Source organism: Geodermatophilus sp. SYSU D00700 (genome assembly GCF_054050255.1).
In genome coordinates this window covers 1-57,671 of record NZ_JBJGZA010000020.1, presented here as the reverse complement: position 1 = coordinate 57,671, position 57,671 = coordinate 1, and the positions used below count along the sequence as shown (strand labels likewise).

The window sequence follows — 57,671 nt, the reverse complement described above, 5'->3', positions numbered from 1 at the left end:
CCTCGGTCACCGGCATCCCCACTCCCTCGTCGGAACGACCGGCCCATGATCGACCCTGACCGGGGCCGGTGTGCGCACCGGGGGTCCCGCGTCGTCGGCGGTGTGCTCACATGGGGCCGTGCGGTGGTCCCTGGTCGTCCCGGCGAAGCGGCTCGGCGCGGCCAAGACCCGCCTGGCGCCCCTGACCGGCGGCGACCGGGCCGGCGGGCCCGGCCTGCACGCCGAGCTCGTGCTGGCGCTGCTCGCCGACACCGTCGCGGCGGCGCTGGCCTGCCCGGCGGTGACCGACGTCGTGGTGGTCACCGACGACGAGCGCGCCGCGGCCACGGTGCGGGTGCTGGGGGCGCGGACCGTGCCCGACGAGCCCGACCGCGGGCTCAACCCGGCGCTGGCGCACGGCGCGCGGGCCACCGGGTCGGCCGCCGTCGCCGCCCTCTCCTCCGACCTGCCGGCGCTGCGACCCGGGGAGCTGGCCGGCGCGCTCGCGGCGGCCGCCGCCGTCCCGCGGGGCTTCGTCGCCGACGCGGCCGCGACCGGCACGACGCTGCTCAGCGCGGTCGGCGTGCCGCTGGACCCGCGCTTCGGCCGCGGCTCGGCCGCCGCGCACGCCGCCTCGGGGGCGCGGGCGCTGACCGGGGACTGGCCGGGGCTGCGCCGCGACGTCGACACCCCGGCCGACCTGCGCGAGGCCGCGGGGCTCGGCCTCGGGACGGCGACGGCGGCCCTGCTCCCGCGGCTGCCCCGGCCGGCGGCCTGAGTCCGGCGCCCCTCGTCGTTCACCCGCGTGGGGCACGATGACGTCGTGGTAGCCGAGACGACCTCCCCGATCGCCGGGCCCGAGCGCCCCGCCGCGCCGGAGGCCGGCGCGGCCCTGCCGCCCGACCGCTTCCTCAACCGCGAGCTGTCGTGGCTGGACTTCAACGCCCGGGTGCTCGAGCTGGCGGAGGACGTGTCGCTGCCGTTGCTCGAGCGGGTCAAGTTCCTGGCGATCTTCGCGGGCAACCTCGACGAGTTCTACATGGTGCGCATCGCCGGGCTGAAGCGGCGGCTGAGCACCGGGCTGACCGTCCGCTCCCCCGACGGGCTGACCATCCGCGAGCAGCTGGCCCGGGTCACCGAGCGCACCCAGGAGCTGGTGCACCGGCACGCGGTGTGCTTCGAGCAGGACGTCACGCCGCGGCTGGAGGCCGAGGGCATCCGGATCGTCCACTGGGACGACCTCGCCGAGACCGAGACCCGGCGGCTGCGCGAGTACTTCCGCGACCAGGTGTTCCCGGTGCTCACCCCGCTGGCGGTCGACCCGGCCCACCCGTTCCCCTACATCAGCGGCCTGTCGCTCAACCTCGCCGTCGTGGTGCGCGACCCCGAGACCGGCGCGCCGCGGTTCGCCCGGCTCAAGGTGCCCAACAACGTGCCGCGGTTCGTGCCGGTGGGGTCGGCGGACCCGCAGGCGACGTTCCTGCCGCTCGAGGACCTCATCGCCGCGCACCTGTCGCAGCTGTTCCCGGGTCTCGACGTCATCGACCACCACCTGTTCCGGGTCACCCGCAACGCCGACCTCGAGGTCGAGGAGGACCGCGACGAGGACCTCCTGCAGGCCCTCGAGCGCGAGCTCGCCCGCCGCCGGTTCGGGCCCGCGGTCCGGCTCGAGGTCACCGAGACGATGGACCCGCAGATCCTCGACGTCCTCGTCTCCGAGCTCGAGGTCAGCCCGCAGGACGTCGTCACCGTGCCCGGACTGCTCGACCTGGCCTCGCTGTGGGCGCTGTACGACATCGACCGTCCGGAGCTCAAGGACGAGCCGTTCGTGCCGGCCACCCACCCGCGGCTGTCGGAGGGCGAGACGCCCAAGAGCGTGTTCGCCACGCTGCGGGAGGGCGACGTCCTGGTGCACCACCCGTACCACTCGTTCGCCACCAGCGTGCAGCGCTTCATCGAGCAGGCCGCCGAGGACCCGCACGTGCTGGCGATCAAGCAGACGCTCTACCGCACCTCCGGCGACTCCCCCATCGTCAACGCGCTGATCACCGCCGCGGAGCTCGGCAAGCAGGTGGTCGTCCTCGTCGAGATCAAGGCGCGGTTCGACGAGGAGGCCAACATCAGCTGGGCCCGGTCGCTGGAGCGGGCCGGCTGCCACGTCGTCTACGGCCTGGTGGGCCTGAAGACGCACTGCAAGACGGCGCTGGTCGTGCGGCGGGAGAGCGGCGTGATCCGCCGCTACTGCCACATCGGCACCGGGAACTACAACCCCAAGACGGCGCGGCTGTACGAGGACCTGGGCATCCTCACCGCCGACCCGCGGGTGGGCGCCGACCTCACCGACCTGTTCAACGTGCTCACCGGGTACTCCCGCCAGACCGCCTACCGGCAGCTGATGGTGGCCCCGCACGGCATCCGCACGGGGCTGGTCGAGAAGATCCGCCGCGAGGCCCGGCACGCGGCCCAGGGCCGGCCGGCCGGCATCCGGATCAAGGTCAACTCGCTGGTCGACGAGCGGATCATCGACGCGCTCTACGAGGCCTCGCGCGCCGGCGTGCCGGTGGAGCTGTTCATCCGCGGCATCTGCACCCTGCGCCCCGGCGTGCCCGGGCTGTCGGAGAACGTGCGGGTCCGCTCGGTCGTCGGCCGCTTCCTGGAGCACTCGCGGGTCATGGCGTTCGTCAACGGCGGCGAGCCGGAGTGGTGGATCGGCAGCGCCGACCTCATGCACCGCAACCTCGACCGGCGGGTGGAGGTGCTGCTGCGGGTGTGCGACGACCCCGCGCAGCGCGAGCTCGGGCGGGTGTTCGACGCCGCCATGGCACCGGGCGTGCAGTGCTGGGAGCTGGGTCCCGACGGCGCCTGGGCCCGCACCGGCGAGGTCGACTACCAGGCCGCACTGGTCAAGGCGGTGACCGAGCATGCCGGCTGAGCGGACGCGGACCGTCGTCGCGGCGGCCGGGGGCGCGGTGTGGCGCCCGGCCGAGGGCGGGGGCATCGAGACCGTCGTCGTCCACCGCCCGCGCTACGACGACTGGTCGCTGCCCAAGGGCAAGCTCGACGCCGGGGAGAACGCGCTGGCCGCCGCGGTCCGCGAGGTGTGCGAGGAGACCGCGCTGGAGGTGGTGGCCGGCCGGCGCAGCGTGCGCACCCACTACGAGGTGGCCGCGGGCCCCAAGCACGTCGACTACTGGCTGATGCAGGCGGTGGGCGGCAAGACGTTCGAGCCCGGCGACGAGGTCGACGAGCTGCGCTGGCTGCCGGTGGACGACGCCGCGGCGCTGGTCACCCACGCCCACGACCGTGCGGTGCTCATCGACCTCGCCCGCGACGACGTCCCGCGGGCGCCGTCGCTGCTGCTGGTGCGGCACGCCAAGGCCGGCAGCCGCAAGAACTGGGACGGGCCCGACGAGGAGCGCCCGCTCGACGCCCAGGGCCGGCGGCAGGCCGCGCAGCTGGCCGCGGTGCTGCCGCTGTTCGGCCCGCTGGAGCTGTACAGCGCCGAGCGGGTGCGCTGCCGGCAGACGCTCGAACCGCTCGCCGAGCGGACCGGGCTGGAGATCCGGCCGCTGCCCGAGGTCGGCGAGGAGGAGTACGACGCCGACCCGGAGGCAGGGCTGACCGCGCTCTCCCGGCTGCTGGAGCGCGGGGACGACGACACCCCGGGCGTGCGGGTGGTGTGCAGCCAGGGCGGGGCGATCCCGTCGGCGCTGCTGTCCCTGGGCGTGCGCTTCGGGGGCACCGAGGTGCCCCCGCCCGCGGCCAAGGGCAGCGTCTGGGCGCTCGGGGGGCCACCCGGGCAGGTGTCGGCCGACTACTACCGCGACCTCGGCACCGACCCCGACGCCCCCGCCTAGGCGGGCAGCGTCCGGGGCAGCCAGGACGGGCGGCGGGCCTCGTAGGCCTCGACGTCGGCCAGGTGCCGCTCGGTGAGCCCGACGTCGTCGAGCCCCTCGAGCAGCCGCCAGCGGGTGTAGTCGTCGATCTCGAACGGCACCGACGTGTCGCCGTAGGTGACCCGGCGGGCCTCGAGGTCGACCGTGACCGGGGTCGCCGGATCCGCCTCGACCGCCTGCCACAGCGCCTCGACGTCGGCCTGCGGGAGGACGACGGTGAGCAGGCCGGACTTGGTCGAGTTGTTCTTGAAGATGTCGGCGAACCGCGAGCTGACCACCACCCGGAAGCCGCCGTCGAGCAGGGCCCACACCGCGTGCTCGCGGGAGGAGCCGGTGCCGAAGTCGGGGCCGGCGACCAGGATCGAGGCCTCGGCGTACTGCGGCTGGTTGAGCACGAAGTCCGGCTCGTTGGTGCGCCAGGCGACGAACAGGCCGTCCTCGAAGCCGGTGCGGGTGATCCGCTTGAGGTACTCGGCCGGGATGATCTGGTCGGTGTCGACGGCGCTGCGCCGCAGCGGGGCCGCGGTGCCGGTGTGCGTGGTGAACGGCTGCATCTCAGACTCCGGCGCTGGTGAGGTCGGCGGGCTGCAGGTCGGCCGGGGCGGTGAGCCGCCCGGTGAGCGCGGTGGCCGCGGCCACCGACGGGGACACCAGGTGGGTGCGCCCGCCCTTGCCCTGCCGGCCCTGGAAGTTGCGGTTGCTGGTCGAGGCCGAGCGCTCCCCCGGCTTCAGCTGGTCGGGGTTCATGCCCAGGCACATCGAGCACCCCGCGCCGCGCCACTCGGCCCCGGCCTCGGTGAACACCCGGTCCAGGCCCTCGGCCTCGGCCTGCGCCTTGACCCCGATCGACCCGGGGACGACGAGCATCCGGGTGTCCGGGTCGATGCGCCGGCCGCGCAGCAGCTCGGCGGCGACCCGCAGGTCCTCGATGCGGCCGTTGGTGCACGAGCCGAGGAAGACGGTGTCCACCTCGATCTCCCGCAGCGGGGTGCCCGGGGTCAGGCCCATGTAGGCCAGCGCCTGCTCGGCGGCGCGCCGCTCGTTGTCGTCGGCGAACGAGGCCGGGTCGGGCACCTGGCCGGTGATCGGCAGACCCTGGCCGGGGTTGGTGCCCCAGGTGACGAACGGCGCCAGGTCCGCGGCGTCGATGACGACCTCGGTGTCGAAGACGGCGCCCTCGTCGGTGTGCAGCGAGCGCCAGTGCTCGACGGCGGCGTCCCAGTCGGCGCCCTGCGGGGCGTGCGGACGGCCCCGCAGGTAGGCCAGCGTCGTCTCGTCGGGGGCGATGAGCCCGGCGCGGGCACCGGCCTCGATCGACATGTTGCAGATCGTCATCCGCGCCTCCATCGACAGCGCCCGGATGGCGCTGCCGCGGTACTCGATGACGTGGCCGGCGGCGCCGTTGGTCCCGATCCGGGCGATGACGGCGAGGATCACGTCCTTCGCCGAGACACCTTCGGGCAGCTCACCCTCGACGGTGACCGCCATCTGCCGGGGCCGGTTCTGCGGCAGCGTCTGGGTGGCCAGCACGTGCTCGACCTCGCTGGTGCCGATGCCGAAGGCCAGCGCGCCGAACGCACCGTGGGTGGAGGTGTGGCTGTCGCCGCAGACGATGGTCATCCCCGGCTGGGTGAGCCCCAGCTGCGGGCCGATGACGTGCACGATGCCCTGGTCGCGGTCGCCCATCGGGGCCAGCCGGATGCCGAACTCCGCGGCGTTGGCCCGCAGCGCCTCGACCTGCGCGCGGCTCACCGGGTCGGCGATCGGCGCGAGCACGTCCAGCGTCGGGACGTTGTGGTCCTCGGTGGCCATGGTGAGCTCGGGACGGCGGACGGGGCGGCCGGCCGCGCGCAGCCCGTCGAAGGCCTGCGGGCTGGTGACCTCGTGCACCAGGTGCAGGTCGATGTAGAGCAGGTCGGGCTCGCCCTCGGCACGGCGTACGACGTGCGCGTCGTAGACCTTCTCCGCCAGCGTCTTCGGCACGGGTCCTCCAGGTGGGTGGTCCCACGGTGGCCATCCCACTTAGTGAGATGGGAGTATCGCGGTGTGGGACAGCCTAACCCGGTGGCCGTGTTGGACAAAGCCGTGGCGATCCTCCGCGCCGTCGCGCACGAGCCGGCCTCGCTCGCCGACCTCGTCGGCCGGACCGGGCTGCCGCGGGCGACGACCCACCGCCTCGCCGTCGCGCTGGAGGGCCACCGGCTGCTGCGGCGGACACCGGCGGGCGCCTGGGCGCCGGGCCCGGCGCTGGTCGAGCTCAGCCACGGCAGCGTCGACCTCGCCCAGGTGGCCGGTCGGCACCTGGTGGCGCTGCGCGACGCCAGCGGCGAGAGCGCCCAGTTCTACGTGCGCGAGGGCGGCTCGCGGGTGTGCGTGGCCGTGGCCGAGCGGGCGCACGGCCTGCGCGACACCGTCCCGGTCGGCGCACGGCTGCCCATGACGGCGGGGTCGGCGGCGCACGCGCTGCTGGCCTTCGCGCCGGCCGAGGAGGTCACCCCGCTGCTGCCGAACGCCAGCTTCACCGCCCGCACGCTGCTCGACGTCCGCCGTCGCGGGTGGGCGCACAGCGTCGCCGAGCGCGAGGCCGGGGTGGCCTCGCTGTCGGCGCCGGTGCGGGACCCGGCCGGCGCGGTGCTGGGCGCGGTGTCGATCTCCGGCCCGGTCGAGCGGCTGGGCCGCCGGCCCAGCCCCGAGGTGGTCGGCGCGGTGCTGGAGACGGCGGCGGCGATCGCCCGCGCCGCCTCCTGAGGGGGTTCACCGACGGCCCGATGGGGCGGACACTCCCCGGGCATGACGACGACGGAGCCGGTCCACCGCGGCCGCGCCCGCATCGCCGGGACCGGGGAGGGCATCGGCCTCGACGAGCTCGCGCTGGCCACCCGCAACCACGGCATGCCGCTGGAGGCGCTGCGCTACGACGTGACGCCGCCCGGCCTGCACTACGTGCTCACCCACTACGACATCCCCGCCGTCGACCCGGGCGGCTGGTCGCTCGAGGTCACCGGCGCGGTCGAGCGGCCGCTGCGGCTGGACCTCGGCGACCTGCGGCGCCGGCCGGCGGTCACCGCGCGGGTCCTGCTGGAGTGCGCCGGCAACGGCCGGGCCCGGCTGGAGCCGCGGCCGGTGAGCCAGCCCTGGCTGCTCGAGGCGGTCGGCAGCGCCGAGTGGACCGGGACGCCGCTGGCGCCGCTGCTCGAGGAGGCCGGCGTCGCGCCCGGCGCGGTCGACGTCGCCTTCACCGGTGCCGACCACGGCGTCGAGCGCGGGGTGGAGCAGGACTACACCCGCGGCCTGCCGCTGCCCGAGGCGCTGCGTCCCGACGTCCTGCTGGTGTGGGCGATGAACGGCGCTCCGCTGCCGCCGCAGCACGGCGCTCCGCTGCGGCTGCTGGTCCCCGGCTGGTACGGCATGGCGCACGTGAAGTGGCTGACCCGCGTCGAGGTGCTCGACCGCCCGTTCGACGGCTTCCAGAACGCCGTCGCCTACCGGCTGGAGGTCGATGCGCAGGAGGCCGGGGTGCCGGTCACCCGGATCGCGCCGCGGGCGCTGCTGGCCCCGCCCGGCTTCCCGGACTTCATGACCCGCGAGCGGTTCCTGCGCCCCGGTCCGGTGACCCTCACCGGGCGGGCCTGGTCCGGGCGCGCGCCGGTGACCGGCGTGGAGGTCAGCACCGACGGGGGCGTGACGTGGGCGCCGGCCGACCTCGCCCCCGCCGACCCCGCGCACCCCCACGCCTGGCGGGCCTGGACCTGCACCTGGGACGCCCGCCCCGGCGCCCACGAGCTGGTGGTGCGGGCGGCCGACGAGCAGGGCGCCCAGCCGGTCGAGCAGCCCTGGAACCGCCAGGGCATGGCCAACAACCTCGTCCAGCGGGTGCCGGTCACCGTCCTGGACGGCTGACCCCGTCGACGGTGGGCCGCGGGGCGTGCGGGAGCGCCCGCGCGGCCGCCTCGGCCAGCGTGTGCGTCCCGCACTTCTCGCGGATGTGCTCGGCGTGCTTGCGCACCGTCCCGCGGGCGATCCAGAGCGCGGCGGCGATGTCGTCGGTGGACAGCCCGGCACCGGTCATGGCCAGCACCTCCCACTCCCGCCGCGTCAGCCGGGGCACTCCGGCCCGCCGCCGTTCGCCCAGCAGGAACAGCTCCTGGACGTGCGGGCGGGCGAGCTCGAGCAGCCGCCGGTCCCGCTCGGTGAACGGGGTCCCGTCGGCTCGCATGAACAGCAGCCGGCGGGCCTCCCCCGGCGGCGCAGGCAGCGACACCATCAACTCGGCGGTGACGTCGGCCAGGCACTCCGCACTCATCGGGTCGGCCCGCCGGGCGCGCTCGGTGGGGAACAGGTCGCCGCTGTGGATCACGCTGCGCAGGTCGCCGGTGCGCTGTGGCCAGCTGCACATCGAGGACCAGAACAGCTGCCAGAAGCGGTCGTGCTCGGGGTTGAGCTCCGGCGTGAGCTCGGGCCGCACGACGTGCCGGGTGCCGTCGGGTTCGAGCCCCTGGAGCAGCAGGCTCTGCCGGCGCCGGTGGTCGTGGACCTGGTAGCTGACGTCGACGTCGCCGGGGACGAGCCGCAGCAGCCCCTCGAACAGGACCCAGGGCAGCGCCGGGCCGGGATCGTCGCGCTCGGCGGCCTGCAGCACCCCGAGCAGGCGGTCGGCGTCCCCCTCACGCAGGTGGCCGGTGCCCATGGCCGCTCCCGACGTCGACCGGGTGCCGACGACGGTAGACCGGCGCGCCGCCCGGCGGGGATACGCCCGGCGGCGTATGTCCCTGCGCCGCCGCGGCGGTCACCGTCGTCGGCACCCGGGCGCCCGCCCGGGAACCCCAGCCCAGGGTCGGTCCGCCGCACCCGGAGAGGCCTCCCCATGACCACCGCCGTCCGCCGGCCCGCCGCCGCGTGGGCCGCCGCCCACCGCACCCTGCTCGTCCTGCTCGCGTTCGCCACCACCGTGGTCGTCACCGCCGCCGTCGTCGTCACCGTGCTGCTCACCGGCGACGACGCCGTCCCGCGGCCGGTCCCGCAGACACCCCCGGCCTCCGACGACCCCTGCGACCTGGGGGCCGCGCTGGTGCTCGGGCCGTTCTGCTGAGGCGCCGCCCCGCTCAGTGCCCGTGCGGGGCGGTCCGCCCGGTGCCGTCGTCCTCGGGGTCCTGCCGGTCCGGCGGGGCCTCGACGACGATCGGTCGCAGCCGCGACCACAGCGCGAACGCGGCGGCGAAGACCAGCATCGCGAGCCCTGCCCACAGGTTGGCGTTGACGTCGCCGGTCTTCTCCTGCTCGGTCCCCGAGTCGGCGAACAGGCCCATGACGACCAGCACGACGCCGTAGAAGCCGATCAGGACGGCGATCACGTTGCGGACGTCGAACGCGCCGGCCGCGTGCGGCGACCCGCCGGTGCGGGAGGTGCTGCTGCTCATGACCGTGCTCCTGACGTCAGCGGAAGATCACGTTGAGGATGATGACCATGACCAGCGCGATCCCGGCCAGCTTGGTCGGCGACTGGTACCAGGGCAGCCGGTGCGCGTCGGGGTCGGTGCGCTGCTCCTTGGGCGTCTCGGAGTAGACCAGCCCGGCCAGCTGGGCCACCGGCTTGGGCGCGGTCACCTGGCTGACCACCACGCTCACGAGGATGTCGACGACGAACGCGGCGCTGGCGGCGACGAAGCTGGCGCCCTGGCCGCTGAGCGGGAGCACGCCGAGGGACACCGTGCCGAACGCGTCCTCGCTGAGGAAGGCGACGGCGACCGCGGCGAACGTGCCCGACACCAGGCCCGCCCAGCCGGCGGTCGGCGTCATCCGCTTCCAGAACATGCCGAGGATGAACGTGGCGAACAGCGGGGCGTTGAAGAAGCCGAACAGCGTCTGCAGGTAGTCCATCAGGTTCGTGTAGCCCGACGCGATGATCGCCGTCCCGATGGCGGCCACGGTGGCGCCGACGGTGGCCCACCGGCCGATGGCGAGGTAGTAGCCGTCGGGCCGGTCCTTCACCACGTACTGCTGCCACAGGTCGTAGCTGAAGACGGTGTTGAAGGCGGAGATGTTGGCCGCCATGCCGGCCATGAACGCCGCCAGGAGCCCGGCCAGGGCCACGCCGAGCAGACCGTTGGGCAGGGTGTCGCGGATGAGCAGCAGGATCGAGTTGTTGTAGTCGAACTCCGGGTCGGCGGTGGCCCGGGCCTCGACCACCTCCGGCACCAGGATCGTGGCGATCATGCCGGGGATGACCACGATGAACGGCACGAACATCTTCGGGAAGGACCCGATGACCGGCGTGCTGCGCGCCGCGGACATCGACTTGGTCGCCATCGCCCGCTGGACCTCGACGAAGTTCGTCGTCCAGTAGCCGAACGACAGCACGAACCCGAGGCCGAAGACGATGCCGATCACCGACAGGACGGGGCTCTCGATGCCCGACAGGTCCGTGGCCGGCCACGAGGTGAGCTCCTCGGCGCGGCCCGCGTCGTTGTAGGAGTCGATCAGCCCGTCGACGCCGCCGACGCGGCTCAGGCCGATGAGGGTCAGCGGCAGCAGCGCGGCGACGATGACGAAGAACTGCAGGACCTCGTTGTAGATGGCCGCCGACAGCCCGCCGAGGGTGATGTAGCTGAGCACCACCGCGGCCGCGACGATGAGCGCGAGCCACAACGGCCAGCCCAGCAGCGCCTCCACGATCGTGGCCAGCAGGAAGAGGTTGATGCCGGCGATGAGGATCTGCGCGATGGCGAAGCTCAGCGCGTTGACCAGGTGGGCACCGGTGCCGAACCGGCGGCGCATGAACTCCGGGACGCTGCGGACCTTCGACCCGTAGTAGAAGGGCATCATCACCACGCCCAGGAACAGCATGGCCGGGACCGCGCCGATCCAGAAGTAGTGCATGGTGCTCATGCCGTACTGAGCGCCGTTGGCCGACATGCCGACGATCTCGACCGCGCCCAGGTTGGCCGAGATGAACGCCAGGCCGGTGACCCACGCCGGCAGCGACCGGCCGGAGAGGAAGAAGTCCAGGCTGTCGGACACCCGCCTGCGGGCGGCGAAGCCGATCATCAGCACGACGGCGAAGTAGGCGGCCACCAGCAGGTAGTCGACGAACGACGCGTCCAGTCTCAGGTCGTCCACGAGGACCTCCAGTCCGGATCGGTCACAGCAGGCGCCGCGCCCCCGCGGAGGGGACCACGGCGTAGGAGCGGGGGGCGCCGGCGCGCTCGGCCACGGCCGTGCCGACGGCGTCCACGGACCCGGCGTCGACCAGCGCGACGGCGCTGCCGCCGAAGCCGCCGCCGACCATCCGGGCGCCGTGGGCGCCGGCGTCCAGGGCCACCTCGACGACCGTGTCGAGCTCGGGGACCGACACCTCGAAGTCGTCGCGCAGCGAGGCGTGCCCGGCGGTGAGCACCGGGCCGATGGCGCGCGGGTCGGCGCCGCCGCGCAGCAGGTCCACCACCTCGGCCACGCGGGCGTCCTCGGTGACGACGTGGCGGGCCCGGCGCAGCAGGACCGCCCCCTCCGCGGTGCCGTCGTCGAGCGCGGCCAGGCCGGCCACGTCGCGCACGTCGCACAGCAGCTCGACGCCCAGCCGCCGGGCGGCCTCCTCGCACTGCCGGCGGCGATCGCCGTAGCCGCTCTCGGCGTGGTCGTGGGTGGTGCCGGAGTCGACGACGAGCAGCGCGAGGCCGGCGGCCTCCAGGTCGAGCGGTACCTGCTGCCAGGTGCGGTCGCGGGTGTCGAGGTGCAGCGCGTGGCCGGCGGTGCACAGCACCGACGCCGACTGGTCGAGGATGCCGGTGGGCGCGCCGACGAAGTCGTTCTCGGCCCGCCGGGCGACGTCGACCAGGTCGTCGGGGCGCAGCCCCAGGCCGAACAGGTCGCTCACCGCCAGGGCGACCGCGCACTCGAGCGCGGCCGAGGAGGACAGCCCGGCACCGGCCGGCACGTCGCCGTCGACGAACAGGCTCAGCCCGCCCGGCACGGACGCCCGCACCTGCTCGACGACGCCGGCCGGGTAGCCGGCCCAACCGCCGGGGGTGCCCGGGGTGAGGTCGGCGACCGCCACGTCGGCGTCGGCGCCCGGGTGCTGGGCGGAGGCGAGCACCAGCCGGCCGTCGTCGCGGCGGGCGACCGCGGCGCGGGTGGTGTGCGGCAGGGCGACCGGCAGCACGTGCCCGCCGTTGTAGTCGGTGTGCTCCCCGATGACGTTGACCCGGCCGGGCGCGGCCCAGACGCCCTCGGGTGCGGTGCCGAAGCGGCCGGTGAAGGCGTCGGCGGCGCGGGCGGCGGCCTCGGCGTCGGTGGGGACCCCGCTCACTCGGCTGTCACCTTCACGGCGCGCAGCTGCTCGGCGACGTCCTCGGGGTTGGTGTCGGTGATGAAGGCGCCCATGCCCGACTCCGAACCCGCCAGGTACTTGAGCTTGCCCGGTGCGCGGCGCAGCGAGAACAGCTGCAGGTGCAGCCACCAGTCCTCCCGCCCGGTCCGCACCGGCGCCTGGTTCCACGCGGCGATGTAGGGCATCGGGGTGTCGAAGCGGTGCGCGAAGCGGCCCAGCACGTCGAGGTACAGGGCGGCGAGGTCGTCGCGCTCGGCGTCGTCGAGGGCGGGCAGGTCGGGCACCCGGCGGGTGGGGAACAGCAGCACCTCGTAGGGCCAGCGGGCCGCGGCGGGCACGAAGGCCACCCAGGAGTCGTTGGCCGCCACCACGCGGGGGCCGGTGCGCTCGGCCTCGACCAGCTCGGCGAACAGGTCGCCGCCGGTGGCCTCCCGGTGCCGGCGCACCGAGGCGAGCACCTTCTCCACCCGCGGCGTGACGAAGGGGTAGGCGTAGATCTGCCCGTGCGGGTGCGACAGCGTCACCCCGATCTCCTCGCCGGAGTTCTCGAAGCAGAACACCTGCTCGACGCCGTCGAGCGCGCCGAGCTCGGCGGTGCGCTCGGCCCACACGTCGACCACCAGCCGCGCCCGTTCCTGACCGAGGCCGGCGAAGTGCTGGTCGTGGTCGCTGGTGAACAGCACCACCTCGGTGCGGCCGAAGCCGGGGCGCAGCTCGGTCAGCGGGGCGCCGGGCGCGGTCGGCTCGACGTCGGTGTCGACGGCGGTGGCCAGCGACGGGAAGCGGTTCTCGAAGACGACGACCTGGTAGTCGCTGTCAGGGACCTCGGTGGGCCGCCCCGGCCGCGAGGGGTCCAGCGGGCACTGGTCGGCCGGCGGCAGGAACGTGCGGGTCTGCCGGTGGGCGGCGACCACCACCCACTCCCCGAGCAGCGCGTCCCAGCGCAGCTGCGAACGGGTGCTGATCGGCGGGAGGTCTCGTGTGTCCTCGGCGTCGTGGGCCCCCTCGGCGGGGACGCTGCCGTCGGCGTCGTAGTAGAGGATCTCGCGACCGTCGGCCAGCCGGCGAGAGGTTCGGATCACCCTGCGACCTCCGTTCGCGGCCCGAGGAGGAGGGGCCCCGGGAACGCTATGCCCCCCGGCGATCATGGGCCACTCGGGGCCGGGAACGCCGAGAGCCCCCGGCCGGGTGGCCAGGGGCTCTCGCCCGCGCTGTAGCCCCGAAGGGATTCGAACCCTCGCTACCGCCGTGAGAGGGCGGCGTCCTGGACCGCTAGACGACGGGGCCGGACGACGGACAGTCTGCCACGGCCGGGACGCGCCGCCGCAGCCGGGTCGGAGACGGCGAGAGCCCCCGGCCGGGTGGCCGGGGGCTCTCGCTCGCGCTGTAGCCCCGAAGGGATTCGAACCCTCGCTACCGCCGTGAGAGGGCGGCGTCCTGGGCCGCTAGACGACGGGGCCGTGCGGTGGTGCTGTCGTGCAGGTGGTGCTGAGGAGGTGGTGCTTCCTCGCTGGGGTACCAGGACTCGAACCTAGACTAACGGAGCCAGAATCCGTCGGGCTGCCAATTACCCCATACCCCAAGGTCTTGGCCGGCACCTCGCGGCGCCGGAGAAGACGATACCCGACCTCCCGGACGCACGTGTCACCACCCCCGGACCCGCGGGTCGCCGGCCGGCACGCGCAGGTCCCGGGCGTCGGTGAGCACCTCCGGGCGCAGCCGCGTGCGCGAGCGCGCCACCGCCGTCACGTAGGCACCCATCGCCAGCAGCGTGAGCAGCAGCGACACCAGGCCGACGCCGGCCGGGACCTCCTCGGTGGCGACGCCGTCGCCCAGCGTCCCGGCCAGCAGGAACACCAGCACGTTGTTGACCGCGTGCAGGACGATCGCCGCCTCCAGGCCGCCGGTCAGCCACACCACGGCCGACGCGGCCAGGCCGAAGACGAACCGGTCGAGGAAGGTGACGACGTCACCGGGCGCGTGCGCCAGCGAGAACAGCGCGGCGGTGACCACCGCGGCGGTGACCGCGCCGGTGCGCGGGTTGCCCATCCACCCGGCGATCGCCTGGCTGAGGTAGCCGCGGAACACGTACTCCTCGGCGGCCGACTGCAGCGGTGTGGTGAGCACCACCACCAGCAGCAGCCAGGCCAGGTCGTCGACCGGGCCGGTGACCTCGGTCTCGCCGAACGCGAAGCCCAGCCCCACCGACAGCGCGATCCCGATCCCGAGCGTGGCCAGCGCCAGCACGGTCATCGGCACGAACAGCCGCCAGCGCACCCGCGCCAGCACCGACGACGACCAGCCCGGCCGCATGCCGTGGGCGACCACCCACAGCAGCCAGACGATGGGGATCGCGACGATGAGCGAGAGGTTGGTGATGAGCAGCACGCCCGGGTCGACGAGGTCGAGCAGCTGCAGGTCGGGCTCGACGCCGGTCAGCAGCACCAGCAGGACGACGACGAACGCCGCGACGGCGTAGGCCACGGTGAACAGCAGCAGCCCCAGCAGCGGCCGCCACCACGCCCAGTCCCGCGCGCGCATGACCAGCAGGTAGGGCACCGGCACGTCGTGCGGCGGGGTGCCCGGCGGCGGCGCCAGCGCGACCCCGGGCGGGAGCGCGCCCGGCGGCGCGGGCCACGGCGGACCGTGCGGCCCCGGCGGGGGCGGGGCGGGCCAGGCGTGGCCCGGCGGCAGCGGCACCGGCCCCAGCGGCCACGGCACCGGGCCGGCGGGCGCGCCGGGCCCCGGGGCCACCCAGGGCGGCACTCCCGCGCCGAGTGCCCCGGGCACCCGCGGCGGCGCCCCGTAGGGCCCGGTGGGCGGCGGGCCGGTGTAGGGCTCCTCGCCCGGGTCACCGGGCCACGGCCCCCCGGGGAACCCGCCGGGCGGGGTGCTCATCCGCCGGTGGCGGCCGCGCGGGCGCCCTCGAGGCGTCGCACCGTGCGGTCCCGGCCGAGCAGCTCGATCGACTCGTAGAGCGGCGGGGACACCGTGCGGCCGCTGACCGCCACCCGCACCGGCCCGAACGCCTGGCGCGGCTTGCGGCCCAGACCCTCGACCAGCGCCTCCTTGAGCGCCTGCTCGATCCCCGGCGTCGTCCACTCCGCCAGGTCGCGCAGCGCGGCGGCCGCGGCGTCGAGCACCTCGCCGTCCTCCGGGCGCAGGTTCTTCGCGGCCGCCGCGGGATCGATCTCGACGTCCTCGGTGAACAGGAAGCCCAGCAGGCCGACGGCGTCGGAGAGGACCACCGTGCGCTCCTGCGCCATCGGTGCGATGGCGCGCAGCACCCGGTCCTGCTCCGGCGTCGGCGGGTCGCTGACCAGGCCCGCACCGGCGAGGAAGGGCACCACGCGGGCGACGTAGTCCTCGATCGGCAGTGCGCGCACGTGGGTGGCGTTGATCGCCTCGGCCTTCTTCAGGTCGAAGCGCGCGGGGTTGGCGCTCACCCGGGTGACGTCGAAGGCCGCCACCATCTCCTGCGGGCTGAAGACGTCGCGGTCGTCGGCGATGGCCCAGCCCAGCAGCGCCAGGTAGTTGACCAGCCCCTCGGGCAGGAAGCCCCGCTCCCGGTAGACGTCGAAGTTCGACTGCGGATCGCGCTTGGACAGCTTCTTGTTGCCCTCGCCGAAGACGAGCGGCAGGTGCCCGAACCGGGGCGTCCCGGCGGCGACGCCGACGTCGGTGAGCGCCTGGTACAGCGCGATCTGCCGCGGTGTGGAGGGCAGCAGGTCCTCGCCGCGCAGCACGTCGGTGACGCCCATGAGGGCGTCGTCGACGGGGTTGGTGAACGGGTAGAGCGGCACGCCGTTGCCGCGGAGCAGCACGAAGTCGGGCACCGACCCGGCGGCGAAGCGCACCTCGCCGCGGACGAGGTCGGTCCAGGCGAGGTCGGTGTCGGGCATCCGCAGCCGCAGCACCGGCTCGCGGCCCTCGGCGCGGAAGGCCGCCTTCTGCGCGTCGGTGAGGAACCGGTCGGCGTTGTCGTAGCCGAGCTTGGGGTCCTGCCCGGCCGCCCGGCGCCGCGCGTCGACCTCCTCGTTGGTGGAGAAGGACTCGTAGGCGTGCCCGGCCTCGAGCAGCTTCGCGGCGACCTCGCGGTACACCTCGTGCCGCTCGGACTGCCGGTACGGGCCGTGCGGGCCGCCGACCTCGGGGCCCTCGTCCCAGTCCAGCCCGAGCCAGCGCATGCAGTCGAGCAGGTGCCGGTAGGACTCCTCGGAGTCGCGAGCGGCGTCGGTGTCCTCGATGCGGAAGACGAACGTGCCGCCGGTGTGCCGGGCGTGCGCCCAGTTGAACAGCGCCGTCCGCATGGCGCCGACGTGCACCAGGCCGGTCGGCGAGGGGCAGAAGCGGGTGACCGTCACCGGGCACCGCCCGCGGTGGAGACGGTGTCGGCGCCGCTGACGCCGTTGACCAGCGAGCCCAGCCCCTCGACCGCGCACTCGACCCGCTGGCCGGGCCGGATCGGGCCGACGCCGGCCGGGGTGCCGGTGAGGACGACGTCGCCGGGCAGCAGGGTCATGACCTGGGAGATGTAGGAGACCAGCGTCGGGACGTCGAAGAGCAGCTGGCTGGTGCGGCCGGCCTGGCGCTGCTCGCCGTCGACGGTGCAGGTGATCTCCAGGTCGGCCGGGTCCTTGCCCAGGCCGCGCAGGTCGGTCTCGATCCAGGGGCCCAGCGGGCAGAACGAGTCGAAGCCCTTGGCCCGGGTCCACTGCCCGTCGGCCTTCTGCATGTCCCGCTCGGTGACGTCGTTGCCGATCGTGTAGCCGAAGACGCTGCCGGGGACCTGCTCCGGGGTGAGGTTGCGGGCGCCGCTGCCGCCGATGACGACGGCGAGCTCGACCTCGTGGTGCACGTTGGTGCTGCCGGCCGGGATGCGGATGGCGTCGCCCGGGCCGATCACCGACGTCGAGGGCTTGAGGAACAGCAGCGGCCGCTCCGGGGCGTCCCCCGTGTTCATCTCCCGGACGTGCTCGGCGTAGTTCTTCCCGACGCAGACCACCTTGCTCGGCAGGATCGGGGAGAGCAGCCGGACGTCGGCCTGGGCGAAGCGCCGGCCGGTGAACGAGAGGGTGGCGAACGGGTGACCCTCGATCTGGGCGACCTGGCCGTCGCCGTCGAGGACGCCGAAGGACAGGCCCGAGGGCGAGGCGAAGCGGACGATGCGCACGCCGTCGAGGCTACTGACCCCGCGCCGACCGGCCGTCCCGCCTACGGTGCCCCTGTGGCCTGCCGCCTGAGCGAGATCGTCGTCGACAGCCGCGACCCCGAGGCGCTGGCCGCCTGGTGGGCGGAGGTGCTCGGCTACCGGGTCCTCGGCCGCGACGAGGACGGCGCCGTCGAGATCGGCCCGGAGGCAGGCTTCGGCGGTCCGGCCCCCACCCTGGTCTTCACCCCCGTCGACCACTGGGAGCCGGCGAAGCCGCGGCTGCACCTCGACGTCAACGCCACCGACCGCGACCAGGACGCCGAGCTGCAGCGGCTGCTCGACCTCGGCGCCACCCGGGCCGACGTCGGGCAGACCGGCGAGGAGAGCTGGCACGTGCTCGCCGACCCGGAGGGCAACCCCTTCTGCCTGCTGCGCACCCGGCTCGACCCGCTGTGACCCGCTTCGACCACAGGAGGACCCCGTGATCCTGATCGTCATCAAGTTCCCCGTCCGCCCCGACCGGATCGACGAGTTCCGGGCGCACGCCGACGAGTACGCGGCGGCGGTGAACGCGGAGGAGGGCAGCCTGTTCTTCGAGTGGTCGCGCAGCGTGCTCGACCCGAACACCTTCGTCTGCATCGAGGGCTTCCGGGACTCCGAGGCCGGCGCCTCGCACGTGGCCACCCCGCACGCCAAGGCCGCCTTCGACTGGATGTCGGACCTGGTCGCCGAGCAGCCGGAGATCATCTACGTCGACGCGCCGGAGGTCAGCGGCTTCGGCCCGATGGGCGAGGTCAAGCCACGCAGCTGACGCCGCTCGGCCCCGTGCGGCGACGGGGTGGTCAGCGGCAGTGGACGGCGTAGGTGAGGGCGTCGACGAGGGCGTGCCAGGACGCCTCGACGATGTTGGCGTGGACGCCCACGGTGGTCCACTCCCCCACCCCGTCGGTGGTGTCGACGAGCACCCGCGTGGTCGCGCTGGTGCCGCCCTTCCAGCCGAGGATGCGGACCTTGTAGTCGGCCAGCGCGACGTCGGCCAGCTCCGGGTGGCGGCTCACCAGCGCCTGCCGGAGTGCGTTGTCCAGCGCGTTGACCGGGCCGTTGCCCTCCGCGGTGCTGATCACCCGCTCGCTCGTCCCGTCGGCGCCCGGCAGGTGCACCTTCACGGTCGCCTCGCTGACGACCACGCCGTTGCCCCAGTGCTCGACCGTCGTCCGGTAGCTCTCCAGCTGGAACAGCGGCGCGGGCGCGCCGGGCAGCTGGGAGCGCAGCAGCAGCTCGAAGGAGGCGTCGGCGGCCTCGAACGACCACCCCTCGGACTCGAGGACCTTGACCTGGTCGACGACGCGGCCGACGGCGTCGGCGTGCCCGGAGAGGTCCACGCCGAGCTCGCGGCCCTTGAGCTCCACCGAGGCGCGGCCGGCCATCTCGGTGACCAGGATGCGCATGTCGTTGCCGACCACCGCCGGGTCGAGGTGGTTGTAGAGCTCGGGGCTGACCTTGATCGCGCTGGCGTGCAGGCCGGCCTTGTGCGCGAACGCCGACGCGCCGACGTAGGGCTGGTGGTCGTCGGGGGCGATGTTGGCCAGCTCGGCGATGGCGTGGCTGACCCGCTGCAGCTCGGCCAGGCACTCGGCGGGCACCACCGGCAGGCCCATCTTGGTCACCAGGTTGGCCACCAGTGCGAAGGTGTCGGCGTTGCCGGCCCGCTCGCCGTAGCCGTTCGCGGTGCCCTGCACGTGGGTCACCCCGGCCTCGACGGCGGCCAGCGAGTTGGCGACCGCGCAGCCGGTGTCGTCCTGGCAGTGGATGCCCAGCCGCCCGTCGACGCGCGACCGGACGTCGGCCACCACCCGGCCCACCCCCATCGGCAGCATGCCGCCGTTGGTGTCGCACAGGACGCCGACCTCCGCGCCCGCGGCGAACGCCGCCTGCAGCACCGCGACGCCGTGATCGGGGTCGGCGGCGTAGCCGTCGAAGAAGTGCTCGCAGTCGACGAACACCCGCCGGCCGTGCGCGACGAGGTACGCGACGGTGTCCGACACCATCGCGAGGTTCTCCTCGAGCGTGGTCCGCAGCGCGTCGCGCACGTGCCGGACGTCGGACTTGGCGACCAGGCACACCACCGGCGTCCCGGCGTCGAGCAGGGCGCGCACCTGCGGGTCGTCCTCCACCCGGACGCCGGCCTTGCGGGTGGCGCCGAAGGCGACCAGCACCGCGTGCCGCAGCTTGAGCTCGGTGCGGGCGCGGGCGAAGAACTCGGTGTCCTTGGGCAGCGCCCCCGGCCAGCCGCCCTCGATGTAGCCCACGCCGATCTCGTCGAGCAGCCTCGCTGTGGCGAGCTTGTCGGCGACGGAGAAGCTGATCCCCTCGCGCTGGGCGCCGTCACGCAGCGTGGTGTCGAAGACGTGGAAGTCGCTGCCGGCGGAGAGGACGGGGCTGTCGGTGGCCACGGGTGCTCCCGGGGGTTCGACGGCGATCGGGCCCCTCACACGAGAAAGACCCCCCAGGAACGGGAGGTCTGCGCGCGGTCGGGGAGGTGACCGCGCGCTAGGCGATGATGGGGGTGCTGCCGTTCAGGTGCATCGCCGGGGAGTCTAACCCCGGGACCGTCAGCCCCCGGCGAGGGCGGCCAGCCGGTCGCCGACCTCGACCGTGCGCACCCGGCCCCGCGGGTCGCGGGTGGAGAGGTCGAAGGCGACGGCGGCGCCGACCTTGCGCGCGAGGTCGGCGTGGCCGAGGTGCTCGAGCAGCAGGGCCACCGACAGCACGGTCGCCGTCGGGTCGGCGACCCCCTGCCCGGCGATGTCGGGCGCCGAACCGTGCACCGGCTCGAACATGGCCGGGTTGGTGCCCGAGACGTCGAGGTTGCCGCTGGCCGCCAGGCCGATGCCGCCGGTGACCGCGGCCGCGACGTCGGTGACGATGTCGCCGAAGAGGTTGTCGGTGACGATGACGTCGTAGCGGCCCGGGTCGGTGATGAAGAACATCGACGCGGCGTCGACGTGCTGGTAGGCGACGGTGACCTCGGGGAACTCCGCGGCCACCTCCTCCACCGTCCGCGACCACAGCGACCCGGCGTGGGTGAGCACGTTGGTCTTGTGGATCAGCGTGAGGTGCCGCCGCGGCCGGGCGGTGGCCCGCTCGAAGGCGTAGCGCACCACCCGCTCGACGCCGAAGGCGGTGTTGAGGCTGACCTCCGTGGCCACCTCGTGCGGGGTGTCGCGACGCAGCACGCCGCCGTTGCCCGCGTAGGGGCCCTCGGTGCCCTCGCGCACGCACAGCATGTCGATCTCGCCGGGCTCGGCCAGCGGGCTGCGCACGCCGTCGTAGAGCCGGGCCGGGCGCAGGTTGACGTGGTGGTCGAGCTCGAAGCGCAGCCGCAGCAGCAGGCCCCGCTCGAGGATGCCCGGCGGCACGCCGGGGTCGCCGATCGCGCCGAGCAGGATCGCGTCGTGCCCGCGCAGCTCGTCGAGCACGGTGTCGGGCAGCAGCTCCCCGGTGCGCTGCCAGCGGGCCGCGCCCAGGTCGTAGGGCGTCGTCTCCAGGTCCGGCACGACCGCACCGAGGACCTTGAGCCCCTCGGCCACCACCTCGGGGCCGATGCCGTCTCCCGCGATCACAGCCAGGCGCATGGCGACGACCCTAGGTCAGCGCGGGTCGAGATCCGCCGAGCGGGCCTCGCGCGCGCCGATGCGGCCGGCGATGTCGCCGAGCAGCTCCGCGCCGACCGGGCTGTCGACGACGACGGCCATCAGCGCCTCACCGCCCCGGGTGGTCCGGCTGACCTGCGCGCCGGCGATGTTGATCCCGGCCTCGCCCAGCGCCGCGCCGACGGTGCCCACGACGCCGGGCCGGTCCTGGTAGAGGAAGAACAGCAGGTGGCCCGAGAGGTCGAGGTCCATGTCGAAGCCGTCGACCTCGACCAGCTTGGGCACCTGGTTCTTGCCGAACAGCGTCCCGGCGACGGCGATCTCGCGGCCGTCGGCCATGACGCCGTGCACCCGCACCAGGTTGCGGTAGTCGGGGCTCTCGACGTCGCTGGTCAGCGAGACGTCCAGGCCGCGCTGCTCGGCCAGCAGCGGGGCGTTGACGTAGGTGACCTGCTCCTCGACGACGTCGGAGAAGACGCCCTTGAGGACGGCGAGCTGCAGCACCGAGTCGTCGAACTCGGCCAGCTTGCCCCGCACGTCGACGGTCACCGACTGCGCGAGCCCGCCGGCCACGGCGGTGAACACGGTGCCCAGCTGCTCGGCCAGCGGCAGGCCGGGCCGGACGTCCTCGGCGACCACGCCGCCGGCCTGCACGTTGACCGCGTCCGGCACGAACTCGCCCTGCAGCGCCAGGCGCACCGAGTGGGCCACGGCGGTGCCCGCCTTGTCCTGCGCCTCCGTCGTCGAGGCACCCAGGTGGGGGGTGACCACGGTGGTGGGCAGCCCGAACAGCGGGCTGTCGGTCGTGGGCTCCTGCGCGAACACGTCGATGCCGGCGGCGGCGACCTGGCCCGACCGCAGCGCGTCGGCCAGCGCCGCCTCGTCGACCAGCCCGCCGCGGGCGGCGTTGACGACGATCACGCCGCGCTTGGTGGTGGCCAGCTCCGCGGCGCCGATGAGCCCGAGCGTCTCCGGCGTCTTCGGCAGGTGGACGGTGATGAAGTCGGCCTCGCGGAGCAGCTCCTCCAGCGACACCATCCGCACCCCGAGCTGCGCGGCGCGGCCGGGCTGGATGTAGGGGTCGTAGGCGATCAGCGTGGTGCCGAAGGCGGCCAGCCGCTGGGCGACCAGCTGGCCGATGCGGCCCAGGCCGACGATGCCGACCACCTTGTCGGTGACCTCGACGCCCATGAACCGCGACCGCGCCCACCGGCCCTCGCGCAGCGACGCGTCGGCCGCGGGGATCTGCCGGGCGGCGGCCAGCAGCAGCGCGACGGCGTGCTCGGCGGCGCTGACGACGTTCGACGTCGGGGCGTTGACCACCATGACGCCGCGCTCGGTGGCCGCGGCGACGTCGACGTTGTCCAGGCCGATGCCGGCGCGGGCGACGACCTTCAGGTTGGGTGCGGCGGCCAGCGCCTCGGCGTCGATCCGGGTGGCGCTGCGGATCATGACGGCGGCGGCGTCGGCGAGCGCGGGCAGCAGCGCCGAGCGATCGGCGCCGTCGACGTGGCGGACCTCCACGTCGTCGCCGAGCACCTCCAGCACGCTGGGGGCGAGCTCCTCGGCGATCAGGACCACGGGGGCGCGCTCGGTCACGGGGCCACAGCCTAGGGACGAGGCGGGTCCGACCCGGTCACGGGCCGGGAACTTCCCGTCCCAGGGGCCACGACATCCCGCTGACGGGGTAGTGCCTGTTTGCCGCCGTCCCTGATACCCCAGCATCCTGGCGGCCAGCAGCGCCGGCACGGGCCGACGCCTCCGGAGGGGACCATGACCGACTTCAGCAAGGACCAGGGCCAGGGCCGCGACCCCGGGCGTGACCCCGGCGAGGGCGGTGCCACGCCGTACGGCCGGCAGGACCAGCCGTCCGGCTCGTCGCAGTACGACCCGCAGGGGCAGTCGTCCGGCGAGACGGCCGGGCAGTCCTACGGGCAGCAGCCGGGGCAGTACGGCCAGCCCGGCCAGTACACCCAGCCCTACACGCGGCAGCCCCAGCCCCCGCAGCAGTACGGGCAGCAGGAGTACGGGCAGCAGGAGTACGGCGGCCGGTCCTACGGACAGCAGTACGGGCAGCAGCAGTACGGCCAGCAGTACGGGCAGCAGGGCTACCCGCAGCAGTACGGGCAGCAGGGCTACGGCACCGAACAGTACGGGCAGTACGGGCAGGCCTACGGCCAGCAGTACGGGCAGGGCGGCGTCCCGGCCAAGCCCGGCAGCGTGGTGACCGCCGTGGTGCTCGGGTTCGTCTTCGGCGCCATCGGCGTGCTGTTCAGCCTGCTCCTGATCTTCGCCGGGGCCCTGGCCAGCGGCGCCGGTGACGAGCTGGACAACGAGATCCCCGGCTTCGGCTCGGTCGCCGGCGCCGTCGGCGGCGTCATCCTGGTGTTCGGCCTGCTGGCGCTCGTGTGGACGGTGCTCATGATCTGGGGATCGGTCTGGGCGCTCACCGGCCGCAGCCGCGTGATGCTCCTCGTCGGCGGCTCGATCGCGCTGGCGGTCACCCTGCTGGGCCTGATCGGCAACCTGGCCGACGCCCAGAACGCGGGCGCCGGCGGGATCATCACCAGCCTGCTGTTCTTCCTCGGGTCGCTGGCGATCGTCGTCCTGCTGTCGATGAAGCCGGCCGCGGCGTTCTTCGCCGCGCACCGCGCCCGCCGCGGCCGCTGACCATCCCCCCGCCGGGGGACCGCCCGCGACGGCGGGCCCCCACGGGGCGTGGTCCCAGCCCTACACTCCGCCAACCACCGACCCGGCGCCGTCCGTCCGTCCAGAGGAGATCCGCAGGCACATGACCAGCCCGAGCTTCGACAACAACACGCCGCCGGGTGGTCAGCCCGGGTCCGGGGTGCCCGGCCAGCAGCCCTACGGCCAGCCCGCCTACGGGCAGCAGCAGGCGTACGGGCAGCAGCCCCACGGCCAGCAGCCGTACGGGCAGGCCCCGTACGGCCAGCCGGCGCCCTACGGCAACTTCACCGGCCCGTCCCCCTACGGCGGTGGGCCGTCGGGCCGGCGTCCCGGCCAGGTCACGGCCGCCGCGGTCATCGGTGTCGTCATCGGTGGCCTCGGCTCGCTCTTCGGCCTGCTGGCGCTGCTGGGCATCGGCCTGCTGTTCGCGCTGAGCCCGCTGCTCGGGCTGGTCACCCTCCTGGCTATCGCCACGGCCGTGGTCGTCCTCGTCGGCGGTATCCAGGTGCTCACCGGCAAGGGCCCCCGGCTGCTCCTGCTCGGCAGCTACGCCTCGGTCGGCATCCAGCTGCTGACCCTGGTCATCTCACTGGCCGTCGGCGGCGGGTTCGAGTTCTCGGCGCTGCTGGGCTTCCTGCTGCCGGGGCTGATCATCTTCCTGCTGCAGCAGCCGCAGGCGAAGCAGTACTTCGCCTCCCGGGGCCTGTCGTACTGAGTCCCACCCCGTCCCGACGCGCAACGGCCCCCGCTGCCAGTGGCAGCGGGGGCCGTTCGCGTTGCCGGACGCTACGAGCGGGCGGCGGTGCCGGTGTAGTCGTCGGAGGCCGACACCCAGCTCATCAGGCCGCGCAGCTTGCGGCCGGTCTCCTCGATCGGGTGCGCCTCGGCCTCGGCGCGGCGCCGCTTGAAGTCGGGGGCGCCGGCGTCCTGGTCGGCGATGAAGGCCGCGGCCCACGAGCCGTCCTTGATCGCGGCCAGGACCTCCTTCATCGACTCCTTGACGCGGGCGTCGATGATCTTCGGGCCGGAGGTGTAGTCGCCGTACTCGGCGGTGTCCGACACCGACCAGCGCTGCTTGGCGATGCCGCCCTCGTACATGAGGTCGACGATCAGCTTGAGCTCGTGCAGGCACTCGAAGTAGGCGACCTCGGGCTGGTAGCCGGCCTCGGTCAGCGTCTCGAACCCGGCGGTGATGAGCGCGCTGGCCCCGCCGCAGAGCACCGCCTGCTCGCCGAACAGGTCGGTCTCGGTCTCCTCGGCGAACGTCGTCCGGATGACGCCGGCGCGGGTGCCGCCGATGGCCTTGGCGTAGGACAGCGCGAGCGGCAGGGCCTGCCCGGTGGCGTCCTGCTCGACGGCGACCAGGCAGGGCACGCCCTTGCCGTTCTCGAACTCGCGACGGACCAGGTGACCGGGACCCTTGGGGGCGACCATGGCGACGTCGACACCGGCCGGGGGCTTGACGTAGCCGAACCGGATGTTGAAGCCGTGGCCGAAGAACAGCGCGTCGCCGTCCTGCAGGTTGGGCTCGATCGACTCGGTGTAGAGGGTCCGCTGCACGTGGTCGGGGGCGAGGACCACGACGAGGTCGGCCTCGGCGGCGGCCTCGGCCGGCGTCACGACGCGCAGGCCCTCGGCCTCGGCCTTGGGCCGGCTCTTCGAGCCCTCGGGCAGGCCCACCCGGACGTCGACCCCGGAGTCGCGCAGCGACAGCGCGTGCGCGTGCCCCTGGCTGCCGTAGCCGATGACGGCGACGGTGCGCCCCTGGATGATCGACAGGTCGGCGTCGTCGTCGTAGAAGATCTCGGCGGCCATGCGGTGGTGCTCCTTCGATGGGTTCGGATCGGGGGTTCAGGCGGTCGCGCTGCGGTCGACCGGGCGCAAGGTACCGGCGCCGCTCATCGACCGCGGTCCGCGGCCCAGGGCGACGGTGCCCGACTGCGCCATCTCCTTGATCCCCAGCGGGGCGAGGACGGCGAGCAGGGCCTGCAGCTTGTCCGGGGTGCCGGTGGCCTCGAGGGTCACCGTGTCGGTGTTGACGTCGACGACGCGGGCGCGGAACAGCTCGGCGGTCTGCAGCACGGTCGTGCGCTCGGCCAGCGGCGCGCGGACCTTGACCAGCAGCAGCTCGCGCTGCACCGCCGCGCCGCCGTCGAGCTCGACGATCTTGATGACCTCGACGAGCTTGTTCAGCTGCTTGGTCACCTGCTCCAGCGGCGCGGACTCGGCGTCGACGACGATCGTCATCCGGGACAGGTCGGGGTTCTCCGTCGGGCCGACGGCGAGGGACTCGATGTTGAACGCGCGCCGGCTGAACAGCGCCGAGACGCGGGCGAGGACACCGGCCTTGTTCTCGACCAGGACCGACAGGGTGTGGCGGCTCATCAGACCTGTCCCTCTCCGAAGACCGGGCGCAGGTCGCGCGCGGCCAGGATGTCGTCGTTGCTGGCGCCGGCGGCGACCATCGGCCAGACCTGGGCGTCGGCGCCGACGACGAAGTCGATGACCACCGGGGCGTCGGTGATCGCCATCGCCTTCTCGATGACGGCGTCGACGTCGTCCTTGGACTCGCAGCGCAGTCCGACGCAGCCCAGTGCCTCGGCCAGCATCACGAAGTCGGGGATGCGCACCGGCTTCGGCCGGCCCTCGTCGTCCACCGCGTGCAGCTTGGTGTTGGAGTAGCGGCCCTCGTAGAACAGGGTCTGCCACTGCCGGACCATGCCGAGGTTGCCGTTGTTGATGACGGCGACCTTGATCGGGATGCCCTCGATCGCGCAGGTGGCCAGCTCCTGGTTGGTCATCTGGAAGCAGCCGTCGCCGTCGATGGCCCAGACGGTGGCGTCGGGACGGCCGTACCGGGCGCCCATCGCCGCGGGCACGGCGTAGCCCATGGTCCCGGCGCCGCCGCTGTTGAGCCAGGTGCCCGGCTTCTCGTACCGGATGAACTGCGCGGCCCACATCTGGTGCTGGCCGACCCCGGAGGTGTAGATCGCGTCGGGGCCCGCGATCGCGCCGATCCGCTCGATGACGTACTGCGGCGACAGCGAGCCGTCCTCGGGCCAGTCGTAGCCGAGCGGGTAGCGGGTGCGCCAGTCGTCCAGCTGCGCCCACCAAGCGGCGAGGTCGGGCGTGCGGCCGGCCTCGTGCTCGGCGCGCAGCGCGCCGACGAGCTCGGCGATGGTCTCCTTGGCGTCCCCGACGATCGGGACGTCGGCCTTGCGGTTCTTGCCGATCTCGGCCGGGTCGATGTCGGCGTGCACCACCAGCGCGCCGGGCGCGAAGGTCGACAGCTTCCCGGTCACCCGGTCGTCGAACCGGGCGCCGAGGGCCACGAGGACGTCGGCCTTCTGCAGCGCGGTCACCGCGGCCACGGTGCCGTGCATGCCCGGCATGCCCAGGTGCTGCGGCGAGCTGTCGGGGAACGCGCCGCGGGCCATGAGGGTCGTGACGACGGGCGCGCCGGTCAGCGCGGCGAGCTCGGCCAGCTCCTCGGTGGCGCCGGCCTTGAGCACCCCGCCGCCGACGTAGAGGACCGGCCGGCGGGCGCCGGCGATCAGCACCGCGGCCTCGCGCACCTGCTTGCCGTGCGGGCGGGTGGTCGGCCGGTAGCCGGGCAGGTCCAGCCGCGGCGGCCAGGCGAAGTCGGTGGTGGCCTGCAGCACGTCCTTGGGGATGTCGACCAGGACCGGGCCGGGGCGACCGGTGGCGGCCAGGTGGAAGGCCTCGGCGATCCGCTGCGGGATCTCCGCCGGGTCGGTCACCAGGAAGTTGTGCTTGGTGATCGGCATCGTGATGCCGCGGATGTCGGCCTCCTGGAAGGCGTCGGTGCCGATCGAGGCGCTGGGCACCTGGCCGGTGATGGCCACGATCGGGACCGAGTCCATGTGGGCGTCGGCCAGCGGCGTGACCAGGTTGGTCGCGCCCGGCCCGGAGGTGGCCATGCAGACGCCCACCCGGCCGGTGGCCTGGGCGTAGCCGGTGGCCGCGTGACCGGCGCCCTGCTCGTGCCGCACCAGGACGTGGCGGACGTGGGAGTCGAACAGCGGGTCGTAGGCGGGCAGGATCGCGCCGCCGGGGATGCCGAAGACGACCTCGACGCCGACGGCCTCCAGCGAGCGGACCAGGCTCTGCGCGCCGGTGATGCCCGAGGCCGGCCGGGCGGCGGACTCGGCGATCGAGCGGGCCGTCGTCTCGACGCCGGTGAGGGCGGCGGCGGCCTCTCGGGTGGCGGACTCACTCCGGGTGGTGGTCATGCGGGGCGTCTCCTGGGCCGGACGTGCGGGGGTCGTGCGGTTCGGGTGCCTGCTCGGGCAAGAAAAAACCCCTCGTGCCGCGGGCACAGAGGGGCGTAGCGCGTCGGTCGGTCGACCGGCGCGCTAGGCGACTACGAGGAGCAGGCAGGCGGAGGGCACGACGACACTGTGCGCCTCCCCCGCCGGGACGTCAACCACACCGTCCCACTCAGTGGGACCGATTCGCCCGCGTCATGGGACGGCGACGGGCTCCCGGACGGCGTCGGGCTCCCGCACGGCGTCGGCGAGCAGTGCGGGGTCGAACCCGTCGACGAGCGCAGGCAGGTCGGCGGCCGGCACCGGGCGGCCGATCAGCCAGCCCTGGAGGAAGGTGCAGCCCAGCCGCGTGAGCACCTCGAGCTGGGCGGGGGTCTCGACGCCCTCGGCGACGACGTCCATGCCGAGCGTGCGGCCGAGGTCGACGACGCTGCCCACCAGCGCCGCGCCGCGGGGGTCGGTGTCGATGCCGGAGACGAACCCGCGGTCCATCTTCAGCACCTGCACGGGCAGCCGGGCGAGGTAGGCCAGCGAGGACCAGCCCTTGCCGAAGTCGTCGAGGGACACGATGCAGCCCAGCGCCGACAGCTCGGCGAGCTCGCTGAGCAGCCGCTCGTCGTCGTCGATGAGGACGCTCTCGGTCACCTCGATCATCAGCATCCGCGCGGGCAGCCCGGAGCGGCGCAGGGCGCGGGTGACGTCCTCGACCAGGCAGCGGGCCTGCAGGTGGCGCACGGAGATGTTGACGCCGAGCTTGAGGTCGCGGCCGCCGGCGACCAGGCGCGCGTGCTCGGCGGTCGCGGTGTCCAGCACCCAGCGCTGCAGCGGGACGATGAGGCCGTCCTCCTCGGCCAGCCCGATGAACTCCTCGGGGGAGACCGGGCCGAGCTCGGGGTGGTCCCAGCGGGCCAGTGCCTCGACGCCGAGGACGCGCCGCTCCGCGGTGCCCGCGACCGGCTGGTAGACCAGCCGGAGCCGGCCCTGCTCGATGGCGGCGGGCAGGTCGCGGGCCAGCCGGCTGCGCCGGGCGGACTCCTCGACGAGGGCCTCCCCCGACGCCCGGACGCCGTTCTTGCCCTGCGCCTTGACGGTGCGCAGCGCCAGGTCGGCCTCGCGGACGGTCGCCGAGACGTCGGCGCCGGGCAGCACCTCGGTGACCCCGACGCTGGCCGAGACGTGCAGCAGCGCGCCGGAGTCGTCGTGTCGGCGGGTGTGGTCCAGCCGCCGGACCAGCCGCTCGGCCAGCGCGAGCGCCTGTTCGGGCCCGGCGTCGACGACGAGGGCGAACTCGTCGCCGCCCAGGCGGGCGACCAGGTCGGTGCCGCGGGCCTCGGCGCGCAGCGCGTCGGCCACCTCGCACAGCAGCCGGTCCCCCGCGTCGTGGCCGGCGACGTCGTTGACCGCCTTGAAGCCGTCGAGGTCGACCAGCAGCACGCAGGCGCTGCGGCCGCGGCCCGCGCGGTCGAGGGCGGTCTCGAGCGCGGCCATGAAGCGGGCCCGGTTGGGCAGGCCGGTGAGGGAGTCGGTGTAGGCCAGCCGCTCCAGCTCGCGGTGGGTGGCGCGGCGCTCGGTCACGTCGCGCAGGTGCAGCACCAGGCGCTCGGAGCGGCCGCCGTCGCGGACCGCGCCGGAGACCTCGACGTCCCGCCAGGTCCCGTCGGCGGTCTGCAGCCGGCCGGCCAGGGGCAGCGCGGCGGCGGAGTCGTCGCCGAGGGCGGCGGCCACGCGGTCGAGCAGGTCGGCGTCGTCGGGGTGCAGCAGGGTGGCGAACGACCGCCCGACCAGCTCCTCCTCCGGCCGGCCGAGCTGCGCGGCGACCGGCCCGGACACCGCCGAGACCCGGCCCGCGGCGTCGAGGACGACGGTGACCGCGTCGCCGCTGTGCACCAGCGCGCGGAACGACCCCTCGGTCCGCTCGAGGCGGCGGGTGAGACGGGCGGCGTCGAGCGCCCACAGCAGCGTGCGGGCCGAGGTGAGCACCAGCAGGACGACGGCGCAGGCGGCCTCGGCGGCGGTCACGGGGCGGCCGGTCACCGCGGCGCTGCAGACGGCCACCAGGGCCAGGGTCGCCGTCCCGTGCGCGAGGACCCCGCCCCGCAGCGGCAGGGCACGGGCGGCCGGCACCGGCGCGCCCTCCCCCGGGTCCGCGGCGGCGGCGCGGAGGCCCGCGCCCAGCATGGTCAGCCAGCCGAGCACGGTGAGCACGCCCCAGCCGGCCGCGGCGTCCGGCGTCGCCCGCTCGACCGCGCCGGAGAGCGCCACGACGGCCATCGCGAGGAAGGCGCCCAGCAGCCAGGTGGCGCTGCGCCGGCGCGGCTCGGCGACGGCGGTGACCGCGACCAGGCCGACGCCGGCCAGCACCGCACCGACCAGCGGGTACCCGGCCGTCACCAGCCCCGGGCCGCCCGCGGTCCCGGTCACCAGGTCGGTGAGCAGGACCGCGCCGCACAGGGCGAGGGCCAGGGTGACCACCACGGCGTCGAGCAGCACCCGCGTGCCGACCCGGCGGGCCGACCGCGGCGGGAGCAGCAGCAGTGCCGCGGCCACGCCCAGCGGCACCCCGGCCAGGGTGAGGAGGTCCTCGACCCCGGCGGCGGGCAGGTCCCGGGCGGGGCGGGTCAGGGCCAGGGCCTGGCCCAGGGCGAGCAGCGCCCCGGACGCGGCCAGCGCCCACCAGGGACGCCCGGCGCGGCCCGGCCGGCGCAGCGCGCACGGGACCAGGACGGCGGCCGACGCGGCCGACGCCAGCCCGAGGACGGCGGGCACCACGGTGACCGTCGCCGGGGACCCGGTGAGCTGCAGCGCCGTCGTCGCGGCGCCGAGCAGGGCCAGCAGCACCTGCACGGCCGTCCCGGCGCGGGCGGGGAGGTCACGCACCGCGCACCACCCGGACCGCCGGCTCCTCCACCGGCGCGGCCGCCAGCCCGACCAGGCCGGGCCACAGCGCGCCGGCGTTGTCCTGCAGCACGTGCGCCAGCTCGGCCGCCGGCAGCGGGCGGGACAGCAGGAAGCCCTGCGCGAAGCCGATCCCCATGCCGCGCAGCACGCCGAGCTGCGCGGGGGTCTCCACGCCCTCGGCGACGACGTCGAGGCGGAGCGTGCGGCCGATGGTCACCACCGACTCGCACAGCGCGCGGCTCTGCCGGTCGCGGTCGACCCGGGAGACCATCGCGCGGTCGAGCTTGAGCACGTCGATGGGCAGGCGGGTGAGCTGCACCAGCGAGGAGGAGCCGGTGCCGAAGTCGTCGAGCGCCACGTGCACGCCCATCAGGCGCAGCGCCGAGACGTCGCCGGCCGCGGAGTCGCCGTCGGCGAGCACGGTCGCCTCGGTGATCTCCAGGACGAGCCGCTCGGGCTCCAGCCCGGAGTCCGACAGCGCGCCGGCGACGTCCTCGACGAGGGTGCGGGCGGCGACGTGCGCGGCGGAGATGTTGACCCCCAGCCGCAGCGGCACGCCCCGGACGGCGGGCAGCGCGGCGGTGGTCGTGCACGCCTCCCGGAGCGCCCAGCGCTGGAGCTCGGCGATGACGCCGGCGCGCTCGGCGACCGGGACGAACTCGCGCGGCGGGACCTCGCCGAGCTCGGGGTGCCGCCAGCGCAGCAGCGCCTCGACGCCGGTGACCCGCTGCTCCTCCATCGAGACGATCGGCTGGAAGGCCAGCCACAGCTCGCCGCGGGCGGCGGCGCCGGCGACGTCCTCCCGCAGCCGGTCGCGGCGCGCGGCGGCCGCGCCCAGCGCCGGGGTCCACAGGGTGGCGCGGGCCGTACCCGAGGCGCGGGCGGTGGTGACGGCCAGCTCGGCGCGGGCGGTCAGCTCGGCGACGCCGAGGCCGGGCTCGACCACGACGACGCCGACGTCGCCGGTGAGGTCGAAGACGCCTGCGGGGGTGGTCACGGGCTGCTCGATGACGCCCAGGCAGCGGTCGCCGAGCAGGACGGCGGTGTCGGCGTCGCCCGCCGCGAGGACACCGAACGTGCCGCCGGCCAGTCGGGCGACCACCTCCTCGCCGCGGACGGTGGCACGCAGCCGCCGGCCGAGCTCGACGAGGACGGCGGAGACGGTGTCGCGGCCGGCGTGCTCGCGCACGGCGTCGAGGCCGCGGACGTCGACCAGGAGCACCGCGGGACCGGGGACGGGGCCGGACACGGCGGCGGCCAGCGCGGCGTGCCAGCCGGCCCGGTTGGGCAGGCCGGTCAGCTCGTCGGCGTAGGCGACCTCCTCGAGGGCGCGCTCGCGGGCCTCGCGCTCGGTGACGTCGCGGCAGTGCAGGACGACGGCGGCGACCGACTCCTCGGCCCGCAGGTCGGAGACGCTGGCCTCCAGGCAGCGGACGCCTCCCGCCGCGTCGCGCAGGTGCAGCGTCACCAGCCCGGCGGTGCCGTCGGGGCCGCCGTCGAGGACCCGCCGCAGCCGGGCGGCGTCCTCGGGGTCCATGGTCCCGGGCCGGCCCGCGGCGCCGGTGAGCAGGTCGCGGCCGGCCAGGTCGGCCGGCGTGGTGCCCAGGAGCGCGGCCAGCGCCGGGGACGCCCAGTCGACCCGCAGCCGGCGGTCGAGGACGAGCACCGCCTCGCGGGTCGAGCGCAGCAGGTTGCGGAAGTAGGCCTCGTCGTGGCGCAGGCGGGCGCTGCGCTGCTGGTCCTCGCGGGCGGCGACCCAGCGGTGCGCCGCCGACAGCGCGACGCACAGCAGGACCCCGGCGAGGGTCACCCAGGTCGGTGCGGTGCCCACCGCCAGCGGGACGAGGGCGGTCGCGACGACGACGACCAGCGCGAGCTGCGGCAGCACCGACCGCAGTGCGACGGCGAGGCCGCCGGCCGGGACCTCGGAGGACGCGGGGGCCGCGGCCGGGCCGGTGTCGAGCGAGCGCGCGAGCACCAGCAGCGCCAGCCCGAGGACGACCGCGACGCGGGTGGCGGCGACGACGTCGGGCGCGCCGAGCAGCGCGGCGGAGGTGCCGGTGCCGCGGCCGGCGGCGAGCAGCACCAGCGCGCCGAGCAGGACGCCGGCCATGCGCTGGCGGTGCGCCTCGACGGCGCCGAGGACGGTGAGCGCGGCGGCCATGACCGCCCCGGTGGCCGCGACGGCGGCGCCGAGCACGAGCTGCGCGCCGAGGGAGAGGGTGGTCCAGCTGGTGCCCGGGCCGACCATGAGCACCTGCATGACCACCACCGCGGCCGTGCCGAAGAGGGCGAGCTCGAGCACGGTCCGCGAGCCGGTGGCGCGCAGGGTGGCGCGTCCGACCATGCCGAGCAGGCCGGCCACCGTGACCACGTAACCGGGGACGGTCGGCAGCCAGCGCAGGACCACCTGGTGCAGCACGGTGTCCGGCTGGGCGGTCCAGGAGACGACCAGCGCGAGGACGGGGAACAGCGGGGCGAGGGCGAGCAGCCGCCAGGGGCGGTCGGCGGGCCCGCCGGTGCGGCTGGCGGCCCACAGCGCGGCCGACGTCGCCACCCCGGCCAGGCCGGTGACGACGTCGCCGAGCAGGTGCAGCGCCGGGACGGCGGTGGCGCACACGCACGCCACGGCGGCCGGGACGGCCGTCGCGAACAGCCACCTGGTCCGTCGCTCCACACCCCGGGTGTCGGCACCCCGGCGGACCCGCCACACCCCGCCCCGGGACCGCTCACCCCAACGAGGGGGGAACGCCCCGGGTCAGCCGCAGATGGCGCCCGAGGCCGCGGAGCCGACGAGCTTGGCGTACTTGCCGAGGACGCCGGTGGTGTAGCGCGGGGGCAGCGGCTGCCACTCCGCGCGGCGGCGGGTCAGCTCGGCGTCGTCGACCAGGAGGTCCAGCGTGCGGGTGGTGAGGTCGAGGCGGACCGGGTCGCCGTCGCGCACCAGCGCGATCGGGCCGCCCTCGGTGGCCTCCGGCGCGACGTGCCCGATGCACAGCCCGGTCGTGCCGCCGGAGAAGCGGCCGTCGGTGAGCAGCAGGACGTCCTTGCCGAGCCCGGCGCCCTTGATCGCGCCGGTGACGGCGAGCATCTCGCGCATGCCCGGCCCGCCCTTGGGCCCCTCGTACCGGATGACGACGACGTCGCCGGGCTGCAGCGTGCCCTCGGTGACCGCGTCCATGGCACCCTGCTCGCCGTCGAAGACGCGGGCGGTGCCCTCGAAGACGTCGCGGTCGAAGCCGGCCGACTTCACCACCGCCCCCTCGGGCGCCAGCGAGCCGTGCAGGATCGTCAGCCCGCCCGTCCGGTGGATGGGCCGGTTCATCGCGTGGATGATCGCGCCGTCGGGGTCGGGCGGGGCGATCTCGGCGAGGTTCTCGGCCATCGTCCGCCCGGTGACGGTGAGCGTGTCGCCGTGCAGCAGGCCGGCGTCGAGCAGCGCGCGCAGGACCACCGGGACGCCGCCGATGCGGTCGATGTCGGTCATGACGTAGCGGCCGAAGGGCTTGACGTCGGCCAGGTGCGGCGTGCGGTCGCCGATCCGGTTGAAGTCGTCGAGGGTCAGCTCCACCTGCGCCTCGTGCGCGATGGCCATGAGGTGCAGCACCGCGTTGGTCGACCCGCCCAGCGCCATGACCACGGTGATCGCGTTCTCGAAGGCCTCGCGGGTCATGATCTGACGGGCGGTGATGCCCTTGCGCAGCAGGTTCACCACGGCCTCGCCGGAGGCGACGGCGAAGGCGTCGCGGCGGCTGTCGGGGGCCGGCGGGGCGGCGCTGCCCGGCAGCGCCATCCCGAGCGCCTCGGCGACGCTGGCCATGGTGTTGGCGGTGTACATGCCGCCGCAGGAGCCCATCCCGGGGCAGGCGGCCCGCTCGACGGCGGCCAGCTCGTCCTCGCTGATCAGCCCGCGGGCGCAGGCCCCGACCGCCTCGAAGACGTCGATGATCGTCAGGTCGTCGCGGTCGCCGAGCCGGCCGGGCAGCGTCGAGCCGGAGTAGAGGAAGACGCTGGCCAGGTCGAGGCGGGCGGCGGCCATGAGCATGCCGGGCAGCGACTTGTCGCAGCCGGCGAGCAGCACCGTGCCGTCGAGCCGCTCGGCGAACACCACCGTCTCCACCGAGTCGGCGATGACCTCGCGGCTGACCAGCGAGGCGCGCATGCCCTCGTGGCCCATGGAGATGCCGTCGGAGACCGAGATGGTGCCGAACTCCAGCGGGAAGCCGCCCGCGGCGTGCACGCCCTCCTTGGCCCGCTTGGCCAGCCGGTCCAGCGAGAGGTTGCACGGGGTGATCTCGTTCCACGACGAGGCGACACCGATCTGCGGCTTGTCCCAGTCGTCGTCGCCCATGCCCACCGCGCGCAGCATCGCCCGGGCGGGGGCGCGGGTGATGCCGTCGGTCACCTCACGGCTGCGGGGCTTGACGTCGGCGGTGGCGCGGGGCTCGTCCACGGTGGTCACGGGAAGGGAGGGTAGGCCGGTCCGCGGCACCGTCCCAGACGCGCTCGATACTGGTACCGCCACCACCACCGAGGAGCCGTCCGTGTCCGCCACCGCCCGTCAGGAGCTGGCCGGGTTCCTGCGCTCGCGCCGCCGGCAGGTCGACCCGCGGACGGCCGGGCTGCCCCCGTCCGGCGCCCGCCGCACGCCGGGTCTGCGCCGCGAGGAGGTCGCGCTGCTCTCGGGGGTGAGCGCCACCTGGTACACCTGGCTCGAGCAGGCCCGCGACATCCACCCGTCGCGGCAGGTGGTCGACGCGCTGGCCCGCACGCTGCGGATGTCGCCGGCCGAGCACGGCTACGTCCTGCGCCTGACCGGGCACGGCGGCGCCCCGGTCGACCCGGCCGAGGGGATGCCCGGGCACGTGCAGCGGCTGCTGGACGCGCTGGGCCCCTCCCCCGCCTACGCCATCACCGCCGACTGGACGATCGCCGGGTGGAACCGCGCCTACGAGCGCTTCTACCCCGGGGTGGCCACCGTCCCCCTCGCCGAGCGCAACCTGCTGTGGCTGGTGTTCACCGACCCCGCGGTCCGTGCCCTGCTCGGTGACTGGCGCACCGACAGCCGCCGGTTCCTCACCCAGTTCCGCGCCGAGGTGGGCCCGCGGCTGGCCGACCCGGCCGTCGTCGACCTGGTGTCGCGCCTGGAGGCGGCCAGCCCGCACTTCCGCGCCGGCTGGGCCAGCCGCGACGTCGACCGGTTCAGCTCCGGCGAGCGGCGCTTCGAGCACCCGGAGGTCGGCACGCTGCTGCTCGAGCACCACCAGCTGACGCCGGCCGACGCCCCCGGGCTGCAGGTGGTCGTCTACACCGCCGCCGCGGGCAGCGAGACCGCCGGTCGGCTCCGGGTGCTCGCCGGGGATCAGCCCGCCGGCGGCTGAGGGACGTCGAAGCGGCCGCCCGACCACCCGGCCAGCCGCGGCAGGTCGCGAGCGCGCAGCACCGGCAGCGGCACCTCCCCGCCCCCGCGGGTGACCAGCCGCAGCCGCGCGTTGCGGACGACGCGGATGCCGGCCAGGTCGTCCCACGCCACCCGGCGCTGGCCGAGCAGCCCGCGGGTGGTGATGCCGGCGTCGTCGACGTCGACGCCCACCCGCAGCACCCAGGCCGCGGCGAGCAGCGGCAGCAGCAGGACCAGCGCGGCGGCCGGTGACGCGGCGGCGAACGGCAGCACGCAGACGGCGAGGAACACGACGGGGAGCAGTGCGACCCGGCTCAGCCGCATGCGTGCGAGGACAGCCACGTCTCCCGATCATCCCCGCTCAGTAGGCGTCGACGACGTCGGCCAGCGGCTCGCCCGCCAGCACCCGCCGCAGCTGGGCGACGACGGCGTCCTGCGCGCGGGCGCCGGCGTCGGGCACCGTGCCGGCCACGTGCGGGGTGAGCAGCAGGCCCGGCGCCGACCACAGCGGGTGGCCCGCGGGCAGCGGCTCGGGGTCGGTGACGTCGAGGGCGGCGCGCAGCCGGCCGCGGGTCAGCTCGGCGAGCAGCGCGCCGGTGTCGACGACCACCCCGCGCGCGGCGTTGACCAGCAGGGCGCCGTCGGGCATGGCGGCGAGGAAGGCGGCGTCGACCAGGCCGGTGGTCTCCGCGGTGACCGGCACGATCACGACCACGACGTCGGCGTGCGGCAGCAGGGCCGGCAGCTCCCCGGTGCCGTGCACGCCATCGCGGGCGGTCCGTCCGACGTAGGTCAGCTCGACGTCGAAGCCGGACAGCATCGCGCCGACCCGGCGGCCGATGTCGCCGGCGCCGACCACGAGCACCTGCGCCCCGACCAGCGATCGGTAGGGGCGCGGCGACCAGCAGCCGGCGTCCTGCTCGCGCACCAGGTCGGGCAGTCCGCGCTGGGCGGCCAGCGTCGCGGCCACCACCCACTCCGCCGTCGCCGGGGTGTGCGCGCCGCGCGCGTTGCACAGCACGACGCCGTCGGGCAGCCGGCCGGCGAAGCGCTCGGCGCCGGCGCTCTGCAGCTGGACCAGCCGCAGTCGCGGCAGCGCGGCGAGGAACTCCGGCGCCGGCGCGCTCCCGCCGAACGAGGGCACCCACACCTGCGCCTGCGCGGCCTCCCCCGCCGGCGGGCCGGCGTCGGCGTCGACCGGGACCGCGCGGACCCGCGGGGAGAGCTCCGCGACGGCGTCGGCCATCTCCCGGGCGGGGACCAGGACGGTCAGCGTCTCGTCGGGACCGACGACGTCGGTGCCGAGGATCTCCGGTGCCACGGCCCCCGACCGTAGGCAGCGGCCGGCCGGGCCGCCCGGCGGGCACCGCGCGCCCCGCCCGCGCCCGTACCCTGGGCCCGGTGAGGCGGCAGCGGGGACGGCGGGCGGCCGCCGCCGCGTGCACCGCGACCCTGACCCTGGTGCTCGCCGGCTGCGGCGACGACGGCTACGAGCCCGCGGGGCCCTTCCGGCCGCTGCCCGAGGGGCCGCCGCCGCAGGTCGGGCCGCCGACGGAGTCCTCGCCCGCGCCGGCGCCCGGCGAGCCGGCCGACCCGAACTCGGGCCAGACCGGCGGGGACCCGAACGTCGTCGCGACCGACCTGCTCGTGCCCACCGGGCTGGTCGTGCTGCCCGACGGCACCGCGGTGGTGGGCGAGCGCGAGACCGGGCGGTTGCTGCAGGTGTTCCCCGACCGCTCCCCCGCGCGCGAGCTGATGGTCGTGCCCGGCATCGACACCGGCGGCGACGGCGGGCTGCTGGGCCTCGCGCTGTCGCCGACCTTCGACGAGGACGGGCTGTTCTACGCCTACGTCTCGACGGCGACCGACAACCGCGTCGTCCGCTTCCCGATGGGCGGCACGCCCAACCCGGTCCTCACCGGCATCCCGCGCGGCGAGACCCACAACGGCGGTGGCCTGCGGTTCGCCCCCGACGGCACCCTCTACGTCGGCACCGGTGACACCGGGAACCCGGCGCTCGCGCAGGACCCGGCGTCGCTGGGCGGCAAGGTGCTGCACGTCGACGTCTTCGGGCAGCCGGCCAACGCCGCGGGTCCGGTGTTCAGCAGCGGGTTCGCCGACGTGACCGCGGTGTGCCTCAGCGGCGACCAGCCGGCCACCGTCTACGCCGTCGACGAGTCCGCCGCCGGGCCCGACGAGCTCAACGTGCTCAGCGAGGGCACCGACCACGGCTGGCCGGTCGCCGGCCCCGGCACGGCGGAGCCGGTGCTCCGGCTCGACAACGGGGCCGCCGGGCTCGGCGGGTGCACCGCCGCCGGCACCACGGTGTTCCTCGGCGCGCTCGACGGCCAGCGGGTGTACGTCGTCCAGCTCGACGGCGAGGGCAGCGTGGTCGCGCAGCCCGAGGAGCTGCTCGGCGGCCGCTACGGCCGGCTGCGCACCGTCGTCCTCGACGGCGAGGGCGCGCTGTGGATCACGACGTCGAACGAGGACGGGATCGGCACGCCCGCCGAGGACGACGACCGGGTGCTGCGGATCCTCCCGCCCAGCTCGACGGGCTCCAGCCCGGTCTGAGCGTGCACTCCCGCGGATCCGCCCGGGGCAGATCCGCGGAAGTGCCCGGCCTCAGGACCCGAGCACCCGCTCCTCGAGCATCCGGCGGACCGTCGCCGCGTCGGCCTTGCCGCGGGTGGCCTTCATGACCGCACCGACCAGCGCGCCGAGCGCCTGCACCTTGCCGCCCTGCACCTTGGCCACGACGTCGGGGGCGCCGGCGATCGCGGCGTCGACGGCGGCCACCAGCTCGTCGGACTCCCCCAGCACCGCCAGGCCGCGGGCCTCGACGACGGCGCGCGGGTCGCCCTCCCCGGCCAGCACGCCGTCGAGCGCCTGACGGGCCAGCTGGTCGTTGACGGTGCCCTCGGCGACCAGCGCGCTCAGCTCGGCGACCTGGCGCGGGGTGACCGCCAGCGCGGACAGCTCCACGCCGGCGTCGTTGGCGCGGCGGGCCAGCTCGCCCAGCCACCACTTGCGCGCGTCGGCCGGCGAGGCGCCCGCGGCGACGGTCTCCTCCACCAGCCCCAGCGCGCCGGCGTTGACCAGCCAGGCCATCTCGGTGGCAGACAGGCCCCACTCCTCGCGCAGCCGCGCTCGGCGGGCGGCCGGCAGCTCGGGCAGCGCGGCGGCGAGCTTCTCCACCCACTCGGCGTCGGGGGCCAGCGGGACGAGGTCGGGCTCGGGGAAGTACCGGTAGTCGGTGGCCTCCTCCTTGCTGCGGCCCGGCGAGGTGCTGCCGGTGTCCTCGTGGAAGTGGCGGGTCTCCTGCACCACCCGGCGCCCGGCGTCGAGGACGGCGGCCTGCCGGCGCATCTCGAAGCGCACGGCCCGCTCGACCGACCGCAACGAGTTGACGTTCTTGGTCTCGGTGCGGGTGCCCCACTCGAGGCTGCCGATCGGGGCCAGCGAGGTGTTGACGTCGCAGCGCAGGCTGCCCTGCTCCATGCGGACGTCGGAGGCGCCGAGGGTCTGGACGATCTCGCGCAGCTCGGTGACGTACGCGCGGGCGACCTCGGGCGCCTTCGCCCCGGCCCCGGCGACCGGCCGGGTGACGATCTCGACCAGCGGGATGCCGGCCCGGTTGAAGTCGACGAGGGAGTACTCGGCGCCGTGGATGCGGCCGGTGGCCCCGCCCACGTGCAGGTTCTTGCCGGTGTCCTCCTCGAGGTGCACCCGCTCGATCTCCACGCGGTAGGTCTCGCCGTCGACCTCGACGTCGAGGTGCCCGGCGGTGCACAGCGGCTCGTCGTACTGGCTGGTCTGGAAGCCCTTGGGGATGTCCGGGTAGAAGTAGTTCTTGCGGGCGAAGCGCGACCAGGACGCGATCCGGCAGCCCAGGGCCAGGCCGATGCGGATCGTCGACTCGACCGCGACGGCGTTGGCCACCGGCAGCGAGCCGGGCAGGCCCAGGCACACCGGGCAGGTCTGGGTGTTGGGCTCGGCGCCGAAGACGGTGGTGCAGCCGCAGAACATCTTCGACTCGGTGCCCAGCTCGACGTGCGTCTCCAGGCCGATCACCGGCTCGTAGCGGGTGAGGACGTCGTCGAACTCGACGAGGGGCTCGGTCACGAGCGGGGGTCTCCCTTCGGGGCGGTGCTGCGCCCGGTCAGCCAGGCGCCGACCCCGGTCAGCAGGCCCAGGACGATGAAGACGGCGAAGACCGCCTCCCCGGTGGTCAGCCACAGGACCAGCCCGGCGACGACGACGAAGGCGGTCAGGCCCCAGGCGGCCTTGAGCGGGCCGGTCACGCGGCACGCTCCGCGAGCCGGTCGGTGAGCGGCGCGCCCAGCGCGGCCTCGACGGTGGCCGCGACGCGGTAGCAGCGGTCGTCGGCCAGGGCCGGCGCCATCACCTGCAGGCCGACCGGCAGGCCCTCGGACAGCCCGCAGGGCACCGAGATGGCCGGGACCCCGGCGAGGCTGGCCGGCAGGGTGCACAGGTCGGCGGCGTACATGGCCAGCGGGTCGTCCACGCGGGCGCCGATCGGCCAGGCCACGGTCGGGCTGGTGGGGCTGACCAGCACGTCGACGTCGTCGTACGCGGCGCTGAAGTCGCGGCTGATCAGCGTGCGGACCTTCTGCGCCTGCCCGTAGTAGGCCTCGTAGTAGCCGGCCGACAGCGCGTAGGTGCCGAGGATGATCCGCCGCTTGACCTCGGCGCCGAAGCCCTGCTCGCGGGTGAGCGCCATGACCTCGTCGACGTCGCGGCTGCCGTCGTCGCCCTCGCGGATGCCGAACCGCATGCCCTCGAAGCGGGCCAGGTTCGACGACGCCTCGCTGGGGGCGATGAGGTAGTACGCGGGCAGCGCCAGCCCGAACGACGGGCAGGACACCTCGCGCACCTCGGCCCCGGCGGCCTCGAGCAGCGCGACCGCCTCGGCGAACCGGTCGAGCACGCCCTGCTCGTACCCCTCGCGGGCGCCCTCGCCGCCGAGTTCGCGGACGACGCCGACGCGCAGGCCCGACAGGTCGCCGCCGGCGCCGCGGCGGGCGGCCTCCACCACGGTGGGCACCGGCGCGTCGATGCTCGTGGAGTCGCGCGGGTCGTGCCCGCCGATGGCCTCGTGCAGCAGCGCGGCGTCCATGACCGTGCGGGCCATCGGGCCGGCCTGGTCGAGGCTCGAGGAGAAGGCGATCAGCCCGTAGCGCGACACCGAGCCGTAGGTGGGCTTGTGCCCGACCAGGCCGGTGACCGCGGCGGGCTGGCGGATCGAGCCGCCGGTGTCGGTGCCGAGGGCCAGCGGCGCCAGCCGGCCGGCGACCGCGGCGCTCGACCCGCCGGAGGAGCCGCCGGGGATCCGGTCGTGGTCCCACGGGTTGCGGGTCGCCCGGTAGGCGGAGTTCTCGGTGGACGAGCCCATGGCGAACTCGTCCATGTTGGTCTTGCCCAGGAGCACGGTGCCGGCGTCCTTGAGCAGGCGGGCGACGGTGGCGTCGTAGGGCGGGCGCCAGCCCTCGAGGATCCGCGAGCCGCTGGTGGTGGGCACGCCCTCGGTGACGAAGACGTCCTTGAGCGCGACCGGGATGCCGGCGAGGCCGGTGCCCGCGGTGCCCGACGCGTCGACCTCGGCGGCGCGGGCGAGCGCCGCCTCCTCGTCGACGTGCAGGTAGGCGCCGAGGGCGCCGTCCTCGGCGGCGATCCGGTCGAGGTGGGCGCGGGTGACCTCCACCGACGACGTCTCGCCGGCGGCCAGGGCCGCCTGCAGCTCGGCGGCGGTGAGGGCGGTGAGGTCGCTCACTCCTCCTCCCCCAGGATGCGCGGGACGCGGAAGCGGCCGTCCTCGGCGGCGGGGGCGCCGGCCAGGACGACGTCGCGGGGCAGGCACGGGGTGGCGACGTCGGCGCGCAGCACGTTGGTCAGCGGGACGGCGTGCGTGGTGGGCGCGACGTCGGCGACGTCGGCGCGCTGCACCTGCGCCACGGCGTCGAGGACCGCCCCCAGCTGGCCGGCGAAGCGGTCGAGCTCCTCGTCGGTGACGGCCAGGCGGGCCAGCCGCGCGAGGTGCGCGATGTCCTGGCGGCCGAGGGCGGGCGCCGCTCCGCGGTCGCTGGTGGGCTCGGTGCTCATGCTGGGGCGGGACTCCTGTCGTCGGCGCCGTGCCGGCGCCAGGGACGCAACCCGGTCACTGTACGCGGGGGCGGTGGCGCCCCGGCCCGCGGCGGGGGCGGGCTCGACCGGGGGCCGCCCGGTGCGGGAAGCTGCTCCGGCACACCGATCGACGCGGATCGTCTGCCCCTCGACGTCGTCAGCGGAGGAACCGTGTCCTATCTCCTGCGACTGGTCGTCCCCGACCGCCCCGGCCTGCTCGGCGCGGTGGCGACCGCCCTGGGCGACGCGGGGGTCGACATCGTCTCCCTCGACGTGCTGGAGCGCGGCGGTGGCGTGGCCGTCGACGACGTCGTCGTCGACCTGCCGCCCGGCCGGCTGCCCGACAGCCTCATCACCGCCGCGCAGGCGGTGCCCGGCGTGCAGGTCGAGTCCCTGCGGCCCTTCGCCGGCCCGCTCGACACCCACCGCGAGCTCGACCTGCTCGAGGCGCTGGCGCGCTCGGCGGAGGGCACGGCGGTGAAGCTGCTCGCCGCGGAGCTGCCGCGGGTGTTCCACGGCAGCTGGGCGGCGGTGCTGCGCGCACCCGACGGCGCGTGCGAGGTCCTCGCGGCCTCCGACGCCGCCCCGGCCTTCGAGGACCTCGCGCTGCCGTGGCTGCCGCTCACCTCGCCCCGGCTGCTGCCGAGCGAGGACGACTGGCTGCCCGAGCGCTGGCGGGAGATGGCGATCGAGATGATGGCGGCCCCCTTCGGCGACCCGGGCACCGCCGTGGTCCTCGGTCGCTCGGGCGGACCGGCGTTCCGCCGCTCGGAGCTGCTGCGCCTGGCACACCTCACGGGGATCGCGACGACGGTCGCCCACCTGCCGCCGGCCTGAACACTGGCGATGTCGGTCCCGCGGACCGGCGTCCTCGCGGGGGTCGTGGCCACGGTCGCCACCTCCCGCCGACTTGGACCCGGCTCTGAGCTGCGCCTTTCCGGTCCACAGGACTTGATCGACACCCCGCTCGAACGTATGATCGACTACGTGACGGCGGCCTCCTCCCCGGTGCTCGACGCGCCCGCCCCCGCGGTGGGGTGGGCGTCGGGGCCGCTGGGTGCGGTGCAGGCCGCCGACCGGGAGATCGCCCGGCAGACCGCGCTCCGGGCGCGGGCGGTGGCCGCGTTCGCCGCCACCCGTCCCGCCTCCGTCGACCGGCAGCAAGGCTCGCCGGGAGCGATGTCGGCCGACCGGTGGGCGGCCCGGGCCGAGGTACTGCGGCCGGTGAGCGAGTGGGCCACCGACGAGCTGGCCGTGGCGCTTTCGGTGTCGACGCAGGCCGCGCAGCTGCTGGAGCGGTCGTTGACCCTGGTGCACCGGCTGCCGGGCACGCTGGCCGCGCTGGAGGCCGGGGCGCTGCACGTCGGGCACCTGGGCCCGCTGCTGGACAAGGTCGCCCCGATCACCGACGACACCCTGCGCACCACCATCGAGCGGGAGCTGCTGGCCTGGGCCGCCGGGCGGCACACCACCCCGGGGCAGCTGGGCGCCAAGGCCCGCCGGGAGCTGCTCAAGCACACCGCCGCACCGCCGCCGATGACCTGCTGCGCGCGGTGCGGAAGCGCGGGGTGTCGGCCGGTCCGGACCGGGTCGAGGGGATGAGCGTGGTCTCGGCGCTGCTGACCACCCCGGAGGCCGCCGCCCTGCTCGCCGCCCTCGGGGCGTACGCCGACGCGCTGCCCGCCGACGGCCGCAGCCGGGGGCAGAAGATGGCCGACTGCCTGCTGGACCTGGTGCTCCGCCCGGGCGAGTCCGGGCTGCCGCCGGTGCAGGTGACGCTGACCGTGGTCGCTCCGGTCGGGGCGCTGCTGGGCGGGGACGCCGCGTGTGAGGTCGACGGGCAGGTGGTGCCCGCCGAGCTGGTCCGGGCGCTGCTGGCCGCCCTCACCGGTCACCGGGCCGCCGCCGACGCCCCCGCGACCGACATGGAGCCGGCCGACACGGAGCCGGCCGACACGGAGCCGGCCGACACGGAGCCGACCGACACGGAGCCGGCCGACACGGAGCCGGCCGACACGGAGCCGGCCGACACGGAGCCGGCCGACCCGGATCTGACCAAGACGGAGCCGACCGACACGGAGCCGACCGACACGGAGCCGACCGACACGGAGCCGACCGACACGAAGCCGACCGACACGAAGCCGACCGACCCGGAGCCGACCGACCCGGAGCCGACCGACCCGGATCTGACCAAGACAGGGCCGAGCGACCCGGAGCCGACCGATCCGGAGCCGACTGCCACGGACCCGAAGCCGGCCTCCGGCGGGGACGACGTCCTGGGCTGGGAGGCGCGGCAGCAAGCCGAACTGGAGGCCTGGTGGGCGCAGATGGAACGCCGGGTGCTGGCCGGCGAGTTCGACGCCGAACCAGCCCCCTGCTACGTCGACGACGAGCCACCTGACCACCTCTACGGCCCACCACCGGACCCCGGCGACGCCCCGTCACCCTGCACTTCTCCCGACCCTGGCGACGCTGCGTGTCCCGAGGGCTGGTGGGCGCGCGCCGACCGCGCCGTCCACGACGCCAGTGCTGCCCTGCTCGGGCTGGAGCGCGCCCTCGGTCACGCCCGCCGCATGGTGGCCACCGCGCAGCGCGCCGACGCCGCGGACGAGGCCGCCTGGGCACGCAGCGCGGCCGGCCGGGTGAGCGCCGCCCCCGACGCGCTGACCGCGCTCACCGCGGCCACCGACACCGCCCGCGCCGACCTCGCCGCGCTGCTCGCCGCCACCGCCGGGGGCGGGCTGGCCGACCGGCCCCGGATCGCGCTCACCGACGCGGCCGGCGGTGCGCTGCTGGCCCTCACCGACCTGCCCGCCCTGCACCGCGCCGCCCGCACCGGCACCGGGCTCGGCGCCCCTGCCGCCGCCGCCGGCTACCGGCCGAGCGCCGCGCTGGACCGGCACGTCCGCGCCCGCGACCGCCGCTGCCGCTTCCCCGGCTGCCGCCGCCGCGTCCCCCGCGGCGGCGAGCTCGACCACGCGGTTCCCTGGCCGGCCGGCCCCACCACCGCGGCCAACCTCACCGGCTACTGCACCGGCCACCACCGCGGCAAGCACCAGGCCCCCGGCTGGACCCACACCCTCGCCCCCGACGGCACCCTCACCGTCACCACACCCACCGGGCTCACCGCCGCCACCACCCCACCGCCGTACTGAGGCAAATCCTGCCGGTCGCAGGCGCCACCACCCTCGAAGGCGGCCCGTGAGACGTGTGGCGCCTCCCGGCTGGACGGTTCGGTTCCGGCTCCGGCGATGGCCTGAGGTCGCCCCCTCGGGCAAGGCTGTGGAGGGGAGGGAGAGACGGCGACGCGGTCGCGGTGCTCACAGCGCGTGCGCCGACCCCCTGCGCGACGAGCGCCTTCTCAGCCGAGCACCGGGACGGGATGCTGGCGGCCCGCCCCGAGACCAGGACGGTGTGACATGGCACGACGGCATCCCGGCCGGTTCCTCCTGGCAGCGATCGACGGCGGTGGCACCCTGCCGCCGGCCCTGGGGCTCGCGGGCGAACTCGTCCGGCGGGGTCACACCGTGGAGGTCCTGGGTGACCCGACGGCCGAGAAGTCCGCGAGAGCGGCCGGCTGCGGATTCACCACCTGGCCGACTGCGCCGCGCATCGACACGATCGCGGACCAGACGGCGCTGATCCAGGAACTCGAGCGCGGCAACCCGCTGCGCCAGCTCGCCGCCGCGCGGGACCGGATCCTCGTGGGGCCCGCGGCTCGTTTCGCCGACGACGTGGTCGCCGCCGCAGTAGCGCTCCGGGTGGACGCCGTGCTGGCCGACGCCCTCCCCGGGCTGCTCATCGGCGCCCAGGCGACCGCACTGCCCACGGCCGCACTGATGGCGAACGTCTACCTGCGCCCGACCCCCGGGTTGCCCGTGATGCTGTCGGGGTGGATGCCCGGGCGAGGCCCGGTCGGGCGGACCCGGGACGCCCTCATGCGGAGTGCCCTGCGGCTGGTGTCCGCACGGGTCGTGCCCGGCCTCAACGCCGCGCTCGCGGCGCACGAACTCGCCCCGGTGCGGAACACGTTCGAGTTGCTCGACCGCTGTCGTGCGGTGCTCGTGATGACCAGCCCGTCGTTCGACTTCCAGTCGCCGCACATCCCCGCCAACGTCCACTTCGTGGGCCCGCAACTGGACGACCCTGACTGGGCGGCGAACGGTGACTGGCGACCCGAGGGCGGCGACCCGCTGGTGCTGGTCGCGACCAGTTCCGTCTTCCAGGACCAGATCGGCCTGCTGTGCCGTGTGGTCGACGCCTTGGGTCGACTGCCGGTGCGAGGCCTGGTCACCACCGGTCGGGCGGTCGATCCGGTCGACGTCCCCGCCCCCGGCAACGTACGGGTCGTCCGGGCCGCGCCGCACCGGGCGGTCCTCTCCGAGGCCGCCGTCGTCGTGACCCATGCCGGTCACGGCAGCGTGCTCAAGGCGCTGGCGTCGGGGGTGCCGCTGATCTGCATGCCGATGGGCCGGGACCAGAAGGACAACACCCTGCGCGTGCTGCGCATCGGCGCGGGGGTGCGGGTGGCGGAGGACGCCCCCGCGGACCGGGTCGCCGCCGCTGTTCAGCAGGTTCTGGACGATCCCGCCTACCGCACGGCGGCGCGGCGTTTCGCCGACACACTGGCGGAGGAGGCGCGGACCCGTCCGAGTGCGGCCGACCGCGCTGAAGCGCTGCTCCTCGGCTGAGCGGGATCGGCGAGGCCGGCAGGCGGAACCGGACTCACTCCTCCGTCAGTCGATCCCGCGTCCCTCGGTGGGCCGCTCGGGGACACGGGCCGGCGTCGGGGGGAGCTCGTCACCGAGACCCTGCAGCGCTGGTCAGCGCCGCCCTCGATCACCACCGTCCGGCCGTGACGCAGGACGACCGAGCACCGCTCCACCTGCCCAGCGCTGCTGTCCTCGGCGAGCTCGGGCCCTACCTCGGAGCGGTGGGGGCGGTCGCCCTCTTCGGCACCCCTGCCGAGGTCGCCGTCCCGATCACGCGTCGCCTGCGCCGGCGGTCAGGGGTGTCGGCTGCCCCCGGCCTGATGAACCTGCTCAACGGGATCATCGCCCTGGGAGCGGCGCGTCACCTGCGCCGGCATCCGGCGCAGTGGCAGCGATGGAGGCAGGCTGACACTCCACGATGGGCCGTGATCGCGGGCCTCGTCCACCTGACGCTGTCACCTGCGGCAGCAGCCCGCTCGGAGCGGGCCGTGGTCCTCCGTGGACGGTCTCCGCTGTGGGGAGGGTTCGTCTCGCCCATCGGAGTGCTCCAGATCTCGCTGGTGATCGTGGGCCTGTACCGGGCGCGCAGAGCGGGGTCCGCCCAGGCGAGCGGGAGGGCCGAGCAGGACTCCAGCACCGCCCCTGGACCCCCTGGCCCACAGTCCACCGCTGACGGACACGACGAGCAGGGCTCAGGATCTGCCCACCGCCCTCGAACGCGTCACCACCCCACTGCCCCACTGACCTCGGCGACGGGCACGACAGCGGAAACCGGTGGCGCCGGAGCGAGCCCGACCGGCACCGTGGCGCCATGGCCGTCGACCACTTCGCCGGGGCCGTCGCCGAGCGCTACGACGCGGCGTCGGCCGAGATGTTCGACCCGGCGGTGATCGGACCGGCCGTCGACCTGCTCGCCGGCCTCGCCGGCGACGGCGCCGCCCTCGAGCTCGGCATCGGCACCGGCCGCCTGGCGCTGCCGCTGCAGGAGCGCGGTGTCTCCGTGCACGGCATCGACCTGTCGCCGGACATGGTCGCCCGGCTGCGCACCAAGCCCGGCGGGGCGCGGATCCCGGTCACCGTCGGCGACTTCGCGTCCGCGATCGTCGACGACACCTTCACGCTCGTCTACCTGGTCTTCAACACGGTGATGAACCTGACCAGCCAGGACGAGCAGGTCGCCTGCTTCGTCAACGCGGCCCGGCACCTGCGCGCGGGCGGGCACTTCGTCGTCGAGGTCGGCGTCCCCGACCTGCAGCGGCTGCCCCCGGGCGAGCGGGCGCGGCCGTTCCGGCTGTCACCGACCCGGCTCGGCTTCGACGAGTACGACGTGGCCGAGCAGCGGCTGGTCTCGCACCACTACACCGTCACCGACGGGCGCCTGGAGGTCGTCTCGGTGCCGTTCCGCTACGTGTGGCCCGCGGAGCTCGACCTCATGGCGCGCCTGGCCGGCCTCGCCCTCGCGGCCCGCTGGGAGGACTGGCACCGCCGGCCGTTCACGAACGACAGCCGGTCGCACGTCTCGGTCTGGCAGAAGCCCGCCTGACCGGCGTCACTCCCCCGCCGGCTCGCTGCCGCCGCCGATGGTGGCCACCGCGCGGGCGGCCTCGGGGCCCTCGTCGAGCAGCACGCGCAGCCCGTCGTCGTCGAGGATCGGCACCTTCGCCTGGACGGCCTTGTCGTACTTGCTGCCCGGGTCGGCGCCGACGACGACGAAGCCGGTCTTCTTCGACACCGAGCCGGTGACCTTGCCGCCGCGCTCCTGCACCGCGGCGATGGCCTGGTCGCGGGAGAGGTCGCGCAGCGAGCCGGTGATGACCACGGTGGTGCCGGTCAGCGGCCCGGGCGGGGCGTCCTCACCGGCGTCGGCCAGCCGCACCCCGGCCCGCCGCCACTTCTCCACCACCCCCCGGTGCCAGTCGACGGCGAACCAGTCGCGCACCGAGCGGGCGATCGTGGGACCCACGCCGTCGGCCGCGGCCAGCTCCTCCTCCGACGCGGCCGTGATCCGGTCCAGCGAGCGGAAGTCACGGGCCAGCGCCTGGGCGGCGGTCGGCCCCACGTGCCGGATCGACAGCGCCACCAGCACCCGCCACAGCGGGACGTCCTTGCGGGCCTGCAGGTTGGCCAGCAGCCGCTGCCCGTTGGCCGACAGGGTGCCGTCCTTCTTGGTGAAGAAGCTCGTCCGCGACAGCGCCTCCTCGGTGAGGTCGAAGACGTCGCCCTCGTCCTCGAGCAGCCGCTCGGCCAGCAGCGCGATGGCCGCCTCGTAGCCGAGCACCTCGATGTCGAACGCGCCCCGGCCGGCCATGTGGAACACCCGCTCCCGCAGCTGCGCCGGGCAGGACCGGGCGTTGGGGCAGCGGATGTCGGCGTCGCCCTCCTTCTCGTGCCGCAGCTCGGTGCCGCACTCGGGGCAGTGGGTCGGCATCACGAACTCGCGCTCGTCGCCGGTCCGCGCGGCGACCACCGGTCCGAGGATCTCGGGGATGACGTCACCGGCCTTGCGGATGACGACGGTGTCGCCGATGAGGACGCCCTTGCGCTCGACCTCGCTGGCGTTGTGCAGGGTGGCCAGCTGCACGGTGGACCCGGCGACCTTGACCGGCTCCATGTAGCCGAACGGCGTCACCCGGCCGGTGCGCCCGACGTTGACCCGGATGTCGAGGAGCTTGGTGGTCGCCTCCTCCGGCGGGTACTTGAACGCGATGGCCCACCGCGGCGCCCGCGCCGTCGAGCCCAGCCGCCGCTGCAGGGCGACCTGGTCGACCTTGACGACGACGCCGTCGATCTCGTGCTCGACCGAGTGCCGCTGCTCCCGGTAGCGCTCGATGTAGGCCCGCACCGCCTCGAGGTCGTCGACCACCTCGAACCGGTCGCTGACCGGCAGGCCGAGCGCGCGCAGCCGCTCGTAGGCCTCCGACTGCCGCTCGGTCTCGAAGCCGCGGCGGGCGCCGAGGCCGTGCACGACCAGCCGCAGCGGCCGGGAGGCGGTGATCCGCGGGTCCTTCTGCCGCAGTGACCCGGCCGCGGCGTTGCGCGGGTTCGCGAAGGGCGCCTTGCCCTGCTCGACCATGCCGGCGTTGACCTCGGCGAAGCCGCTCACCGGGAAGTAGATCTCGCCGCGGACCTCGATCAGCTCGGGCGGGTCGTCGCCGGTGAGCTGCTGCGGGACGTCGTCCATCGTGCGGACGTTGGCGGTCACGTCCTCGCCCGTCGTCCCGTCACCGCGGGTGGCCGCGCGCACCAGCCGGCCGCGCTCGTACACCAGCGCCACCGCGACGCCGTCGACCTTGAGCTCGCATAGCCACGCCACACCGGCGCCGGCGTCGCGCGCCACCCGGCTCGCCCAGGCCGACAGCTCGTCCCCGTCGAAGACGTTGTCCAGGCTCTGCATCCGCTCCAGGTGCGCGACCGGGGCGAACGTGGCGGTGAACCCGCCGTTGACCTTCTGGCTCGGCGAGTCGGGGGTGACCAGCGCCGGGTGCTCGGCCTCGATGGCCTTGAGCTCGGCCATGAGCTCGTCGTACTGGCCGTCGCTCACCAGCGGCTCGTCGCGCACGTAGTAGGCGAACGCGTAGCGGTCGAGCTCCTCCGAGAGGTCCCGGTGCCGCGTGCGCGCGTCGTCGGGGACCTCGGTGAGGTCCTCCCGGTCGGCGACCGCGGCGACCTGCGGGGTGTCCAGCTCGGCGTCCGTGCTCACGCCGTCGACCGTATCCGCCGGGTACGACGCCGACCCCTGCACTGCCCGATCGGGTGTCGGTCACTCCGGCAGCAGGTACCGGGCCGCCTCGCGGACGTGCGCCATGGCCGCGCGGGCGTACGCGGGGCTCGCCCCGGCCAGGCCGCACGACGGGGTGAGGGTGACCGCCCGGTGCAGGTCGTCGGCGGGGAACCCCAGCTCGCGCCACCAGGCCCGCAGCCGCGAGGCCGTCGCCTTCGGCGCGGGCAGCGGCGCGTCGGTGCCGGGCACGACACCGGCGAACAGCTGGGTGCCGGCCTCCACGGCGGTCCCCAGTGCGTCGAGGTCCTGCACCAGCCCGAGGTCGAACGACAGCGCGGCGGCGCCCGCCGCGCGCAGCAGGTCCAGCGGCGCCCGGTTGACGCAACAGTGCACGACGACCGGCCCGGGGACCGCCGCGACGACGGCGGCCAGCTCGCTCTCGACGTCGGGCGCGTCGACGGAGGGCAGCCGGCCGAACCCGCTCGCCGTCGGCAGGCCGCCCTGCAGCACCGCGGGCAGGGACGGCTCGTCGAGCTGGACGACCACCCGCGCCCCCGGGACACGGGCGGCGACGGCGGCGACGTGCGCGGCGACGCCCTCGGCCAGCGACTGACCCAGGTCGCGCCGGGCGCCGGCGTCGACCACCGCCCGTTCTCCGCGCTCCCGCTCCAGCCCGGCGGCCAGCGTCCAGGGACCGGCGGCCTGCACCTTGAGCGGCCCGCGGTGGTCCCCGGCGACGTCGTGCAGGGCGTCGAGGTCGCGGGCCAGCAGCTCCTGCGCCCGCCGCAGGTCGATGCCGGGGCGCGGCACCAGCCGCCACCCGGCCGGGGTCAGGTCGACGGCGAGGTCGACCAGCAGGGCCGCGCTGCGCCCGATCAGGTCCGCACCCGGACCGCGGGCGGGCAGCTCGGGCAGGTGCGGCAGCTCGGGCAGCTCGCCGAGGACGACCCGCAGCGCCTCGGCCGGGTCGGTCCCGGGCAGGGACCCGACGCCCGAGGCCGGCCCCCACGGTGCGGGGACCGGCCTCGGGTCGGGGTTGGTCTCGGGCTCGGTCGGGGTGGCCACGGCGGCGACGCTAGTACCGCCGCCGCCGCGCCCCGGCCGCCCGGGTGGTGCGGTCGGTCAGATGGCCGTGCCGTGGTTGGCGGCCGGCGGGCTGACCGGGGAGTTGGCCTCGAAGTAGGCCACCAGCGCGTCGACGTCGACCGGTCCGACGGTCAGGCCCGTCCCGCCGGTGAAGGCGGTGAACGAGTCACCGCCCGCGGTGAGGAACGAGTTGGCGACGACGCGGTAGGAGGCGGCCGGGTCGACGGGGACGCCGTCGATGCTGATGGAGGTGTCGACCACCCGCTCGCCGTAGGGCAGGTCGAGGTCGTAGGTGTAGGCGAAGCCCTCGGAGGTACCCAGGACCAGCTGGCTGTTGCGCGGGCCGCCGGGCGCCTGGAACTGCTGCTCCAGCACGTCGTCGATCTGCGCGCCGGTCAGCGTGATCGCGTTGACCGTGTTGCCGAAGGGCTGGACGGCGAACAGCTCACCGAAGGTCACCTCGCCCGCCTCGATGTTCGCGCGGACCCCGCCGGGGTTCATGAACGCCACGACCGGGAAGCCGAACTGCTCCTGCTGCATCGCCTGCAGCTGGGCCTCCGCGACGAGGTTGCCGATGGGCTGCTCGGCGCGGCGCTGGGCCGACACCGAGTTGCCGATGGAGGCGGTCGCCTCGCCGACGACGACGTTGCGGGTCTCGGCGGCGCGGGCGTTCCAGTAGTCGACGATCGACTGCACCTCGGGATCGGCGGCCTCGCGGGTCACCGGCACGTTGGTCGCCGAGTAGGTGGCGGAGCGGACGACGTCGCCGGTGGTGCGGCTGATCGTCAGCCGGATGTCGGTGAGCAGCCGGCCGTAGAAGCCGGCCTGGGTGACCAGCCGGGGCTGGCCGCTCGGGTCGGTGAGCCGGCAGTTGTAGGCGGTGTGGCTGTGCGCGCTGACGATGAGGTCGACCGCCGCGGAGGTGCGGGCGTTGATGTCGACGATGGGGCCGGTAAGGCCGGTGCAGTTGTCCACCGCGGGCGCGGCGTTCGGGTCGGTGACCGCGCCGCCCTCGTGGACCAGCACGCCGATCGCCTCGATGCCCTGGCGCTTCAGCTCCGGCACCCAGCGGTTGACCGCCTCGGCCTCGTCGATGAAGGTCACGTCGGCCACGCCGTCGGGCGAGACGATGGTCGGGGTGGTCTCGGTGACGACGCCGATGAGCGCGATCCGCTGGTCGGCCGGGGTCCGGAACACCTGGTACGGCGGCAGCATCGGCTGGCCGGTCGCCTTGTCGATCACGTTGGCGGCCAGGTACGGGAACTCGGCGCCGTGGAAGGCGTGCTCGCCCTCGCCGAAGCAGCCGTCGACGCCCGGGGTGATGCCCTCGCAGGCGGTCACGTCGTCGCTGAAGGTGCCGTCGGTGGCTCCGGAGACGCGCCGCAGCTCCTCGGTGCCCCGGTCGAACTCGTGGTTGCCCACGGAGGAGACGTCGAGCCCCATGGCGTTGAGCGCCTCGATGGTCGGCTCGTCCTTGTAGACGCTCGACTCGAAGGAGGAGGCGCTGATCAGGTCGCCCGCGCCGACGAAGAACGACGTCGACGGGCCCTGCGTCGTGTCCTTGAACGTCGTCTGCAGCCGCTCGACCGTGGCGGCGACGTGCTGGGCGCCGCCGACCGGGACGGTGACGTCGTCGGCGTTGCCGTAGACGCCGTCGGGGCCGGGCGAGGTGGCCAGCGACCCGTCGGCGCCGCCCTGCGGGGTGATGCGGCCGTGGAAGTCGTTCATCGCCAGCAGCTGGACGGTGACGTCCTTGGGCGCGGCCTGCGCGGCGGCGGGGACGGCCAGCAGACCGGCCGTGGTCGCCACCGCGACGGCGGCGGCCAGGGGGTAGCGCGTTCGGCGCAAGGGGGTCCTCCGGAGGACGTGCGGGGAGTGGCTCGCCGGACACCGTAGGTGACGAACCGTTCCGACACCAGACCTCTCCGGTGACCGTCCGGCGGCGTCCGGGTCAGCCGGCGACGGCCCCCTGGCCCAGCACCAGGTCACCGCGGACCGGGTCGGGCGCGTAGAGGACGGCCGACTGCCCGGGGGCGACGCCGCGCTGAGCCTCCGCGAGCGCGAGCACCAGCCCGCCGTCGGCTCCGGCGCTCACCTCGCAGGCGACCGGCGCCGCGTGCGCCCGCAGCTGCACCTCGGCCCGCAGTGGCAGCCGCGGGGCCGGGCCGGTCCAGGTGGGCGGGCCGGTGCGGACGACGTCGACGCCGGCGAGGTCGGCGGTCCCGACGGTCACCGTGCGCGTGACCGGCTCGATGGACAGCACGTACCGCGGCCGCTGGTCCCCGACGGCGACGCCGAGGCCGCGCCGCTGCCCCACGGTGAACCCGTGGGTGCCCTCGTGCGTGCCCAGGGTGGCGCCCGTGGCGGCGTCGACGACCGGACCCGGCCGCGCGCCCAGCCGCCGGGTGAGGAAGCCGCGGGTGTCGCCGTCGGGGATGAAGCAGATGTCGTGCGAGTCGGGCTTGCCGGCCACGGCGAACCCGCGCTCGGCGGCGAGGGCGCGCACCCGCTCCTTGGTCATCGAGCCCAGGGGGAACACCGCCCCGGCCAGCTGCCCCGCGGTGAGCACCCCGAGCACGTAGGACTGGTCCTTGGCCGCGTCCACCGAGCGGCGCAGCTGCCCGTCCTCGAGCCGCGCGTGGTGGCCGGTGACGACCGCGTCGAAGCCCAGCGCCCGCGCCCGGTCGAGCACCGCGGTGAACTTGATCCGCTCGTTGCAGCGCAGGCACGGGTTGGGCGTGCGGCCGGCCGCGTACCCGGCGACGAAGTCGTCGACGACGTCCTCGGTGAACCGCTCGGCGAGGTCCCAGACGTAGAACGGGATGCCCAGCTCGTCGGCGACCCGGCGGGCGTCGTGGGCGTCCTCGACGCTGCAGCAGCCGCGGGCGCCGCTGCGCAGCGTCTGCCGGTCCGGCGAGAGCGCCAGGTGCACGCCGGTGACGTCGTGGCCGGCGTCGACGGCCAGCGCGGCGGCGACGGCGGAGTCCACTCCCCCGCTCATCGCGGCGAGGACGCGCACTACCGCCCCAGCCCGGCGCGGCGGGCGCGCTCTACCACGGGCGCGATCACGGCCAGCAGCGCGTCGACGTCGGCGTCGGTGCTCGTCGAGCCGAGGCTGAACCGCAGCGAGCTGCGCGCCCGGCCGGCCTCCGCCCCGATGGCGGTGAGCACGTGGCTGGGCCGCGCGACGCCGGCGCTGCAGGCCGAGCCGGTCGAGCACTCGATGCCGCGGGCGTCGAGCAGCATGAGCAGCGCATCGCCCTCGGCGCCGGGGAAGGACAGGTGGGCGTTGCCCGGCAGCCGGCCGGGCTCCCCGGCGACGACGTCGTCCAGCGGGGCGCCGTTGAGCTGCGCGTCGGGGACCTGCTCGAGCACGCCGGCCACCAGCCGGTCGCGCAGCACCGTGAGCCGCGCGGCCCGCTCGGGCCGGGAGCGCACGGCCGTGGTGGCCGCGACGGCGAGGCCCACGATGGCCGGGACGTCGAGGGTGCCCGAGCGGACGTCGCGCTCCTGGCCGCCGCCGTGCAGCAGCGGCATGCACTCGGCGTCGCGCCGCAGCAGCAGCGCCCCGGCGCCCATCGGCCCGCCCAGCTTGTGCCCGGTCACGGTGAGCGCGTCGACGCCGCTGGCGGCGAAGTCGACCGGCACCTGGCCCACCGCCTGGACCGCGTCGGTGTGCAGCGGCACGCCCACGCCGTGCGCCACGTCGGCCAGGGCGGCGACGTCGCTGACCGTGCCGATCTCGTTGTTGGCCCACATCACGCTGGCCACCGCGACGTCGGAGCCGTCGCCGAGCGCCTCGGCCAGCGCCCCGGGCGTGACCCGCCCGGTCGGCTCCAGGCGCACCCAGGTGACCTCGGCGCCGTCGTGCTTGGCCAGCCACTCGGCGCTGTCGAGGACGGCGTGGTGCTCGGCCGGGCTGACCACCAGCCGGCGGCGCCGCGAGTCGGCCTCCCGCCGCGCCCAGTACAGGCCCTTGACCGCCAGGTTGTCGCTCTCGGTGCCCCCGCCGGTGAACAGCACCTCCGACGGGCGGGCACCCAGCGCCTCGGCCAGCCGCTCGCGGGACTGCTCGGCGGCCCGGCGCGCGGCGCGGCCGCTGGCGTGCAGCGACGAGGCGTTGCCCACCCGGCCCCACTGCTCGGTCACGGCGGCGAGCACCTCGGGGAGCACCGGCGTGGTGGCCGCGTGGTCGAGGTAGGTCACCGGCCCAGGTTAGTCGCGCACGACGGACCTGCCCGGTCGAGCGACCGTGCGCCCGGCCACCCGGGCGCCCAGCAGCGCCGGGAGGGTCAGCACGGCGACCGCCGCGAGCACCGCGGGCCACAGCGGGCCGCCGGCGTCGGCGGCGCCGGCCACCAGGACGCCCGAGAGCCCGATGCACAGCGCCGACGCGGTCACGTCGGAGATCTGCAGGGCGGCCGAGTTGGCCCCCCGCTCGGCCTCCGGCGACTGGTCGAGCAGCAGCACCCCGACGCTCGGCATGCCCAGGCCCATGCCGACCCCCGCCAGCGCCCACGTCAGGTACGCCGGCCACCCGCCCAGCGCGGGGACGGCGATCGTCGCCGTGGCGGCCAGGCCCGTCGCCACCACCAGGCACCCGAGCCGGAGCACCCGCTGGCGCGGGACGTCCGGTCGCCGCCCCTGCAGCTGGGCGGCGACGACCCAGCCCACGGCGCCGGCGGTCAGCGGCAGCCCGGCGGTGGCCGCGCTCCACCCGTGCTGCTCGGTCAGGACGAACGGGAGCAGGGCGTCCATGCCGAAGAAGGCACCGGCCAGCAGGCCGCGCGCGGCGACGACGGCCGGGATGCCGGGGCGGGCCCGGACGGTGCCGCGCGGCAGCAGCCGGCGCAGCGCGGCGGCCAGGCCGGCCGCCGCGAGGACGGCGATGCCGACGGCGGGCAGGTCCAGCCGCTGCGCGGCGTACTGCAGCGCGGCGATGCCGCCGCCGGCCAGCAGCGCCCACGCCACCCGGCCGTACCCGCGCGGGGCCGCCGGACCGCCGGCGGGCGCCTCGCCGGGACCGGCGGTGAGCAGCAGCGCGAGGCCGGCCGCGACGAGCGGCACCAGCCCCAGGAAGACCGCCCGCCAGCCGACCGAGGTGGTCACCAGCCCGGCGGCCAGCGGCCCGACGAGCGCCGGCAGCACCCAGCCTGCCGCGAAGGCACCGAAGAGGCGGGGGCGCAGCCGGGAGGAGTAGGCCTGTCCGGCGACGACGTAGAGCAGCACGATGACCACGCCGGCCCCGAGCCCCTGCACGGCGCGGCCGAGGACGAGGACGGCCATGTGCTGGGCGAGGCCGGCGACCAGGAGGCCGGTGGCGAACACCAGCACGCCGGCGAGGACGCCCGGTCCCGGTGGCCGCCGGTCCCCCACCTCGCCGCCGAGGACCATCCCGACGACCGAGGCGACCAGGAAGGCGCTGAAGGGCCACGCGTACCAGGCGACGCCGTCGAGCTCGGCGACCGCGCGCGGCATCGCCGTCCCGACGGCCATCGCCTCGAAGGCGACCAGGGTGACGAGGGTCAGCAGGCCGATCGTCGTCCGCCGGTGGGCGGCGTCCCAGATGCTCGCCCGCTCCGGCTCCCGCCCGTCCACGTCCGCCCGTCCTCGGTCTCGGTCCCTGGAACGGGGGGGGGGGGGGGGGGGGGGGGGGGGGGGGGGGGGGGGGGGGGGGGGGGGGGGGGGGGGGGGGGGGGGGGGGGTCGGGGGGGGGGGGGGGGGGGGGG

Annotated in this window: 49 protein-coding genes and 3 tRNA genes (1 of these 52 running past the window's edge); 17 read left to right on the top strand and 35 right to left on the bottom strand. The window is 75.3% G+C overall.

Annotated features, from left to right (window positions below):
* On the bottom strand, positions 1–16 hold the beginning of the coding sequence (locus tag ACI79V_RS15360) for a lysophospholipid acyltransferase family protein (RefSeq protein WP_456890529.1). Its footprint begins 803 nt before the window's first position; 16 of the gene's 819 nt are visible here — the first part of the coding sequence; its start codon is at positions 14–16; its stop codon lies beyond the left edge, outside the window.
* Between the two features lie 102 nt (positions 17–118).
* Between ACI79V_RS15360 and cofC the strand changes: the two genes are divergently transcribed.
* From cofC to ACI79V_RS15345, 3 genes are read left to right on the top strand one after another with little or no spacing between them, the layout of a single operon-like run.
* Positions 119–757, top strand: a complete 639-nt coding sequence (cofC, locus tag ACI79V_RS15355) for a 2-phospho-L-lactate guanylyltransferase (protein ID WP_456875521.1) — start codon at positions 119–121, stop codon at positions 755–757.
* 45 nt (positions 758–802) lie between these two features.
* Positions 803–2,911: an RNA degradosome polyphosphate kinase gene (locus tag ACI79V_RS15350; RefSeq protein WP_456890528.1), complete on the top strand. Its 2,109-nt coding sequence runs from the start codon at positions 803–805 to the stop codon at positions 2,909–2,911.
* A complete protein-coding gene (locus tag ACI79V_RS15345; protein ID WP_456890527.1) occupies positions 2,901–3,836 on the top strand; it encodes an NUDIX hydrolase in 936 nt (311 codons plus the stop codon). The genes ACI79V_RS15350 and ACI79V_RS15345 overlap by 11 nt, the downstream gene beginning before the upstream one ends.
* Here ACI79V_RS15345 and leuD read toward each other — a convergent pair.
* Together leuD and leuC are read right to left on the bottom strand one after the other, a co-directional pair.
* On the bottom strand, positions 3,833–4,429 hold the full coding sequence (gene leuD, locus ACI79V_RS15340; RefSeq protein ID WP_456890526.1) for a 3-isopropylmalate dehydratase small subunit: 597 nt from the start codon (positions 4,427–4,429) through the stop codon (positions 3,833–3,835). The two genes, ACI79V_RS15345 and leuD, sit on opposite strands and share 4 nt — an antisense overlap.
* A gap of 1 nt (position 4,430) precedes the next feature.
* Positions 4,431–5,858, bottom strand: coding sequence for a 3-isopropylmalate dehydratase large subunit (gene leuC / locus ACI79V_RS15335; RefSeq protein ID WP_456890525.1), 1,428 nt, complete (start codon positions 5,856–5,858; stop codon positions 4,431–4,433).
* 81 nt (positions 5,859–5,939) lie between these two features.
* On the opposite strand from leuC, the gene ACI79V_RS15330 reads away from it, so the two are divergent.
* Together ACI79V_RS15330 and ACI79V_RS15325 are read left to right on the top strand one after the other, a co-directional pair.
* On the top strand, positions 5,940–6,623 hold the full coding sequence (locus ACI79V_RS15330) for an IclR family transcriptional regulator (RefSeq protein WP_456890524.1): 684 nt from the start codon (positions 5,940–5,942) through the stop codon (positions 6,621–6,623).
* Positions 6,624–6,665: 42 nt separating this feature from the next.
* A complete protein-coding gene (locus tag ACI79V_RS15325) occupies positions 6,666–7,775 on the top strand; it encodes a sulfite oxidase (protein WP_456890523.1) in 1,110 nt (369 codons plus the stop codon).
* Here the strand turns inward: ACI79V_RS15325 and ACI79V_RS15320 are convergent.
* On the bottom strand, positions 7,756–8,562 hold the full coding sequence (locus ACI79V_RS15320) for a helix-turn-helix transcriptional regulator (RefSeq protein WP_456890522.1): 807 nt from the start codon (positions 8,560–8,562) through the stop codon (positions 7,756–7,758). The two genes, ACI79V_RS15325 and ACI79V_RS15320, sit on opposite strands and share 20 nt — an antisense overlap.
* 177 nt (positions 8,563–8,739) lie before the next feature.
* On the opposite strand from ACI79V_RS15320, the gene ACI79V_RS15315 reads away from it, so the two are divergent.
* Entirely contained in the window at positions 8,740–8,964 is a 225-nt protein-coding gene (locus ACI79V_RS15315; protein ID WP_456890521.1) for a hypothetical protein, read from the top strand.
* Between the two features lie 13 nt (positions 8,965–8,977).
* Here the strand turns inward: ACI79V_RS15315 and ACI79V_RS15310 are convergent, their stop codons facing one another.
* The 10 genes from ACI79V_RS15310 to ACI79V_RS15265 all read right to left on the bottom strand — a co-directional run bounded on the left by ACI79V_RS15310 (position 8,978) and on the right by ACI79V_RS15265 (position 17,371).
* Complete coding sequence (locus ACI79V_RS15310; protein WP_456890520.1) at positions 8,978–9,292, bottom strand: hypothetical protein; 315 nt, start codon at positions 9,290–9,292, stop codon at positions 8,978–8,980.
* A 16-nt stretch (positions 9,293–9,308) separates the two neighbouring features.
* A complete protein-coding gene (locus tag ACI79V_RS15305; protein ID WP_456890519.1) occupies positions 9,309–10,991 on the bottom strand; it encodes a sodium:solute symporter family protein in 1,683 nt (560 codons plus the stop codon).
* A 22-nt stretch (positions 10,992–11,013) separates the two neighbouring features.
* Complete coding sequence (gene galK / locus ACI79V_RS15300) at positions 11,014–12,177, bottom strand: galactokinase (RefSeq protein ID WP_456890518.1); 1,164 nt, start codon at positions 12,175–12,177, stop codon at positions 11,014–11,016.
* Entirely contained in the window at positions 12,174–13,280 is a 1,107-nt protein-coding gene (galT, locus tag ACI79V_RS15295; RefSeq protein WP_456890517.1) for a galactose-1-phosphate uridylyltransferase, read from the bottom strand. The genes galK and galT overlap by 4 nt, the downstream gene beginning before the upstream one ends.
* 132 nt (positions 13,281–13,412) lie before the next feature.
* Positions 13,413–13,485, bottom strand: a tRNA-Glu gene (locus ACI79V_RS15290).
* 100 nt (positions 13,486–13,585) lie between these two features.
* Positions 13,586–13,658 (bottom strand) — tRNA-Glu (locus ACI79V_RS15285).
* A 50-nt stretch (positions 13,659–13,708) separates the two neighbouring features.
* Positions 13,709–13,780: transfer RNA gene (locus tag ACI79V_RS15280), tRNA-Gln, on the bottom strand.
* A gap of 62 nt (positions 13,781–13,842) precedes the next feature.
* The gene (locus ACI79V_RS15275; RefSeq protein WP_456890516.1) at positions 13,843–15,096 is read right to left on the bottom strand and encodes a CPBP family intramembrane glutamic endopeptidase; all 1,254 of its coding nucleotides are present in this window, start codon (positions 15,094–15,096) and stop codon (positions 13,843–13,845) included.
* Positions 15,093–16,562: a glutamate--tRNA ligase gene (gltX, locus tag ACI79V_RS15270; protein ID WP_456890515.1), complete on the bottom strand. Its 1,470-nt coding sequence runs from the start codon at positions 16,560–16,562 to the stop codon at positions 15,093–15,095. The genes ACI79V_RS15275 and gltX overlap by 4 nt, the downstream gene beginning before the upstream one ends.
* The gene (locus ACI79V_RS15265) at positions 16,559–17,371 is read right to left on the bottom strand and encodes a fumarylacetoacetate hydrolase family protein (protein WP_456890514.1); all 813 of its coding nucleotides are present in this window, start codon (positions 17,369–17,371) and stop codon (positions 16,559–16,561) included. Before ACI79V_RS15265 ends, gltX begins: the two co-directional genes overlap by 4 nt.
* A 54-nt stretch (positions 17,372–17,425) precedes the next feature.
* Between ACI79V_RS15265 and ACI79V_RS15260 the strand changes: the two genes are divergently transcribed.
* Both ACI79V_RS15260 and ACI79V_RS15255 read left to right on the top strand, forming a co-directional pair.
* Complete coding sequence (locus ACI79V_RS15260; protein WP_456890513.1) at positions 17,426–17,806, top strand: VOC family protein; 381 nt, start codon at positions 17,426–17,428, stop codon at positions 17,804–17,806.
* A 25-nt stretch (positions 17,807–17,831) separates the two neighbouring features.
* Positions 17,832–18,161 carry a putative quinol monooxygenase gene (locus ACI79V_RS15255; RefSeq protein ID WP_456890512.1) on the top strand — a complete coding sequence of 110 codons (330 nt, stop codon included), beginning with the start codon at positions 17,832–17,834 and terminating at the stop codon, positions 18,159–18,161.
* A 31-nt stretch (positions 18,162–18,192) separates the two neighbouring features.
* On the opposite strand, the gene cimA is transcribed toward ACI79V_RS15255, so the two are convergent.
* The 3 genes from cimA to serA all read right to left on the bottom strand — a co-directional run bounded on the left by cimA (position 18,193) and on the right by serA (position 22,602).
* Entirely contained in the window at positions 18,193–19,803 is a 1,611-nt protein-coding gene (cimA, locus tag ACI79V_RS15250) for a citramalate synthase (RefSeq protein WP_456890511.1), read from the bottom strand.
* 159 nt (positions 19,804–19,962) lie between these two features.
* Positions 19,963–20,985 (bottom strand): 3-isopropylmalate dehydrogenase, encoded by a 1,023-nt coding sequence (locus tag ACI79V_RS15245; protein WP_456875540.1) that lies wholly within the window; start codon positions 20,983–20,985, stop codon positions 19,963–19,965.
* A 15-nt stretch (positions 20,986–21,000) separates the two neighbouring features.
* Positions 21,001–22,602, bottom strand: coding sequence for a phosphoglycerate dehydrogenase (gene serA, locus ACI79V_RS15240; protein ID WP_456890510.1), 1,602 nt, complete (start codon positions 22,600–22,602; stop codon positions 21,001–21,003).
* Between the two features lie 174 nt (positions 22,603–22,776).
* Between serA and ACI79V_RS15235 the strand changes: the two genes are divergently transcribed.
* Together ACI79V_RS15235 and ACI79V_RS15230 are read left to right on the top strand one after the other, a co-directional pair.
* Positions 22,777–23,673 carry a hypothetical protein gene (locus tag ACI79V_RS15235; protein ID WP_456890509.1) on the top strand — a complete coding sequence of 299 codons (897 nt, stop codon included), beginning with the start codon at positions 22,777–22,779 and terminating at the stop codon, positions 23,671–23,673.
* A 121-nt stretch (positions 23,674–23,794) separates the two neighbouring features.
* The gene (locus ACI79V_RS15230; protein WP_456890508.1) at positions 23,795–24,406 is read left to right on the top strand and encodes a hypothetical protein; all 612 of its coding nucleotides are present in this window, start codon (positions 23,795–23,797) and stop codon (positions 24,404–24,406) included.
* Positions 24,407–24,477: 71 nt separating this feature from the next.
* On the opposite strand, the gene ilvC is transcribed toward ACI79V_RS15230, so the two are convergent.
* The 6 genes from ilvC to ilvD all read right to left on the bottom strand — a co-directional run bounded on the left by ilvC (position 24,478) and on the right by ilvD (position 35,340).
* Positions 24,478–25,506, bottom strand: a complete 1,029-nt coding sequence (ilvC, locus tag ACI79V_RS15225; protein WP_456890507.1) for a ketol-acid reductoisomerase — start codon at positions 25,504–25,506, stop codon at positions 24,478–24,480.
* A 36-nt stretch (positions 25,507–25,542) separates the two neighbouring features.
* Positions 25,543–26,076: an acetolactate synthase small subunit gene (ilvN, locus tag ACI79V_RS15220; protein ID WP_456890506.1), complete on the bottom strand. Its 534-nt coding sequence runs from the start codon at positions 26,074–26,076 to the stop codon at positions 25,543–25,545.
* Complete coding sequence (locus tag ACI79V_RS15215; protein ID WP_456890505.1) at positions 26,076–27,944, bottom strand: acetolactate synthase large subunit; 1,869 nt, start codon at positions 27,942–27,944, stop codon at positions 26,076–26,078. Before ACI79V_RS15215 ends, ilvN begins: the two co-directional genes overlap by 1 nt.
* 231 nt (positions 27,945–28,175) lie before the next feature.
* Complete coding sequence (locus ACI79V_RS15210) at positions 28,176–30,857, bottom strand: putative bifunctional diguanylate cyclase/phosphodiesterase (protein WP_456890504.1); 2,682 nt, start codon at positions 30,855–30,857, stop codon at positions 28,176–28,178.
* Positions 30,850–33,555, bottom strand: coding sequence for a putative bifunctional diguanylate cyclase/phosphodiesterase (locus ACI79V_RS15205; RefSeq protein ID WP_456890503.1), 2,706 nt, complete (start codon positions 33,553–33,555; stop codon positions 30,850–30,852). Before ACI79V_RS15205 ends, ACI79V_RS15210 begins: the two co-directional genes overlap by 8 nt.
* Positions 33,556–33,636: 81 nt before the next feature.
* A complete protein-coding gene (ilvD, locus tag ACI79V_RS15200; protein ID WP_456890502.1) occupies positions 33,637–35,340 on the bottom strand; it encodes a dihydroxy-acid dehydratase in 1,704 nt (567 codons plus the stop codon).
* 82 nt (positions 35,341–35,422) lie between these two features.
* Between ilvD and ACI79V_RS15195 the strand changes: the two genes are divergently transcribed.
* Positions 35,423–36,259 (top strand): helix-turn-helix transcriptional regulator, encoded by an 837-nt coding sequence (locus ACI79V_RS15195; protein WP_456890501.1) that lies wholly within the window; start codon positions 35,423–35,425, stop codon positions 36,257–36,259.
* Here the strand turns inward: ACI79V_RS15195 and ACI79V_RS15190 are convergent.
* Together ACI79V_RS15190 and ACI79V_RS15185 are read right to left on the bottom strand one after the other, a co-directional pair.
* Positions 36,241–36,621 carry a PH domain-containing protein gene (locus ACI79V_RS15190; RefSeq protein ID WP_456890500.1) on the bottom strand — a complete coding sequence of 127 codons (381 nt, stop codon included), beginning with the start codon at positions 36,619–36,621 and terminating at the stop codon, positions 36,241–36,243. The genes ACI79V_RS15195 and ACI79V_RS15190 overlap by 19 nt on opposite strands.
* A 19-nt stretch (positions 36,622–36,640) precedes the next feature.
* On the bottom strand, positions 36,641–37,600 hold the full coding sequence (locus ACI79V_RS15185) for a 2-hydroxyacid dehydrogenase (protein ID WP_456890499.1): 960 nt from the start codon (positions 37,598–37,600) through the stop codon (positions 36,641–36,643).
* Between the two features lie 80 nt (positions 37,601–37,680).
* On the opposite strand from ACI79V_RS15185, the gene ACI79V_RS15180 reads away from it, so the two are divergent.
* A complete protein-coding gene (locus tag ACI79V_RS15180) occupies positions 37,681–38,853 on the top strand; it encodes a PQQ-dependent sugar dehydrogenase (RefSeq protein WP_456890498.1) in 1,173 nt (390 codons plus the stop codon).
* Between the two features lie 51 nt (positions 38,854–38,904).
* Here ACI79V_RS15180 and gatB read toward each other — a convergent pair whose 3' ends face one another.
* From gatB to gatC, 4 genes are read right to left on the bottom strand one after another with little or no spacing between them, the layout of a single operon-like run.
* Entirely contained in the window at positions 38,905–40,404 is a 1,500-nt protein-coding gene (gene gatB, locus ACI79V_RS15175) for an Asp-tRNA(Asn)/Glu-tRNA(Gln) amidotransferase subunit GatB (RefSeq protein ID WP_456890497.1), read from the bottom strand.
* Positions 40,401–40,583 carry a hypothetical protein gene (locus ACI79V_RS15170; protein ID WP_456875554.1) on the bottom strand — a complete coding sequence of 61 codons (183 nt, stop codon included), beginning with the start codon at positions 40,581–40,583 and terminating at the stop codon, positions 40,401–40,403. The genes gatB and ACI79V_RS15170 overlap by 4 nt, the downstream gene beginning before the upstream one ends.
* Positions 40,580–42,073 carry an Asp-tRNA(Asn)/Glu-tRNA(Gln) amidotransferase subunit GatA gene (gene gatA / locus ACI79V_RS15165; RefSeq protein ID WP_456890496.1) on the bottom strand — a complete coding sequence of 498 codons (1,494 nt, stop codon included), beginning with the start codon at positions 42,071–42,073 and terminating at the stop codon, positions 40,580–40,582. Before gatA ends, ACI79V_RS15170 begins: the two co-directional genes overlap by 4 nt.
* Positions 42,070–42,402, bottom strand: a complete 333-nt coding sequence (gene gatC / locus ACI79V_RS15160) for an Asp-tRNA(Asn)/Glu-tRNA(Gln) amidotransferase subunit GatC (protein ID WP_456890495.1) — start codon at positions 42,400–42,402, stop codon at positions 42,070–42,072. The genes gatA and gatC overlap by 4 nt, the downstream gene beginning before the upstream one ends.
* Before the next feature lie 192 nt (positions 42,403–42,594).
* Between gatC and ACI79V_RS15155 the strand changes: the two genes are divergently transcribed.
* The 5 genes from ACI79V_RS15155 (at position 42,595) to ACI79V_RS15135 (ending at position 48,678) form a co-directional block, all read left to right on the top strand.
* A complete protein-coding gene (locus ACI79V_RS15155; protein WP_456890494.1) occupies positions 42,595–43,260 on the top strand; it encodes an ACT domain-containing protein in 666 nt (221 codons plus the stop codon).
* A 150-nt stretch (positions 43,261–43,410) separates the two neighbouring features.
* Positions 43,411–44,025, top strand: coding sequence for a hypothetical protein (locus tag ACI79V_RS15150; protein WP_456890493.1), 615 nt, complete (start codon positions 43,411–43,413; stop codon positions 44,023–44,025).
* Positions 44,022–45,578 carry a hypothetical protein gene (locus tag ACI79V_RS15145; RefSeq protein ID WP_456890492.1) on the top strand — a complete coding sequence of 519 codons (1,557 nt, stop codon included), beginning with the start codon at positions 44,022–44,024 and terminating at the stop codon, positions 45,576–45,578. The genes ACI79V_RS15150 and ACI79V_RS15145 overlap by 4 nt, the downstream gene beginning before the upstream one ends.
* Before the next feature lie 264 nt (positions 45,579–45,842).
* On the top strand, positions 45,843–47,114 hold the full coding sequence (locus ACI79V_RS15140) for a nucleotide disphospho-sugar-binding domain-containing protein (RefSeq protein WP_456890491.1): 1,272 nt from the start codon (positions 45,843–45,845) through the stop codon (positions 47,112–47,114).
* Positions 47,115–47,946: 832 nt separating this feature from the next.
* Entirely contained in the window at positions 47,947–48,678 is a 732-nt protein-coding gene (locus tag ACI79V_RS15135; RefSeq protein ID WP_456890490.1) for a class I SAM-dependent DNA methyltransferase, read from the top strand.
* 6 nt (positions 48,679–48,684) lie between these two features.
* Here the strand turns inward: ACI79V_RS15135 and ligA are convergent, their stop codons facing one another.
* The 6 genes from ligA to ACI79V_RS15105 all read right to left on the bottom strand — a co-directional run bounded on the left by ligA (position 48,685) and on the right by ACI79V_RS15105 (position 57,540).
* Positions 48,685–50,835, bottom strand: a complete 2,151-nt coding sequence (ligA, locus tag ACI79V_RS15130; protein WP_456890489.1) for an NAD-dependent DNA ligase LigA — start codon at positions 50,833–50,835, stop codon at positions 48,685–48,687.
* Positions 50,836–50,895: 60 nt separating this feature from the next.
* Complete coding sequence (locus tag ACI79V_RS15125; protein ID WP_456890488.1) at positions 50,896–51,921, bottom strand: methionine synthase; 1,026 nt, start codon at positions 51,919–51,921, stop codon at positions 50,896–50,898.
* 57 nt (positions 51,922–51,978) lie between these two features.
* Entirely contained in the window at positions 51,979–53,790 is a 1,812-nt protein-coding gene (locus ACI79V_RS15120) for a bifunctional metallophosphatase/5'-nucleotidase (RefSeq protein WP_456890487.1), read from the bottom strand.
* Between the two features lie 103 nt (positions 53,791–53,893).
* Positions 53,894–54,961, bottom strand: a complete 1,068-nt coding sequence (gene mnmA / locus ACI79V_RS15115) for a tRNA 2-thiouridine(34) synthase MnmA (RefSeq protein WP_456890486.1) — start codon at positions 54,959–54,961, stop codon at positions 53,894–53,896.
* Positions 54,961–56,148 carry a cysteine desulfurase family protein gene (locus ACI79V_RS15110; protein WP_456890485.1) on the bottom strand — a complete coding sequence of 396 codons (1,188 nt, stop codon included), beginning with the start codon at positions 56,146–56,148 and terminating at the stop codon, positions 54,961–54,963. Before ACI79V_RS15110 ends, mnmA begins: the two co-directional genes overlap by 1 nt.
* A 9-nt stretch (positions 56,149–56,157) precedes the next feature.
* On the bottom strand, positions 56,158–57,540 hold the full coding sequence (locus ACI79V_RS15105) for an MFS transporter (protein ID WP_456890484.1): 1,383 nt from the start codon (positions 57,538–57,540) through the stop codon (positions 56,158–56,160).
* Positions 57,541–57,671: the final 131 nt, after the last annotated feature.

Coding starts and splice junctions, on each gene's coding strand:
- ACI79V_RS15315 (WP_456890521.1), top strand. CDS start 8,740: ATGACCACCGCCGTCCGCCGGCCCGCCGCCGCGTGGGCCGCCGCCCAC.
- ACI79V_RS15325 (WP_456890523.1), top strand. CDS start 6,666: ATGACGACGACGGAGCCGGTCCACCGCGGCCGCGCCCGCATCGCCGGG.
- ACI79V_RS15215 (WP_456890505.1), bottom strand. CDS start 27,944: ATGACCACCACCCGGAGTGAGTCCGCCACCCGAGAGGCCGCCGCCGCC.
- ACI79V_RS15145 (WP_456890492.1), top strand. CDS start 44,022: ATGAGCGTGGTCTCGGCGCTGCTGACCACCCCGGAGGCCGCCGCCCTG.
- leuD (WP_456890526.1), bottom strand. CDS start 4,429: ATGCAGCCGTTCACCACGCACACCGGCACCGCGGCCCCGCTGCGGCGC.
- ACI79V_RS15235 (WP_456890509.1), top strand. CDS start 22,777: ATGACCGACTTCAGCAAGGACCAGGGCCAGGGCCGCGACCCCGGGCGT.
- gatC (WP_456890495.1), bottom strand. CDS start 42,402: ATGAGCACCGAGCCCACCAGCGACCGCGGAGCGGCGCCCGCCCTCGGC.
- ilvC (WP_456890507.1), bottom strand. CDS start 25,506: ATGGCCGCCGAGATCTTCTACGACGACGACGCCGACCTGTCGATCATC.
- ACI79V_RS15320 (WP_456890522.1), bottom strand. CDS start 8,562: ATGGGCACCGGCCACCTGCGTGAGGGGGACGCCGACCGCCTGCTCGGG.
- ACI79V_RS15245 (WP_456875540.1), bottom strand. CDS start 20,985: ATGCGCCTGGCTGTGATCGCGGGAGACGGCATCGGCCCCGAGGTGGTG.
- ACI79V_RS15140 (WP_456890491.1), top strand. CDS start 45,843: ATGGCACGACGGCATCCCGGCCGGTTCCTCCTGGCAGCGATCGACGGC.
- ACI79V_RS15135 (WP_456890490.1), top strand. CDS start 47,947: ATGGCCGTCGACCACTTCGCCGGGGCCGTCGCCGAGCGCTACGACGCG.
- ACI79V_RS15230 (WP_456890508.1), top strand. CDS start 23,795: ATGACCAGCCCGAGCTTCGACAACAACACGCCGCCGGGTGGTCAGCCC.
- ACI79V_RS15310 (WP_456890520.1), bottom strand. CDS start 9,292: ATGAGCAGCAGCACCTCCCGCACCGGCGGGTCGCCGCACGCGGCCGGC.
- ACI79V_RS15345 (WP_456890527.1), top strand. CDS start 2,901: ATGCCGGCTGAGCGGACGCGGACCGTCGTCGCGGCGGCCGGGGGCGCG.
- ACI79V_RS15275 (WP_456890516.1), bottom strand. CDS start 15,096: ATGAGCACCCCGCCCGGCGGGTTCCCCGGGGGGCCGTGGCCCGGTGAC.
- ilvN (WP_456890506.1), bottom strand. CDS start 26,076: ATGAGCCGCCACACCCTGTCGGTCCTGGTCGAGAACAAGGCCGGTGTC.